Source organism: Mucilaginibacter sp. P4_E8 (genome assembly GCF_056401495.1).
Window position 1 is genome coordinate 57672 of the sequence record NZ_JBFUJG010000008.1, and the last position, 57671, is coordinate 115342.

A 57671-nucleotide genomic window follows, 5' to 3' on the forward strand; every position below is an offset into this window, starting at 1 on the left:
TGCGTTTAAGCAATGGTGCACATTATCTGATGGTTCTGCACGCCAGTTATTAAACACATCCCGAAAAATTATGAGACTCAGTTTTATTATCCTGTTGGTAATACTGATTTCCGGCCAATTGCTCTTAGCTTCATCAAGTAAGGGCCAATCCCTGGATAAGATCAATATTAAGATAGCATTGCGTAACGAAACTCTAAAATCTATAATTAAAGAAATTGAAAAGCAAACCAATTTAAGATTTGCTTACAAAGACAATGTGCCCGCAAACACCCGCATCAATCTTTTATCCGAAAATAAATCGGTAAAAGATATCCTGGATGAACTTTTTGCTACCCGTGGAATTGGCTACAGCCAGATAGACAATAATATAATTTTGTTTAACAACGCTGTTTCAGGGCCTACAGGATCAGCTGTTAGTAATAACGGCGGCCAGATAGCAACAATTACCGTGAATGGTAAAGTAACCGACGAAAAAGGTGAACCTCTGCCTGGTGTATCAGTAAGAATAAAAGACACCAATATAGGTGTTGCCACTAATCTTTCCGGCGATTTTACCATTACGGTTCCTAATGCCAATACAGTGTTGGTATTTACCTTTTTAGGGTTCAAATCATTAGAACAAAGTGTTAATGGAAAAACTTTTTTAAAAGTATCGTTAGTACCATTAAGTAAATCGCTCGAAGAGGTGATCATTGTGGGGTATGGTACGGTAAAAAAGAGGGACCTTACCGGTTCTGTGGTTTCTGTTAAAGGAGATGAGATCACCAAAGTTGCGGCATCAAACCCAATGGAAGCGCTTCAGGGAAAGGTTTCGGGCGTAGATATTGTACGCACAAGCGGTGGTGCAGGTGCAAATGTGAGCGTAACCGTGCGTGGAAACCGGTCACTATCAGCCGGTAATGGCCCCCTTTACATAGTTGACGGGATACAATACAGCAACTATGAGGATATCAATCAAAACGATATCGCATCAATGGAGTTTTTAAAGGATGCATCGTCCACAGCCATTTATGGATCGCGCGGTGCAAACGGTGTAATTATAATCACCACAAAAAGAGGTGCCGATGGAAAACCTAAGGTAGCTGCCGGTTCATATTATGGAATTTCGGATATTGCCGGCTACCCGGTACCCATGACAGGGGCACAATATGCGAATCTAAAGCGCGAAGGTTTTAGAACCATTGGAACGTGGAACTCTATTGCCGACGACCCGAAAGTTTTTACCAGTGCTGGCGATCTGGCTGCAGTTCAAAACGGTCTATCCTATTACTGGCCGGGCTTTTTACTGCATAAAGGTTCCCAACAGGATTATAACGCAAGTGTTTCTGGCGGAAGCGAAAAAACAAAAGCTTATTTTTCTTTTGATTATTTTAAGGAAAAAGGTTTGTATGCCAATGATTATTCCAACAGGTACACCTTGCGGTTAAATATAGACCATCAGTTATTCAATGCTTTTAAAGTTGGGCTGCAAAGTCAGCTTGCTTATTATGATCAAAACCTTCGGAACGATGGTGTGCTATCTGTGGCTAACAAAGTTATCCCTTATTTTAATCCGTATAACGCTGATGGCAGCATAGCTAAATTTCCGGGTAACGGCAACCAGGCTAATCCGCTTTTTGATGATGATGCAGCACAGTTTGTAAATAATAACAAAATTACCCATTTGCTTTCAACCGCTTACGCAGAATGGAAGCCGATAAGTAGCTTAACCATACGGTCAAATTTGGGCATTACCTTGTCCAATTCACGTAACGGACATTTTGAAAGCGCCAATACTATAAACAGAGCACTGTCTTCGGGGTCACTATCGTCAGTAGCCAATTCAAATGAAACTAATTTGCTTTGGGAAAACATTATTACCTGGCAAAAAAAGATAGCCAGTCATAGCTTAGATATAACGGGTGTTACCAGTTATCAATCAAATGTTATGGACCAATCATCAGCACAAGGCACCGGACAATTAATACCCGACCAATCTTTTTATGCGCTGCAAAACAACCCATCTAACTTAAAAATATCAAGTAACTACGTTGGGCAACATTTAACTTCGGGGGCGTTGCGCTTAAATTATTCATTTAAAGACAGGTATTTACTCACACTTACCGGGCGTGCCGATGGTTCATCCGTATTATCGTCAGGAAATAAGTGGGCATTCTTCCCTTCGGCAGCCGCAGCCTGGCGTGTAGTTGATGAGGGATTTATGAAGACCCAAAATGTATTTTCTGAATTGAAATTACGCTTAAGTTATGGCGTGGCCGGTAATGCCGCGGTAAGCGCATATCAAACCCAAAGTAAGGCAGCGCTTATCCCATTTTCATGGAACGATATAACAGCATTAGCATATGGCCTTGATCCAAATATCGGAAACCCACAACTAAACTGGGAGTTAACAGGAACGTTAAACGCCGGTATTGATTTCGGAATTTATAAAGACAGGGTTTCGGGCACCGTAGATTATTATGATTCACATACCAGGGATCTGTTGTTGCCACAGCAATTACCGGCCTCTACAGGAGCGCTAAGAACACTGGCCAATGTTGGCAAAAGCCGTAATACAGGTATTGAGGTCGCGCTAAAAACCATTAACGTTCGATCAAATAATTTCTCATGGACATCCAATATTACCTATACGCGTAATAAGGAGCGTATCACTTATTTACCAAATGGAGTAAATGATCTTGCCAATGGTTGGTTTATAGGTCATCCGGTAGTATCGTATTACGATTATCAAAAAGTAGGGATATGGCAAACATCCGAAACTGCCCAGGCAGCAAGTTATGGTTACAAGCCGGGTGACATTAAAGTGGCCGATATTGATAACGACGGAAAGTTTACCACCACATTTGACCGTAAAATACTTGGTTCAGCTGTCCCAACATACAGCTTTGGCTTTAGTAATGATTTTAAATATAAAAGCTTTGATTTGAATGTGCAGGTATTTGGACGTATCGGACAGATGTTCATATCTCAATATGCGTTAAAATATGAACCTAACGCAATTGAAAATGGCGCCAATGTAGATTATTGGACACCTGAAAACCCAACAAATGAGTACCCAAGACCCAGTGCCAATATTACAAAGGCATCCGAGCCATTTGCTTCAACATTGGGCTACAAAGATGGTTCCTATGTTAAAATAAGGAACGCCACGCTTGGGTTTACTTTTCCGGCAAGTGTAACTAAATCAATCCATGTATCTAATTTAAGGATATATGTGAGTGCCAAAAACTTTGCGACATTCTCAAAAATAAAGGGTTATGATCCTGAAGGCGGTGGTTCGTTCGATAGGCCGCTTACAAAATTGTTTCTGGCCGGATTAAATCTTTCCTTTTAACAAATACTAATATTTAAAAAATATATTATGAAAAAATTACTAAAAAGCTGGGCACTGTTACTCATAGCCATTGCCGCTTCATTTAGTGCCTGCAACAAAAAGCTTGAAGAATATAATCCCAGTAATTTAACTGCCAAAACTGTTTATACCAAGGCAGTTGGCTTTGAAACATTGGTTAACGCGGCCTATACCTATACCCGGTTTTGGTATGGTAAAGAGGAGGGATACCTGGCATCTGAAATGGGAACAGATATATGGACAAGCGGCACCGGCGATCCATACCCCATGTTTACCCAATACATCAATTTTCAAGGTACTGCCGATCCGCTGCCGCTATTATGGAACAATATGTATGCCGGTGTAAATTTATGCAATACAGGTATAGCACAAATTGCTGCTGTAACAGATTATACGCCAGCCCAAAAACTGAACCGCGAAGCCGAACTGCGTTTTTTAAGAGCATTTTATTACTGGCACATTGTTGAAACCTGGGGCGGAGTAAACTTTACCACCCAACCAACTGAAGGTGCTAATACCGTAGCTAATAAAACACCGGTAGAAACTTTTTACAACCAGATATTTGAGGACCTCAAATTCGCGGTAGCTAATTTAACCCCCACCACTGCCGATTATGGCCGTGCCACAATACCGGTAGCCAAAGCCTTTTTAGCGCGGATGTATTTAACCCGCGGTATGAATACCGAAGCATTTAACATGGCCGATGATGTAATTAAAAACTATGGCTATGCATTGCAACCAAAGTATGCAGATCTGTGGAATATGGGGAACCTGAAAAATAAAGAGGTAATTTGGGCCGTTGATTATTCAACTAATTTGGCCAATAACGATCTTACATCGGCAACCTATCCAAACGGGCACTACCGTGGTTCAAACAACGGGCACTTAATGTACCTAATGGTTTATGACCAGGTAAATACAAGCCTGCTCATCCGGGATATTCCAAACGGAAGGCCGTTTAACAGGTATATGCCTACTTTGGCTTATTTAAATATGTTTGATCAGCAAAATGATTCACGTTATGCCGGTTCTTTTCAAAGTGTTTGGTATGCTAATAAAGGCGGTACTTATAATGGCAATACTATTAAAGTTGGCGATACGGTTTGCTACACACCTAATGCTACTATACCGGCAGCATCACAAAGCAATAAATATGTTACTTACGACCTGGCCAAGGTATATGCATCAAACGGGGTGCCCATTCAGCGTAAGTTTTATGTTTCTTTATCGAAATTTAAAGATTCGACACGTGCAAGCGTGGCTGAGGCTCAAAGTGCCCGCGATGTTTTTGTGATCAGGCTGGCAGAGATGTATCTGATTGCTGCCGAGGCAAAATTAAACCTGGGCGACCCTGGAACCGCGGCAACTTACATTAATGTACTAAGAACAAGGGCGGCAAAAACTGGACGCACAGCAGAAATGCAGATCACGGCTGCACAGGTTAATCTCGACTTTATTTTAGACGAAAGAGCGCGTGAGTTAGGTGGCGAACAGTTACGATGGTTTGATTTGAAACGAACAGGAAAATTAGCAAGTCGTATCCAGGTTATGAATCCGGATGCGGCTATTAATTTCAAACCATACCATTTGGTAAGACCGATACCCCAGGGACAAATTGATGCCGTGACTAATAAAGATGTGTTTAAACAAAACCCGGGGTATAATTAAATTTTTAAAGAGGAGGAGTTTAATAGCTCCCCTCTTTAAAAATTTCTGAGCGCTTAACAATTATATACTCCGGCATTCACAGTGTTACGATGCCATGGGGTAATTAAATAAGAAATGAATAAATTGTTTGCCTCAGAACGTGTCTTTGTCGGACCGGAAGAGAAAGAATAATTATGATAACTAAAACTCGAAAGTATGATGCATAGGAACAGCAATATTAAATTTAGAACTATATTTTCATGTGTTTTAATAAGCGCGGCGTTGCTGATGTCTTTTCTTATTGTTCCCGGCCGCATCACCGTTTATCTGGCTGGTGATTCCACGATGTCCAACAAACAGCCTAAGGCTTTTCCTGAGACAGGCTGGGGGATGCCTTTCAGCTCGTTTTTTGATAGCACGGTAACTGTAGATAACCGGGCACAGAATGGCCGGAGTACTAAAACATTCATCAGTGAAGGCTTATGGGATTCCATTACTGGCAGCTTACAGGAGGGCGATTATGTATTTATACAATTTGGCCATAATGATGAAGTGCCCACCAAAAAGAGCTACATCAATGAACAGGGATACCGGGATAATTTAGCAAGATTCATTCGCGAAACGAGGGACAAAAAAGCAAACCCGGTATTGCTGACACCCGTGGCACGAAGAAAGTTTGATACGACAGGAACTATCGTGGGGACACACGAAGTGTATTCCGCGATTGTACGTAAACTGGCAGCAGAGCAAAAAGTTCCGCTGATTGATCTGGATAGGGAGAGTCAGGCTTTATTGCAAAAGCTCGGGGCCGAGGGATCAAAAAAATTATTTAATTACCTGGCTCCGGGAGAAAGTGTTAACTATCCGAAAGGCCAGGCTGACAATACACACTTTAATGAACTGGGAGCCCGAAAAATGGCTGAGATTGTTTTAGAAGGTATCCGGTCATTAAAGCTTGAACTTGCCCGGCATATTGCCCCTTCAAAACTTAAACCAGCCTATGAAAAATAAACTGGTGTTCATTACACTATTAATTACAACCGGGCAGGTTTTTGCCCAACAAAAAAAACAAATACCCACGGCAGGTACCAATTACATCTCTAAGGTATGGGTGGCAGATCAGGGTAACGGTACCTATAAGAATCCAGTGATAAACGCCGATTATTCTGATCCGGATGCCATTCGTGTTGGAGACGATTTCTATCTTGTTTCTTCCAGCTTTGAAGCAATTCCGGGTTTGCCTGTATTGCATTCAAAAGATTTGGTTAACTGGAGTATAGTAGGCCACGCGTTGTTGAAGCAGCCGCCTTTTAATCATTTTGATGTGCCGCGGCATGGTGATGGGGTCTGGGCCCCTGCCATCCGTTATTACCATAACGAATTTTATATCTATTATCCCGATCCTGATTTTGGCATTTACCTGGTAAAGGCCAAAAATCCTGCAGGCCCCTGGGGCAAACCAATTATGGTGATGGAAGGCAAAGGTATAATAGATCCCTGCCCGCTGCTTGATAGCGATGGCAGCATGTACCTTGTACATGGCTTTGCAGGCAGCCGGGCCGGTATAAAAAGCGTGATCGCCGTAAACAAACTGAACAAAGATGGAAACAGGGTAGTTGACGATGGTGTGATTGTTTATGACGGACATGAAACTGACCCGACCATTGAAGGCCCGAAATTTTATAAGCGCAACGGATATTACTACATTTTTGCCCCGGCCGGTGGCGTACCTACAGGCTGGCAGCTGGTGCTGCGTTCAAAAAATATTTATGGACCGTACGAACGGCGGGTGGTAATGGATCAGGGGAAAAGTACCACCAACGGTCCGCATCAGGGCGCATGGGTAAACACACCAACAGGGGAGGATTGGTTCCTGCATTTTCAGGATAAGGGCGTTTACGGGCGCGTGGTGCATTTACAACCCATGACGTGGAAGGATAACTGGCCGGTTATTGGCGTGGATAAGGATGGCGACGATAAAGGTGAACCTGTATTGACTTATAAAAAGCCTAATGTTGGTAAAATATATCCGGTAACCACCCCGCAGGAAAGCGACGAATTTAACAGCACAATCCTGGGTTTACAATGGCAATGGATGGCCAACACAAAGCCTGTATGGATGTTTATGAATATCGCTAAGGGAGCTTTGCGGCTGTACAGCTATCAATTGCCAACTGATGCCGCTAACCTGTGGTTTGCGCCAAATGTGCTATTACAAAAGTTTCCGGCTGATGAATTTACAGCTACCACCAAAATAACCTTTACCCCCAATTTAAAGCTGGAGGGCGAAAAAACGGGACTTACTATTATGGGTTTCAGTTATGCTAATATAGCCATGAAAAGTAAAAAGGATGGCGTATACCTGGTGTTTACAACTTGTGTGGATGCGGATAAAGGCAAACAAGAGCAGGAGGAGATTATTACAAAGCTATCGTCGCCAACCATTTATTTGCGTGTTAAAGTAGGGAAGAATGCCGTATGTAACTTTAGCTATAGCACCGATGGGGTAGGCTTTAAAAATGTCGGCCAACCATTTACCGCCGAAGCTGGTCGTTGGATTGGAGCTAAGATTGGCTTGTTTTGTACGCGCACAAATCAGATCAATGACTCGGGGTATGCTGATATAGACTGGTTTAGGATTACGGCCAATAATTAATACAATAAGGTATGGGCATGTTTAAAATGTATATCAAATAGTTTGTTAGTCAACAATAAATAAAAATAAAATGAAGATGATCCGGTTGGTTTATCATCACCAAATGAATTTGTATGAGAATTGATCAACGTAAAAAAAGATGTCTGTTTTTTATTGCCATAGTCGCGCTGTGTTCACCGGCATTACAGGCTCAAGATAAACTGCCTTATTCACAGCGCATGGCACAAACGGTTATGACTATTTGGAAAGATAGCTTGCCAACCGGCGATAAGTGGACCTATGACCAGGGCGTGATTTTGAAAGGAATAGAAGGTATTTGGCAACAAACCGGCGACGAAAAATACTTCACATACATACAGCATTGTATGGATAGATACGTTACACCTGATGGCAATATACGCACCTACCGGCAAGCCGATTACAATATAGATAATGTGTTATGCGGTCGTAATTTATTAACGCTATATAAGGTGCTGGGCACCGAAAAATACTATAAAGCGGCAACATTGCTGCGCGACCAATTACGGAAACAACCGCGGGTGCACGAGGGAGGCTTTTGGCATAAAAACCGCTACCCAAACCAGATGTGGCTGGACGGTTTATATATGGGTGAACCTTTTTATGCTGAATATGCCGCTACTTTTCATGAGGATACCGCTTTCAATGATATTGCCAAACAATTTATCTTAATGGAAGCGAAAGCCCGGGACACAAAAACAGGGCTGCTGTACCATGGCTGGGATCAAAGTAAAAAAGAGCGCTGGGCTAACCCGGAAACCGGCTTGTCACCTAATTTTTGGGGCCGGGCTATGGGGTGGTATGGTATGGCATTGGTTGATGTGCTTGATCATTTTCCGGCGCAGCATCCAAAACGCGCTGAATTATTGGCGATACTTAACCGGTTTGCCACCGCAATTGTTAAGTATCAGGATAAAAATTCTGGCTTGTGGTACCAGGTACTTGATAGAGATACCGCCAAGGGAAATTATCCGGAAGCATCAGCATCGTGCATGTTTGTATATACTATGGCAAAAGCGGTAAGACAAGGATATTTGAAACCGGCCTATTTACCCGCCATTCAAAAAGGGTATAACGGAATTATAAAAAAATTTATTGAAACAGATGCGAATGGTCAGCTAAATCTTAACGGGACAGTGAGTGTATCAGGTCTTGGAGGAAAACCATATCGTGATGGAAGCTACGCGTATTATTTGAGCGAAAAGGTGATAACAAACGATGCTAAAGGCGTTGGGGCATTTATATTAGCCAGTGTGGAGGTGGAACGTTTAACTGATCTGCATAATAAGAAAACAAAACTGAACAGAGACTAAAAACACCGGCCAGCTAAATTTATGCTGGCTCGGTGACGGTTGACGGATCTAAATCATGTGCTGTTATTATTTCTGTTTATAAGTACGCTTTAGCCAGGCTTCCGGAACAGGCACAATGCAAATGTTCATAGACCGATTATCCTCGGAAAGCATGGCCGACTGGATCTCGATCCGGGTACCATCCGGGCTGAAAGTTGGGTGCGGATGATCTGCAGCCGTAGCCTTGTGCCCTGTGGTAAGTAGTATCATTTCATGGGTATGCCTGTCTATCAGGTACAAACCCCTGTCAAAGTCATCGCCTACAGCAAACCTGCCATCAGCCGATCCGCTCACGTGCCATAACCCACTGCCTGAAGGTGTTTGACCGGCAATGGTCATTTCTCTTGTTCTGATATTCACAATACCCAGTCCTGTCGGTTTCTCGCGTGTGCCTGAAGGTCCCCACGCTGCTTCCTGTCCCGGGTTGGCTCCGTTCACCGCTGTTCCTGCAGCTGTAGTACCCACAGTGTTGGGTATTTTACGATGTCCCATGATAGAGAAAGCAACCTCATCCTTAGTAATAACAGCCTCGTGCGTTACCCATTCATAAGGAGATTCAGGATAAAGTGGGCGCAATCCAGTACCATCGGCATTTACTATCCAGGTACGTTGTGGAGATTTGCCACCCGTTTCCCAGCAAAAAATAATTTCGCCTGCTACCCAGGGGTTTGTTTGAATATGACCTACCTGAAATGGTACCGCGACAACGTGTTTTATTTCACCGGTTTTAATGTTCATTCCGGCAATACCTGATGGTCCTGCACCCATTTTGCGCGGGCCAAAGGCTTCTTCAAGTTTAGTGCCCGGAGCTAAACGTCGGGCGGCTTCGGCCTTTCCTATACGGAAATAAGCCCAGTCTTCAGCACCGTCAAGTGCCATATCACCGCCAGCCCCTATCTCAGGCGGCGTTGTTCCGCAAATGCGCTGGTAATGATCGGCAGATTTTAGTTTTCCCGATTTACTATCGGCAAAAAGCGAAGCCAGATCAACCTCTACAATTTCCATTGATCCTTCCGGGGCCGATTTGGGTGGGTTACGCATAAAATATAATTTCATGCTCTTACGGGCAATATTTAACATGCCAACATAACCGCCTTCTGTTACCTGCACCATTTCTCCCGTTTTTTCATTTACAGCTATGGCTTCGCCATGAACACGATCTGACCGGAAGATGAGCCATTGCATGTCAGACGTCCATTGATTATGCGTTTGGTATATTTTGGAATCACCGGCAGGCGTACTGGTTAAAAAAGTAAGCATGGTTCCGGTTATGGGATCTTTAACTACCTTACGTTCAGACGGAAAACGTTTGCCGATTTGTGCATGAGCAGAAAAATAAGTAAAAACCAGGGCCAATGTCGCGGTAATAACTGTATAGCGTTTTATATTCATATTAATCATGAGGTTTAGGTTGATAATGTTTATTTATTTACCTGTACTGAACTATCGTTAATTACAAACGGGTGATTTTGCAGCATACGGTAAATTTCGGCCCCGGCAAGTAAAACCGGGCCATAACCATGCGCGGCATAGTTGTTTACCGGGCGATAATAATAAAAGGCAGGATCGAAACCCATACCTGTACCTACGCAGGTACCTTCTACCTGGCCCTTATCATTTACTTTGGTACTTACAGCATTCCAGGCCAAAAGCGCCGCAGGGCCATAAGCTTTAGCATCCAGCCATCCCTTATTAATTGCCCGCGCAAAGCAATAAGCGTAAATGGCCGTAGCAGATGTTTCCAGATACGAATCGTTACGGTCAAGCAACTGGTGCCAGAAACCGGTTGCATCCTGACGCTGGGCAAGGCCCGCAGCGTGTTTCTTTAACATTTCTATCAGCGTTGCTCTCCCCGGATGATCTTGCGGAAGCGCATCAAGCAATTCTATTTTTGTTAAAATAGCCCAACCATTAGCCCTGGCCCAATGAAACTGCGGATGCGGATCCATGTCCTGGATCCAGCCATGCATATATAATCCGCGTTCGGGGTTAAACATGCGTTTACTGAATAGCTCATATTGTTTTACAGCTTCATCAAAATACTTCCTGTCGCCGGTAAGCACACCCATTTGGGCAAGCGCGGGCAGACTCATATACAGGTCATCAAGCCATAAGGTATTGGGTTGAGGACGATTGCGCGCCAATGTACCATCAGCTAAACGAAACTGTTTTGTGAGGATAAAGTTGATATAGTTATCAATTATCGGCCGCAGATCAGGTTTTACTGCCCCGGCTCTCAAGGCCTTGATCATTGCGGCAGCCATTGATCCGGCATCGTCAAGCGCCTGCGGTTCAATCACCGATTTTACGGGTGTTACTGCCTGCGGAGAGCTTTTGAGGTAATTCTTAAATCCTGAAACCACGCTTCCGATATAATTTAGCCTGTTTAGGGTATAGTCGGTAAACCGCTTATCGCCGGTTGCAGCTCCCGCCTCCAGCATGCCGGTATAGGTTACTCCCCATTCATAGCTGATCAGCCTGAAATCGCCCTGTGCAAAAACGCTGTTAGCGTTTAACTTGGAGAGTGCGCTGATATTTTGCCCACTTGATTTATCAATTAACTGATAAGGTGTAACCTCATTCAGATAATGATAAACCCGGTCAAGAACAGCTTTAACACCGGCCTGTTTAGTTTCACCATAAGGGGTTATATAAGCAGGCTTCAGCAAATGCAGTGGGGTAGTAGCATCGTTATTTTTTGAAGTAGTATTTTGACTGTATGATGCCTGTGAAAGGGTTTGAAATAGCAAAGTAGCAAAACAGCAATTTAAAACAAGCCGCGAAAACCTGCGATTTGTTTTTGGTTTGGTATCAGATTGGTTCATTTAAAGGGTAATTAAAGTATGGTTGATGTATTAGTTATAAAGTTATCATATTAGTCATTCTCCAATCTGTATTAAACAGCATATTAATAGCTACTCAAACAGGAATATCCTGTTTGAGTAGCTATTACAGATAAATATTGTTACCATCCCGGATTCTGGTATTCCGTTTTTTGACCGGGTTGCATAGGTTGGCCGTTTATGGTTGTGGCATCGATCTGAACCTGTGGAATAGGTCTTAACTTATCCCTGACTACAATACTGGTGGCATCTTTATTAAACAATTTTGTTCTGTCATATAATGTTTCTGTACGCACCAGATCTTCCCAGCGATAAAATTCGCCACATAGTTCACGCGTACGTTCATTGAGCATAAAATGAATAAAGCGATCAGATGTACCGGCAACCGTTGGCGGATAATTCTCACTCGCGGCGTTAGTTGTAAATAAATCCATCGTTGCCATCAACTGCGGATAAGTATCAGATACGTCGCCAGGTGTGCTGCCGTCAAACATATAAGTTTGCGGGTTCTTAAATTCACCGGCATGGTAGGCCGCTCTTTGGCGTATTTTATTGATATACATCAGCGCGGTATTGTAATCGCCTTTACGGCCATACGCCTCAGCAGCAATCAGGTAGGTTTCGGCTAAACGGGCAACTATACCATTACGGATGCCCCGTTCTTCATTATAATCGCTCGTTACACGCACCGGATCAAGCATTTTTACCAAAGTAAGGTACTTGTTATTGTTAAAACCCTGCTGTATAGCGCCACCTGGTGTAGTGGTATAATACCGGGCATAAACAGTGTACCTGTACTTAGCTATTTGTGCAGTGGTTACCGGATTGTTTTTCGTATTCACAATAAATAATGCCGCGGTATCTCCTACACCAAACCTGTTAGCGCCTACCAATGATGGATTAGGTGCATCGCCCGCTGTAAATTTAGGTGTACCCGCGTTGGTGTTAGAATAAAACACCGTACGGAAGCTTTTATAAAAACGCGAATCGTTTTTACGGTCGAACAGGTCAATGGTATAATCTGAAGGGCCTAAACGGCGATAGGGCCTGCCGTTAAAATTATCGGTATTACGGGCCAAACCGGGGATGCCCACATCGTACTGACAAATGTAATACTCATGTGTACGGTTGCCACTGGAGCCATTCAAGGTAAGATCTTTGATAAACTGGGCCGCGAAAATGATTTCTTTGCTGGCCTGTGCTGTCTGGAACTTGCTGATATCACCTGAAGGGGCAGAACCATTTTGCCCGATGGCAGGTGTGGCTACCTTTGGATAACCCGCCGGGTAAACACCATTCCAGATATTCATATAATCGCTTTCCAGCGCATAATACGGGCTGTTAATTACTTGCGTGGCATAATAAGCCGCACTGTCAATATCAGTTGGCTGCTGGCCGCGTACATCATGAACCGCACTGCCACGGGTTAAATACACCTTAGCCAGGAAATGCTGCGCTGCACCTTGAGTAGCCCTGCCCTGATCTGTTGTTGTTGGAGAAAGGTTAGCGGCTGCATAGCGAAGATCATTGATAATTTGTTTATACACCCCGGCAACAGAGGCGCGCGCAAAATCAGTTTGCTTGCCTGTGATAGGTTGTAATACTAAAGGCACCCCTGCAAACTGCTGCACCAGTTGGAAATAGTAATATCCTCTCAGAAACCTAAGTTCTGCCGTGCGCTGGGTAACCTGCGCCTGTGTGCCAAGCGTTTTAGACGATGTGCTTTTGAAAAGCGGTAACTGCTGAAGACCCATGTTACAACGCCCAATGCCCTGGTAATTATTTACCCATAAACCATTTAATAAACCTTCGGCCGAGTTAAGGCTTGCGGCATAACTGTTATAATATTCATAGTTAAACTGGTCGCCTTCAATAAACTCATCGGTACCAAAATTGTATAAGGCATAAGCCTGCTCACCTTCAAATTTGTTACGAACCGGCGTATAGGCCGATCTTACCAGATCCTCCAAACCCTGATCGGTATTATAATACTCTTGCGTAAGGGTACTTACCAATTCTTCTTTAAGGTATTTCTTACATGATGTAATACTTAAACCCATCATGAGCATCATAACCGGAATGATATATTTTTTCATTTTATTATCTTTAATTGTTACCATTTTGTTTATAAGCCTGCTTTTATACCAAATACTAAGCTCCTGTAACTGTACGATGTAGGTACAGGATTATTGGTACTGCTTGATGGATATGAACTTACATAAGGCACCGTTTCGGGATCATATGTTTTATACTTACTAAACAGGAATGGATTAACCGCGTTAACAGAAAAGGATAAACTTCGCATCTTTATTTTGCTCAGCAGCGAAGCCGGAATCTGGTAGGAAAGCAAGATACTTCTTACCCGCACAAATGATCCGTCCCTGAAACCGTTGGCCTGCCAGTAAAGCGGTATATCGCTGGTAAGGTTAGGCTGCGGATAATCATTAGATGGATTGGTAGGTGTCCAATAATTTAGTTTTATTGATTGATACCGACCAACAAGCGTAGGCCGCGGATCACGGATCAACCCGCCGTGGCTGATATATACAAAGGCCGATAATTCAAACCCTTTGTAGCTAATAGTATTATTAATGCTGCCTGTCCATTGAGGGTTTGGCGAACCGAGCACTACTTTATCGGCTTCAGTTATAGTAGTATCTCCATTCATATCCTGAACACGGATCCTACCGGGCTGTAAGGCAGTATTTGACTTATTACCGGCTTTTTTCCAAAAATAGTCATACAGAATACCGCCCGGCTGGGCATCACTGTTCTGGAATATGCCTTGCCGCTGATAATCATAATATGCCCTGACCGGGGCGCCTATGAACCATTGGCTGGAGATATTATTATTACCTGAACCATCAAGTTGCGTAATAGCCTCCTTGTTTTTAGAGAATACAAAGTCGGTTGTCCATTTGAAACCACCATGATTAACATTAACTGTGGTAAGGGCCACCTCAATGCCCCGGTTCCTGACCTTGCCAAGATTTACCGTTATATTGCTATAACCAGACGCATCAGGTAATTTTTGGGGCTGAATTTCATTTGAATTAGATTCGTAAACATCAATTGAACCCGAAACCCTTCCTCTAAACAAACCATAATCCAGACCTATATTTTTGGTTACCGTTTTTTCCCATGTTAAATCGGGCAGCGGCAAACCATTGGGCGCATAGCCCTGTGCCGGCGTTTGCCCAAAATTATAGTACGACTGGCTTAAAGTGCCATTGGTTAAATATGGCCTGATACCTGAATTGCCTACCGAACCTATACCTCCCCGCACCTTTAACTGATCAATAAAACTTACATTTTTCATAAAGTTTTCCTGATCAATACGCCAGGCTACAGAGCCCGAAGGAAACGCCTTACCCTTATGCTGCTCAGACAGTACAGATGATCCGTCATACCTTTCTGCTAATGTTAAAATGTACTTGCTATTATAGGCGTAAATTACCCTTCCTAAAAATGACGCTAACTGGTATTGCGAAAAACCTCCGCGATAGGTTACTACACCGCTCGCATTGTTTTGTAAAGAATACCATCGTTGCGACTCATAGTTAAGGCCCGTCGCCGAAGCGCTGGTTGAGTCTCTTCTGTCTTTCACCAGCTCTTGTACCGCTGTTACACTGATATCGTGCTTTTTGGCGATGGTAGTAATATATGACAACTGGTTTTGCAGTGTCCAGGTTAAGTTTGAACTTGTATTGTAAGAAGCGCTCGCTGCCCCACCAGCCCTGACTGATGATTGCGAGCCGTTAAACGCGCCATTTCTGGCACTTGATACGTCGGCACCAAACGTACTCTTCAAGGTTAAACCTTTATAAATATTAGCCTGTACATAGGCATTGGCTAATAGGTGGCTCACCCGGTTCTCATTAATCACACTCTTAACATCATTAATCGGGTTGATGATATTGCTATCGTTACCGGGGAACAATACAAAATTACCGCTGCTGTCATAAGGCTCGGCCAAAGGCAATTGCCCGGAGGCTGCACCATATATGTCTGAACCTGTATTTTGTATGGCATTGGCATAGGTGATATTACCACCTGTGCTAAAAAAACTTACAGGCCGGTAACTAACACTATTTGAGATACTATACCGGGTATAGTCCTGCCCTGGTATAATACCCTTTTGTTTCAGATAACCCAGTGAAAAGGCATTGCTGAATTTCTCGGAACCTCCGGATATGGAAAAATTTTGATTTTGTGTTGAACCTGTTCTTAATCCCAGTTTCTGCCAGTCAAAGGTTGATACTTTGGAGGCATCATAAAGTGGTATGTTATCCTGCACAGGATAACCAAGGCTTGTAAGCAAGGCCTTTTCAGCGTCTGTAGCAGGCCGTGTAGCTACATCAAATATGTTGTTTGCGGGGTCATATTTGGTAAAGGTATAACCAGCCATCACTTTATTTAAAACGTTGGGATCAGCACCAAAAAGCTTATAGTCGGATGCAGGATCGGGGAAATACTGTTGATTACCACTTGTAGTACTTAAACTTGAATTATATGATTTGCCACCTACATAAGCATCTCTTTTAAACTGCGCGTATTCTCCACCGTTAAATATGGCCAGCTTGCGTAATATATTATCAAATGATGTACTACCGCTATAATTAACGGTTACCTTACCCGCTTTTCCTTTTCTTGTGGTAACCTGTATAACGCCGTTAGCACCTCTTGAACCATAAATAGCTGTAGCCGATGCATCTTTCAGTACGTCGACCGATTCAATATCAAGAGGGTTAATATCATCAATACTATAGGAAACCGGAACACCATCTACCACAAATAAAGGGTCGTTAGTGGCATTTAATGAACGGGTACCCCTGATACGTATAGCCGACCCGGAACCTGGGCGATAAGAACTTGGTGTTGCAACCAAACCTGGTGCCTGCCCCTGTAAAGCGGTGCTTAAGTTAGCTGCAGGTATTCGGTCCATTTTTTCAACATTAACGGATGCTATAGCGCTTGATACATCGCCCCTTTTTTGGGTACCGTAACCAATTACTACCACTTCACTTAATGCTTTTGATTCGGGCAATAGCTGAACATTCACCACATGACCGGCACCTATGGTAACTTCCTGTGTTTTGAAGCCCACAAAACTAAATATCAATACGCCATTTTGAACATTATCACTGGGCGTATGCAGGCTATATGTACCGCTAACATCAGTAACTGCAGTAGCATTTGTGCCTTTGAGTTTAACACTTACCCCAGGCAATGGCTGGCCAACTTCATCAGTAACCTTACCCGTTATTACTGCGGGGGGCAACGGTGTTGTCATTTCAGGAGTTACCCCTTTTGGTTTTAAAATAATGGTTTTATCTAAAATCTGATAGGTAAAGGGCTGGTCGGCAAAGCATGCAGCCAATACAGTTTCCAAAGGCACATCCGTTACCTCAATGGAAACCTTTTTCGTTTTTTGAAGCAGCTCATCAGCGTACAAAAATCTGTAATTAACCTGCTTGTTAATTTGCTGAAATATGATTTGCAATGAAACATTTTTTTCTGACAGTGTAACAGTTTGCGAATACGAAATCGCGCTTACGTGCATACTACATATCAGTAAAATAACAGAGGTTAGTTTCATAATCAGGAGTGCTTTAAATACCGGTCTTCTCATCCGGCAAAAACATTCATAGTAAAAATTAAAATTCATACTTTTGCATCATATAGGTTGAATAATCAATTGGTTAGTAATTGCATACGGCCAGCTGGTGATCCTGTATTTACCGGGGGCGCTGCAACGCTTCCGGTTTCTTGATCAAAGCTTTTTTGTTTGGTTTTATCTCTTTAAAATTTGTGTGGCCCCATTACCTGGTTACGATAATTTTGCGGCCATCAATACTGAAATGAACTCCTCCTGTCAGTTCAAGCATATTTAATATTTGCGATATGTTATTCTTGCGCGAAATACTCCCGGAGATATGGGTTTGAGGTATTTCATCCTTGTATTCAACTTCAACATTATACCACCGGGCTACCTGCTTCATCACGCTTTTTATATCTTGTTTGTCAAAAATGAAAAAGTCATTTTTCCAGGCAACAGATCCATTAACATCAATAGTATTTATTTTAATTTTTGAGGAGTTACGCCCGATATAGGCTTGTTGTCCCGGCACTATCATTTTGCTATATCCATCCCGGTATATTTTAACTGATCCTTCTAATAAAGTGGTTTTCACAGTTCCCTCATCGCTATAGGCGTGTATATTAAAATGAGTACCTAATACCTGTACCACCGTATTGTTCGAAAACACTTTAAATGGTTTTAGTTTATTCTTAGCGACTTCAAAATAAGCTTCACCAGTTAAATAAACCTTCCGCTCAAACATGTTAAACACTACCGGGAATTTTAAAGAAGATGCCGAGTTAAGCCAAACCATGCTCCCATCGGGCAATGTTATTTTGTATTTGCACCCTGCAGGAATAGTAATTATATGGTATTGATTTGTACTAAAGCCACTGCCATTACCTGTTACATGGTAACTGACCATACCATGATTGGATGTGATTTTTAAACCGGCATATTTTTTAACTATACCTGCTGTACTGCCGTCAATCGTTATTACAGAACCATCAGTTAAAGTGAGGTTTGCTTTATCAGTTCCGGGAGGCACGTCATTTTTGTATTTGATATTTCCGGGTACCGTAGCCTGCAATTTTAAAACGGGCTGTGATCTTTTATAAAGTATAGCTGTTGCAGAAAGGATGATGAGAATAATAGCCGCGTATTTCCATTTTCTGATGAAAATATAAACCTTATCAGTAAACGATACTTTTTGAGTTCGCATTACTATATTTTGCCAGGCATCCCTGGTTTTTATGGTAGCAAGAAAATTCAGGTCGGATTTTATCAATTCTTCGTCCTGTAGTTTTTCCAGTAGTAATGCATTTTCAGGATTTTCATTTATCCAGGCTTTCAGCTTAATTTCTTCAATAGCAGATAACTCACCCTTTAAGTGCTTAATAATAAGAACAGCATATTGATAAGCTTCGTAATTGTTGTTCATAAATAATATTTAGGCTGTGCTGGAGCACTTATATTGGTATTATCACTAAAGACACCTTACTGTAACAAAAGGGTGACAAGAAAAAAAATGTTTTTTTATAAGAGCGGGATTAGAGATGGGTAAGAGCAATTAACACAACAAAAAGCTCGGGGCTTAAATGGCCTCTCAGTACCTTAAGCGCCCTTTGTTTTTGTGTTTTTACCGTATTAACCGATATGCCCAATACATTAGCTATCTGGTTATTTTTCATATCATCCAGATAACTCATGCGAAATATTTGCTGGCAGCTGCCGGGCAGCAGTGCTATTGCTTTATATATCTCTGCTAATACTTCGGTTCTGACTATGTTATTGAATATGGCTTCCTCAACAGGAATGCCAGGCAGGCTGTTGATATGTTGTTCGGCTACTTTATTATGCCGGATAACATTCAGACTTGCATTTTTTACAGTGCTATAGAGAAAATTTTTTATTGCTGCGGGATTATTAGAAATATGATCGCTGTTATCCCAAAATTTAACAAAGGCATCCTGTGCAATGTCTTCGGCCTGCGGTTTGTTGTTAACAATCTGGTATGAAAAATATACCAGGCGGCTGTAATAATCGTTAAATAAATTTTTAACATCAACCCATCGGCAAGTTTCAATCTGGTGACCTAAAATATCATTTTCCATAAATTATAGTTAGGCATAGGAAGTATTTTATTAAGCTGGATTTTAAATCAGCGGCTACAATAATAATTGGTTAACTAATATCAAATAAATCCTCCCTTCAAGCATCCTGTTGTGTCCTGTACAGAATACAATACACAATATTTAATAATAGTTAATTAATTGGTCTTAGAAATTTGCAGAAAACGATATAGTAGAGCAATTAAAAATCTTAAGTCAACTGAAGGCGGCCTAACGGTTTTAATTTGCCTAATCTTCAACAGAAAAATCTCCAACCGTAAATATTTCCAGCTTTTAAAACATATTACAGAACCTTCGATATTGATAAACATCAATGAGTTTCGGAATAGAGGTAGATAGTTTTGTGACATTCCATAGGGGACGTTAACAAACTAAAACTATAAGAAATGAAAATCAATATCCGAAAATCAATACTAACGCGACAGGGCGCAAAACCTACCCGCTTGCTTGCCCATTTTATTACAATTGTAACCATGCTGTTCATGCTTATACCGGGGTTAAGCTTCGGCCAGGGCTATGTCGAAGGGGTAAATATCAGTTATGAGTATATGCCGATGAAGATCGAAACACCGTCCGGTGTCCAGAAATTCACCGGTAGTAACCTCAAAATAGCTACTGCGATCCCTATTTTTCTAACCCCTAACAAATCTAAATACCTGATCGTTGGTGGCAACCTGGAAGCTTTCAACTTTTCCGGCACTCATCCTGATTTTGAGGTCAAAAGGGTTTACAGCATTTCGCCCACATTAGGTTATAGCACCACGGTCAGCAAAAGCTTCAATCTGACCGCCTTGCTCACACCAACCATGAACAGTGATTATAAGGATGTCAAAAGCTCCGACATTAAATTTGGCGCCATTGTGCGGGGAAGCTGGAAGGCAAGCGACAATCTAACCTGGAGAGGTATAATTGGCTACCGGAGGCAGTTCTATGGTCCGCAGTATGTGGCCCTGGTGGGCATGGACTGGAAGGTGAATGAGAAGTGGCAGATATTCGGTGATATTCCACATAACCTTACCGCCAGTTATACGGTAAATCAAAAAGTAAATGCCGGTTTTAATCTGTTCGTCCAGAATTCAACATACCGGCTCAACAACCAGGACCGCTATTTTGAATATAATACGGTAAATCCCGGCCTTTTTGTGGAACGTTACCTTTCCGCTAAATGGGCTGTCAGGGCAACGGCCGCTTATACGCTAATCAGGAACATGGAGATCTATAACAAGGATGATAAGGCTAAGGGATTTATCGATTTTGCCGAGCTGGGCGATCGTAAAGACCCGATCAACCCTGAAGTGTCGCCCGGCCTCGCTTTTAAAATAGGCTTGAGCTACAGAATTATTCCAGGGAAAAAGTAATCTATCATTAAACAAATATTATCATGACTAGAATATTAATGGGTTTGGCCGTTGGTGGTCTCCTGACGTTATTGGATATTTATCCCACCCATTCCCGCTTTTTGCCTGCATTGGAGATCATTAAGAATCGCAGACATCTGGTTAACATCATTATTGATACGGTTGCTGAGATAAGCAGCTTCAAAAAGAACTTGCAGGTGATTAAACCACCGGAAGATGCACTTACACTAAGCAGATTCAGTAAAGACGGGCAGGTGCACACGCTCGCCGTATTGGAAGATGACGGCGAGACTGTTACAGGTGTAGATATAAGCGCTGAATTGAAGCGATATGACCGGAATTCATTTGATGTCATAAAAAACTTAGCATTCAATGAGGTTGTAAAACTTATTCGCACAGGTTCAAAGAAAGTTGTCGTAAAATACAAGGATCTGCTGCCCAGTGTGGCTGGCAAAGAACATTTGGCTATCGGAATAAACTATGTGGAGCACGGCAAAGAAACCGGGCAGGTCAGGCCTTTTATGTTTCCAAAATATGTGGATACAGATCCGGCGGTCCACCAGTTAAATTATACAGAAGGGTGGCTTTTGGATCATGAGGTGGAACTGGGCATCGTATTTCCTTCAGCGGTCTGTTCAACTGCAGACCTTAACCGTATCATGATCGGATTTTTAGTGGTTAATGATTTTACAGACAGGGCTACTTTAATGCGTAAGATGGACAGTCAAAATGTAACAGGCGGCAGAGGGTTCCCGGATGCCAAAAGTAAAAAAGGGTTCTTGCCGACCGGCCCTTATATGGTCATTCCCAAAGATTGGCGGGCATTTGTCAAAGAATTGCACCTGAAGCTTTCAGTCAATGGAGAATTACGCCAAAACGGGAGTGCGAAAGACATGGTTTGGAATATAGATAAGATCATTGAACAATCGCTATCGGTAAGGCGCCAAAAGAAAAGTTTTTATCAGGATAAAATGGTTAAATTATTTGAAGGCAATTGCATCCCGGCAAACAGTATTGTCATCACCGGAACGCCGTCAGGAGTTGTGTTTAATGCGCCAACCAAAGGCTTCATTTTCGGTACAGTAACCAAGTATATATTCACGGGCGGGTTTTTCAATGCGAAAATGCACCCCTATATTTTGCAGCAGTACTTAAAAAAGGAAATGACAAATCCGCGCTATCTCAAGCCCGGGGATCATGTAGAAAGTTCCATTAACTATCTGGGAACGATAAAAACGAGCGTTAAAGAACACGTTCCAAAAGTACCGAAATAGAAAAGCGCATAGCCAGGATGATTAAAAACATATTAGAATTCTTTGCAGTGTTACATGTACCCTGAAGTGTATCCGTTGGCGGGTTGGAAAGTTTAATGCTGCTGCCTGACCCGCTTCAACATGGTATCAATTAAGTTTTTTATATCTATATTAGGTAGAAACTTCGACGCTCAAAACTAAAAGACACGTTGTTGTTAAACCGAATTGATTAAGTAAACTTAATAATCACATGACCGATCCTCAGTCCCTCATAAAGATAGAATCATTTATAAGAACAATAGTTCAACCTAATGTGGAAGAATGGGAGGCTTTTACAAGGATCGTGCAATTCAAAAAACTAAAAAAGAAAGATCTGCTATTAGAGGAAGGGCAAGTTTGTAATTTTATAGCTTTTCTCAATTCCGGTGTCTTGCGGGAATACTCCTATCTGAATGGAAAGGAAACTACTGTAGATTTTGTGGGCGAAAATCAATTCGCCACTGATTATCAAAGCTTTATTTTGCAGATTCCTTCGGAGCAGTATTTGGAGGCCCTGACAGACGTGGATATGCTGGTTCTAAAAAAAGAAGGGATTAACACCCTGTTCGACAATTTCAAAATTTGGGAGCGGTTTGGCAGACTGATCATTGAAAAGGTATTCTGCCAGGCCGAAGGGAAACGAAAAAAAATCATTTCCACTACTCACGAGGAACAGTATCATGAGTTTGTGGCTGCATATCCACAGATTATTCAACAAGTGCCACAATATTACATCGCTTCCTATTTAGGATTGACGCCGGAGCATCTAAGCAGGTTAAGGAAGAAAATTTAGCCCAGGATTGATATACAATTCCTCCTATCGTTAACTACTCTAACATATACCCTTGTTTTTCTTCACCTCAAAGCAGTGGTAGTTTGACGAGCTGTAGGTAATTTTATTCAACATCGGTTGCAGTGTCGAATCTTACAAAAGTACATGAGCAATTTATTGACAATTCCTATAGATGCAAAAGGAGCGCATTTAAGGTGTTCGGGGGGAGTTGCTCCCGAACCTGCAATCGTTGATGAACTCAATATTTTTTTAAAAACTATTCAACAGAAAAGCCGCTCTACTTTCGTAACGCGACTTCGTAGACCTTACTCAGCAAATCTCGAACTGTTTTCTGGGGGATTTGAGGAAAATAGCATATTGAGCTTTGTAGCTCACACTTAGTCCTCGACGGTGGCGCGCTCGATGCTGTACTTCGGCGCTGCTGCCTTCATGCGGGCGATTTCGGCCTCGTCGACCGGGGGTGCGGGGCCGTCGTTGATTGCTGGCTGACCGGACTCACGGAAGAAATCCTCGAACCCGCCGGGCCCGATGGCATGCACCTCATCGCCGATATGGATTTCGAAAATTCCGTCGAGCACATACCAGAACTCGTCCTCGTTGGTGTGGATGTGTGGCGGAGGCCCACCGCCGGGGGCAGTCAGGCACTCAATCACTGTATAGCTTTTACCAGTGGTCGCAGCAGTCGCCTTGAGCGTCAACGCATAGGCTACAAACCAGATGCGCTCGCCTTCGCCTGCGGTTTTAGCAAAGCCCTTGATAATGTTTGTGTTGTTGTTACTCATAATGGGATTTATTCATTACTTATGATGATATTTATCCCGGACTAATTTATTTTTGTGCTGTTAGTTTTATTTCCCCATACTTTCCTGCATAGAAATCCCGGTAGGCAGTTGCTATTTCCGTTTGTGAATTCATTACAAACGGACCTTCGGCAACTACAGGTTCTGTATATTCTTCACCGCCAAATAACAGAACATCGACGGTTGTTAAAGAAGTATTGTTTATTTCAATTTCTCCGGGCGTTTTGTCAAATTCAATAAATTCACCCGCTTGAAACTCGGTGTCGTTTAGCACCACATTTTGTATGGGTAAAAAGGCCGCAACTTCTGTTTCACTTTCCATTGCTACTGAAAATTGTGCGCCTGCTTTCAATTGAATATGATACAAAAATTGCTTAGAATAATTGGGGATCTTCGAACTGAGGTCTTCATAGCTGCCAACAATTACTTTTAACCAGCCACTTTCATTTGGGAATTCTTTTTTGGGGATTTCGCCAGCTTGAACAGCTATATGAGCCGGTTTTTCGGCTTTGTTTGTTGCCGGTAGATTTATCCAAAATTGAAAACCCTGGATAAATTTGCTCTCTGTTTGGGAGTCGTAATTTAAATTTTCATCGTGGATTATTCCATTACCTGCTTTCATCCACTGTGCGCCTCCAGAATGAATTATCGCCTCATTTCCCGCACTGTCAAAATGCTCTACTTCGCCCTGAAGAATATAGGTTAATGTTGCAATGCCCCGGTGTGGATGGGCTCCCATACCATTTTTGGTTATGGTTTCTTTAAAGGCCGGGCGAACATAATCGAGAAATACAAAAGGACCAACTTTGTTAGCGTATCGATTAGGTAACATTCGTTGGATTGATAGCGGGCCTACTGCAGCACTATTGCCTTTTGTTGAGAAACTCGTTTTCTTTTTCATTTTTTACTTGTTTTTACTCAGCCATTCCTGGAGTGGCACAAATTTGTGGGTGGCAGTTTCTTTTGCCAATTCAATTCGTGATGTTGAATCAGGGCCCATGTAAGTGTGTTTTTCAAAATATCCAAACATCTCAGCTAACTCCTTTGCCCCTTCAAAAAAAGTTGAAAATATTTCAGCCGGCACTTGTGAAAAGCTGTACTCTTTGCCATTGACTTTATAGGCTTCTATAATATCATTAAAACTGTACAACCCAGTTGCCAGGGCGAGGTAATTGCCGTTTCCAACTTTTTCGGGTTGCAAAAATGCACCGGCGACTACTTTTCCCAGGTCATTAATGTCTGACATGTGAATCGCTTTCTTTGTGGGGTCAATCGGTAATGTCCAACCGGTTGTGCCATCTTGTTTTGGCTGTGGCCCCATCATCCCAACAAGGTTTTGATAATAAAATGGGGGTTGAACAAAAGTTGAATATTTGAATCCTGCACTTTTCACCAGATCATCCACCTTAGCTTTGCCGGTAAAATGAGGTACTTCAAATCCTGCTTCACTAATGAGCTCAACATCTGGAAGTGTTGACCAAATAAAATGTTGCACTCCCGTTGCTTTTGCCGCCTCTATGGCATTTTTACCTTGAGTAATTTCGTCGGCACCTTCCCAAAAGTTGGTTACCACAAATACACCATAAGCATTTGTAAAGGCATCTTTTAAGGATTGCAAATCTTTTAGATCGGCATAAACTGCTTCATTTGCCTTGCCTGTATATTTTTCCGGATTCCGGGTTATTGCTTTTACATTAAAAGAGCCTTCATTTACAAGGGCATCTACAACACCTTTACCTTGTGAGCCTGTTGCTCCAATTACTACTATTGTTTGCTTTTTCATCTGTTTGTTTTATGATGTAAAATTGCAGCAACARCACGGCCCGGAACGATGAGAAATGATAAAAAAAAGCGTTGATATTTATCAACGCTTTTGTAAAATCAAAAATTAAAATAGAATTATTTAATTGCTTGTTTTCTAATTCTGCTTAAAGTTTCTTTAGTTATGCCCAAAAAAGAAGCAATGAGATGTTGGGGGAATCGTTGAATAAATTGAGGGTGGTTATCGGCAAATTCTTTATAGCGTTTTTCTGCTGTATTACTAATGGTAGAATTCAATCTTCGCTGAGAAACGATGAAACTTCTTTGGTCCATTAACCTTGTCATTTGTCCAAATGAAGGTACTTTTTCTATCAGATCCAGCATGTCAGCTACTGTAGCAATGAGTAGTTCTGTATCTTCCCAGGCGTCAATATTATATCTTGATGGAGTAAGCATGACAGCACTTTCACGGTCGCTTGCCCAATAATTTTCAATGTATAATTGTACAATATGCTCCACACCTTTGTCATCTACGCTGTATTGTCGCATAGCACCTTTTATTATAAAACCAACGTATTTACACACATTGCCTTCTTCCAAAAAGTATTGCTTTTTTCTGAGCTTTTTTGGTTGAAAAGCACCTGCAATTAACGCTTCTTCATCACTTGTAAGTGGCAATGTAGCGTGTTGCTTGATGTAGTCTAAAAGCTTGCTGTGCATTGAAATGATTATTAAATTAAACCCAATGCAAAGATATATTTCACTTTGATAAAATTGGTGCTCGTTTAAAAGGCAAATGTAAACCGGTAACAAAAAGGATGCTACTTCCAGTATTAATTTTATGAATACGATCAAAATTTAAAGCCCAAAACCGACCCTACGAAAAAACCGTCCTTGTGCTGCGGTATGATGTCATTGATAAAATCTCCCGTTTTAAAATATTGCACACCTCCGAAGATGCTCCCCAGGCACGGATATTATTCCTGCCAAACTTCCCCGATTGATAACCTGCTTCAAAATTGTAAAGTAATCCACTTCCATTTCTCCAAAACCGAACGCCAAAAGTATGTCGGGATTCATCAGCAACACCTTCATCAAACCTGGCGTTAGCCTATCGATGCCGAGGTAAAAAAGATCGATATTGACGCTTTTAGCAGCAGTGCAATAATAAAAGGAAAAGCAACATTCTGAACGATCCGGGGTGTTGCTTTTTTTATCCGATCACCCATCACCTATACTATTAAAATATGACAGACGAAGCTGCCCTGATGATGGAAGATAATCTTAACCAGGTTTGGAATGAAAGAGATCCGGACGCCAGGTTGAAGGTCATCGAAATAGCAGAGCACCGGGATGTTGTGCAAGAAGAAGTGCCTGCCTCAAAAATTACAAGCGAAAACCCAATGACATAGTTCAACTTAATTAATTCCGGTAAATGAAAAATAATCTAACAGATGATCTGGAGCAGGATGAAATTTTTAATAATAAAAAACCCTCCTGAATGCCAGGAGGGTTTTTTTATTGAAGTAAAAAATTAACACATATTACTGTACATCCCACCACAGCCTATCGGTAAGTTTTGCACTTTGCTGGGGTTGTGTATTGGTCAAGATTTCACTTTGCGGGTATAACAACCTCCGCGGAATATCCGATAAAGCGCCGTTTGATTTGGTAATGGCAGGGTAGCCCGTCCGTCTCCAATCACTGAAGTTTTCGATATTGAAGAAATTAGCTACGCTTTTTTCTTCCATGATCCGTTGAATGGCATTGCCCGCGGTAAGTGTACCTCTTTGCAGCACGTAAGCGTTAGCGTCACCGGTAGATACCGACAGTTTGGCCATATTTAGTTTAACTGCATCCTGGTATATCGGCTGCGCTGCTGCGGCTCCCGATTTGATGAACGTAGCCTCGGCTTTCAGGAACAATGCTTCTTCGTAATTGAAGATATAATTGGGGGAGTTTGCCCCGGCATAAAAATCGGTAGGGTATGAATAGGTAGACAGATCGCCGGTAACGTCGCCAACTGTTCGGCCATGATATAATTTGGTCGATTCGGCCGGTTTTACAATCTTACTCAGTCGCGGATCGTTACGGCTTTTAAATCCTTCAACATAAGTGTTATTCAACACATATGTAGTAACTGGCCCAAAGTTAAGGTTAATGGTATTCTCGCTGCCGGCACCGCCAGAATAGGTAAACTTCAAATCATCATCGCTGCTTGCCATGCCGTTACTAAGGGCGGTTAAAGCAAGGTCGGCCTGTGCAGTTGCAGTATAACCTGGCGCTTTGGTCAGGTGCATATAATAGCGCGCTTTTAATGTATAGGCGAGCCTTTTCCACTTAGCCATATCGCCGGTATAGAAGTAATCGTCGCCTGCTGGTTTGGTGGTGGTGTTTTTTTCGATGTCCGCAATTCCGTTATCTAACAGTGTTTGCACCGCTTTGTAAATGTCTTCCTGTTTGTCATAAACAGGCGTGAGTTTGTCGTTGCCCTTAAAGGCTTGTGAATAAGGGATATCTCCCCAGATATCTGTGGCTGTTCCTAACGTATAAGCCGATAAGATCTTAGCAATAGCGGAATAATTAGCTTGACCGTCGGCTGTGGCTTTGGTATCAAGGATTTTAAGGTTATTAAGAATGTTTACATAATAGTTAAACCAATCGCCATCCAAATCAATATTGAATAACTGGTAGTTCCATATACCAGGATTGGGTTGGTTGGCGGTTATGGTTTGCATAAAATTTTGTACAATGATGCTGGCATTTCCGGCGTAAACCTGGTCAGATACGTTTAATTCAATAGGCGCCAGCAACAACGATTCCTGAACATCGGTGGGATTGTTAGGGTCTTTATTTACATCCAGCACCTTTTTACAACTTGTTGTTAAAGCAAACAGAACAAGCAGGTATATCGATATTTTTTTCATTTGATAATTTTTAAATCGGTTAAACATGGGTTAGAAACCTAACTTCAATGACAGGTTAAATGACCTTGCGGTTGGTGTTGAGAAAGCATAAATGCCTTGATTGCCGTTAGCGCTGCCGTATGAGCTGACTTCCGGATCGGCACCGGTGAAGTGTGGGCTGTAAATCCAGAGGTTACGGCCGGTTACTGTTAACGAAGCATTTTTAAATGGAGTTTTTTGTATAACTGAAGGAGAAAGCTGGTAGGCAAAACTTACGTTCCTAAGTTTTACATAAGTGCCATCCTGTATAGATGATTCGTATTGCCTGCTTTGGTAATAGGTTTGTGCATCAACCTTAACCGTATTGGGCGCACCGGTAGTTGCGTTAACGCCGCTTACTACAAAGGGCTGGCGGTTTTCTGTAACTTTTGCCGTTCCGTAAAAGAAAGCAACGCTTTCCACATCATTTTGCACATCGCCATGCATTTTCACATCGAAAAAGAAACTCAGGCTAAATTGCTTGTAACGGAATGAGTTGCTTATCCCGCCTGTCCAATCCGGGTTGGCATTACCAACCACGCCTTGCTCAGAATCAACTACAGGCAAACCGTTGTCGTCAATAAGCATTTGTCCGCTGGCGTTGCGTTTGTAGCGTGTTCCATAAAAAATATTATAAGGTTGCCCAACAATGATACGTCCTAACTGGGTGATCTTCTTTTCTTCGTTGATAGCTAATACTTTGTTGCGAATCCGGGTAAAGTTGAGGGTTACATCCCAGCTAAAGTCTTTCGATTGAACAGGGCTGGCATTTAACAATAACTCAAATCCTTTATTCCTGATACTTGCCGAATTAACGGTTGTGCCGCCATATCCTGTCGCGTTTGAAATCTGGATACCCGGGATAATGCCATTTAGTGATTTACGGTTGAAATACGAGCCTTCAAAACTTATCCTGTTATTCAGAAATTTTAATTCTAACCCGGTTTCAAATTCTTTCAGCTTCTCGTTTTGCAGGTAAGGGTTTCCAAGGGTAGAGCTTTGTAAAAAGCCAGGCTGGCTCTGGAATGGAAATGGAAAATAACCGGCATTTGTATTTCTACCGGCAAGCACATATGGCGTATTCAACGCATACGGCCCTACCGCATCGTTACCCACGGTTGCATAGGACAGGCGAAGTTTACCAAAATTCAATACCTGCGTTACCTGTTCAGGTAAAAAATGGGTGAATATAAAACCACCGGCTACTGATCCGTAAGGATAAAACTGCTTTTTCTCGTAAAGTACCGAACTACCATCATAGCGACCGGTGAGCGATAAGATCAGGAATTTGTCATATTCAATATTTGCCTGGGAGTAAAAACCAATTTTCCTTTGGGAGCTGTGGCCTTCAGAACCAGTTAAGGTTGAACCGGCAGCTACGTTATAGAAGTCTTTTACAGCCAAACCAGTACCGGTTAAATTGGTACTTTGCGTGTAAATAGAATTATAGTTATTTCCCAGTAACAGGTTCAGATCAAACTTTCCTACTTTCTGACTTGCATTGGCGATCAGGTCATGATTGAATTGTCTGTAATTAACATCCTGGTTTTTTATCTGTCCCTTCAGGCCGATAGCCTCGCTTGGATTTTCCGTGTATTTGTCCTGTTCGGTATAAATGTCTGCCCCAAGCCTTTCTGTAATAGTCAGCCATTTGGTTGCGGTATAATTAAAAGAGGTTACCGGTAAAAACCTGTTTACTATAGCTGTGTTACTGATGTTGTCCAATGTCCATAAAGGTGCGTTTCTGGAGAATCTGTAAAGCCGTTGGGAACCATCCGGGTTAAGTACCGGGTAAGGGTTCCATGATATGGGCTGCACTAAAACAACAAACAAAGGCCCATTACTTGCTCCCTCCGGCAAACGTTCCTGGGCCGAATTGGAATAGCCCAACTGGAAACTTGTGGTAAGGTTTTTTACAATATTGGTGGTATATTTAGTGAAAAATGAATGCCTTTTAAAATCATTGTTAGGTGAAATACCCTGTTGATTTAAATAAGAATAGGAGATAAAGTAAGTGGAATTCGTGCTACCTCCGCCAATGCTTAAAGTATTGGTGGTAGTGTGCCCGGTTCTGAAGAAAGAAAAAGGATCATAGGTTGGCGCTTTTACACCGTTGATCTTAAGGGTATCCATTTTTGGCCCCCAGGATGCGCTGGTTTTCTGGGTTTCGCCATCGTAGAAAACGCCGCCTGTGCCCTGCCCGTAAATATTTTGTTTTTCAGGGAAAAGGCCTTTTTCAAAAGAATAGTCGGACGTAAATGTTATGGCCGCCTTTTTATTAAGGGTGCCGCTTTTGGTGGTGATGAGAACAGCGCCCGACGCACCTCTTGAACCATACAAGGCAGTGGCTGCGGCCCCTTTTAAAACGTTTACGCTTTCTATATTATTGGGATCAATATCAATAATACGGCTGCTTCCGGCCCCGGCCGCACCACCGCTTATGTTGCCGGTTTCCGTATTATCAATCGGAACACCGTCCACAACAAATAAAGCCTCATTATTACCGTTTACAGATACCGCACCGCGTACCACAATACGTGTAGAGGCACCCGCGGTACCTGACGAGGATGTGATTTGTACGCCCGACAGCTTACCATCCATAGCATTGATAACGTTGGATTCTTTAGCGCGGTTGAGTTCTTCACTTTTTATTTCCTGTGTGCTGTAGGTAAGCATACGTTTTTCGCGTTTAACGCCTATTGCGGTTACCACGACGTCGCTAAGTTGCGTTACATTTTCAGAAAGTTTAATGTCGATACTGGTTTGTGAAGAAATCGGGACTTCAAAGGCTTTGTAACCCAGTGCGTTGACCGTTAAGGTGCCGGGCTTGGTATAACTTAATGAAAAGTTGCCGTTGCCATCGGTGATGGTCCCGCCGGTGCCCCCTTTAATTTTAATCAGGGCACCCGGAATGGCTTCCCCGCTTTCTGAACTTACGTGTCCCTTCAGTATAGTCTGAGCGAGAATTGTAAGTATTGAACAACACACAAATACGTGTGTTAGTAGCAATTTTTTTAGTAATGGTTTGATATACATAATTTTACAATTGAAGGTTTCTGATTTTCAACTTGTAAAGTTATTGGTGGCCGCAGGCTGTTTTTGTTTATAAATTAACCGAAGCTAATTATATCTTAACTTTTAACGTGCTGACTTTAAAATCGCCGTGGCTGAAGATGCATCCGGGGGAAATTAAAGCTTTAAGACCTTGACGGGATGCCGACGTAGATGTCAACATCGTTAATATATAAGAATAAGTTATCAATATCCTGAATTTTCCCGCCGCTTGTCATCGTTAATTTTGATTATCAGTCAGGTAACTTACCTAACTCCCGATCCTATTTAATTTACCCATAAAAAGTCCGTATGATGGTGCCGCGGATTTTACCGTACCGGCAAATACCGCTTATTTATGGCTGGTAGTAAGTGGTTCCCCGACCCGGCATTGGGAACATATCAGCGATGGGAACGCGAATAATGATGAAGAATGGCCGTACCAGATCAAACTATCAGGTACTACTTTGCATAGTTCTGTTATTAAATAGTTGAAATCGCAATATTCTTGTCCTGAAATGGCAAGACATAAAAAAGGCCTGAACCGCAAGTGTAAACCGCGATTCAGGCCTTTTTGCTGGCTGGCTACTATAGTTTTATTTCACCGCCCATTCATGGATTCCGGTAGAATTGTCGGCAGGAAGCTGGATCACCATTTTTAAAGCAGTGGTGTTAACCGGTTCAAACGTTATCTTATTGTAACTATCCTTGCTTATGGTATAGGGCGTTGTGTTTTTTACAGGTACCCATTCTCCGTCTTTTTTATAAAATAGCTGGTATGAAGCTGGTATACGGCAGCCTCCCCATGGTCCGTCGTCATACCAGTATACTTTCGATTCACTAATGGTATGCTCGGTATTAAAGTCATACTGCACATATTCACTGGTATTATGGGCCGGCCACCAGTGCAGGTAAGGATAGTTGGTATCGCCCGAACTGCCTGGCTCATACTGGTCTTTAATAGCCATGTACATTCTTTTGTTTTTTAATGACGAGGATACTGTACTGGTGCTGGCGATGGTTGGTGCCGGTTTCGGGCTTGCGGCAGATGCCTCATAAGGGATCCATACCGTCATTTCGCTCGGGCCACGGTTGGCCCAGGCATAATAGGGGATGGCCTTTACTTGTTGATCTGTTTCTATCAGGCTATCGCTGTTTAACTGCCTTTTGGTGCTTTTACCGCCAATACTAATAACGTCCACGCCATTTAACAGGTCGGTTTTATAATTCGCTTCGGCAATAGCATTCTTATCAATTAATATGTTCTGAACAAGGCTGTCGCGGTTATCCGGTCCTTCCAGGCAATAAACTATCGGACCGCGCTCAAATGCAAAACGGCCTCTATCGTCTTTTACATTTTCATTAGCCAAAACCTTTTCAGTCTCTAAAGGTAATGCCAGGGAAACTTTATCGCCTTTTTTCCAGCTGCGTTTTAAAACTGCATAACCTTTTTCGGTTACAAACGAGGCTGCTTTGCCGTTTACAGATATGACAACAGGCAGCGGGGTTTTATTCATAAATGTATACAGGTTGCCCGGAACGGGTTGCTGTTTGGCCCAGCCCGGTATACGTACCCTTAAGGTAAAGGCTGTTGTTTTTACAGGATTAACAGTAATATCAACCTGTCCTTTCCACGGGTAATCCGTTTGCTGAACAATATTTACGTTGCCTGAAGCAAGTTTAATATTGCTGGAGTTGCTCATAAACAGGTTGACATAAAGATCATTTTTGTTTTTGGCGTAAACGTAACCCGGCAACGATGGTAAAAACCGCGTCATGTTACTGATGCAGCAGGCACAGCTGATCCAGGCACTGCGCTGGTGCTGGAACATGGAAGCTAAGGGATTGGGGTAAAAGAAACGATCGCCGCTCAATGATACGCCCGATAACAGGCCATTATAAAGTGTTCTTTCCAGTACATCAATGTATTTGGAGTCGCCATGCAGTAAAAACATGCGGTTGTTCCAGTAAACATTACCAATGGCCGCGCAGGTTTCTGCATAAGCCGACATATTGGGTAGCTGGTAAGCATCACCAAAGGCCTCGCCGGCACCGGTAGCGCCTATGCCGCCTGTGATGTATAACTTTTTATTAACCACATCGCCCCAGATGTCATCAATAGCATTTAAATATTTGGTGTCGCCTGTTAGTGCTGCAATGTCTGCCATGCCGGTGTACATGTAGGCGGCACGTACAGCGTGGCCTTCGGCTTCATGCTGGTCAACCACCTTTTTATTAGCCTGGTTATAAGCATCTCCTTTTGGTCCGCGAACGTCTAAAAAGAATTTAGCAAGATCCAGGTATTGTTTGTTGCCCGTAACCCTGTACATTTTTGATAAACCGATCTCCACGATCTGATGACCGGGATATTCTTCGATCTTACCCGGTCCGAAGGTTTTTACCAGCAGGTTGGCGTTTTTTATGGCGATGTTAAGCAGGGTGCGTTTGCCGGTAGCCTGATAATGGGCAACAGCGGCCTCATACAAATGCCCGCAATCATACAACTCGTGACTTAATATCTCTTCATTCACCCAGCGTTTATCACCAATCCATTCGTGTGGTTTTTTTGCATGCACCGTACGGAAGGTGTACAGGTAGCCATCAGGCTCCTGAGCAGCACCAATAATATTAATAAGTGTATCTATGTACCTGTCAAGCTTTGGGTTCTTTTTATTTTGCATGGAATAAGAAGCACCCTCAATTGCCTTATAAACATCCGTATCATCAAACGGAAACTCGCTTAGCTTATCGCCATCCAGTTGCTTGCCTGCACGCAAAAAGTTATCCATGCGGCCATTTTTTTTGCATTGCGCAAGCACATAAGGGATGGTTACATTCGCGTTAACCTCCATTTTGGGTTCCCAAAATTTGTCGTTTACATGTACGCTGGTAAATGCTACAGGCTGTATAGGGTAATCCTTTTGCTGCCCAAACACTATGTTGCTTATTCCTATCATTGATAATAGCAAACAAGCTACTTTTCCTTTTTTTATCATTATATAGTTTCTTGAATTGTTTAATTAATTCTTTACCATGCGACTGCCATAAACCGGGCCCGCGCTGTTGTCTTTTTTTGGCAATAATTTAACGGTTACTTTTTGTTTGCCTTTAGTAAGTTCGATAGGAATAAGATAGCTGATATCATAAAAGCGGCTTTCCTTATATTGGTTCAAATCTTCGGTAGATAGCTTAATATCGTCTATCATGATATCAAATATACGGCCACGGTTATCCATACCCCAGTAGGTATTAATGAGCGTGTTTTGGCTGTTGGCATCAACCTTCATTTCATACTGCAGGTAACCTCCGTTTTCGGTAGACCGCCATTTTTTCTGATGATCTTCCCCTGTGATCGCGTTTTCTCCGCTAAAATTGTGGTCACGTTCAGGCTGCATTTCACCTATGCGCAAAATATCTGTGGTGCGTGCTTCCAGCTCCTGTTGTTTCTTCCTCTGCTCATCGTAGGCCTTTTGCTGTACAGCCCATGATGCCGGCGTAAACACATCCCAATAAACAGAATAATATTCGTTTTTGGTTTGATTAAAAGGGATCAACTTCACCCCGGTTGGTTTGGCAATATTGGTGGCATTAAAGCTTAATTGCTTTTTATCAACCATCTGCAACCACTTGTTGGGGTCGGTTTCGCTGGTTACAAATACGGGCACACCCTTAAGCGGGTCGGGTTCGGTATTGCCTAAAACGCCTGCCAATAAAACCGGTCCGTAAAATACCGCGCGCCTATTGGCATTATCCGGCATGGCTTCGGTGTAAACATCCTCAGGCATGGTGAATTCAATTTTATCGTTGTTTTTCCATTTGCGGTTTAAAACCAGGTAACCCTGTGCATCTGCAGTAAGCTGCTGCTTTTTCCCGTTTATGCTGATACTGGTAATGCCCGCCCATTTGGGTTTACGTACGCGGATGGCCATCTGAACAGGTTTTACGGTTGTTACCGTAAGTGTGGTTCTGTCGCTCTCGGGCAGGTTGCTTTCCTGTTTTATCGATAAACCTTTTTCTTTCCAGTTTAATACCGATGGGATAAACAAATTAACATATAAGCTGCCATCGGCACCTCTGAAATAGATGCTTTCATTATACTTAACATGGTTTTCCATGCCCGAGCCTACACAGCAGGTAAAGGTGTCAAAGGGACTGCTGTAATCCTTTTTTCCGCCCATCCTTAGGGGTACAAAGTAGCACATCATGCCTGTTTCATGGTTTTGCGATGCCAGGATGTGGTTATATAAGGCCTTTTCGTAATAGTCCATAAACTTTGCAGATGGCTCAAGGGCAAATAAATGCCTGGTGAGTTTAAGCATATTATAGGTATTACAGGTTTCTGTCGTATTTTCTGTAAGTTTATCGTTTAGTTTGTTGGGTTCGCTTAAATACTCGTAATTGCTGTTACCCCCGGTGGCATAAGAGTGATTATTTACAATGGTTTCCCAAAAGAAATCGGCAATGGCTTTGTCTTTTTTATCACCGTTAAGTTCATACCGCCTGGCGCTGGCAATTATTTTAGGAATCTGCGTGTTGGAATGTTTACCGGGCAGTATATCCTGTTTTTCGGCAAGCGGATCCAGGATGCGCTTGTCATAAAATTTATAAGATAGGTCAAGGTATTTCTTATCGCCGGTTATGGAGTATAAATTAACCAGGGTTTCTGCCATGCCTCCATACTCACAAAGCAACATTTTCTGCAGCTTTTCATCATCAAGATTTTTGATGGTCTCGCCTGTCCAGTCGGCCATGTCTTTGCATATTTTTAGCGCCTGGGTATTGTTACCATATAAATAGGCATCCAACAGCCCGGCCATTACCTTATGTACAGTGTACCATGGCGACCAGCCACCATTCAGGTCGAAACCGCGTGAACGGATATCTCCTTTTGCCACTTCGGCCCAAACGGTATCTTCTTTTGGGATAGCGCCTACATAGCCTGTTTTACGTGCAACCTGGCATTCCCCCAATTCTTTAACTATATAGTTTACCCGTTTTAAAAATTCTGGTTCGCGGGTTGATGCATAGTGCATGGATATGGCCGACAGGTAGTGACCGAGTGTATGCCCTGCTAAGCCCGATGATTCCCATCCTTCGTACATTTTCCCTTTTGGTTTCAGCCCGGAGTGAGCGCGGAAACCGGCTAATAACCTGTCGGGCTCAATGGATAACAGGTAAGCCGCATCAACCTGCATAGCCTGTTTAAAGGGGCTGTTAAGTAATTGTACATCTTTTAAATCAAAAGTGTAGGCCTTGATCTCGGTTTGGGGTTTCACTTTTAAGCGGGTCTCGTTCCACTCGGGTACGTATGATTGTGCATAAGTTATGTTGGCTGTTAGAAAGCCCGAAACAACAACTACATTTAACATAAACCACTTTTTATTTACCATAGCATTATCGGTTAGTTAGATCTCTTTATGAAAAATCTAAATTACTACGACTGCATGAGCTATTTTTAATCATATTTGCTATAAATAGCAGGATTTTAGCTTATTTATTTAATTGGTAATGTATTTTCCTTTTTTACCAATACAATCGAAACTTCATTTTTTTTGATTAAACAGGAATCTGGTGGCTTTCTCTTTTAAAAAGGTTATTTGGGAATAAGAAGGATTGATGCCCTGTATTATACTATTATTGTGTAATAGACAATTATTATTTTGAATGCTTCAATTTTACCCATATTAAGTATTGTATTCACAATATATTAGCCTGTTGTGGTTGTAAATTACCTTTTTGGCGGTAAAATTTGGATTCTAATATTAAATGATTGTAAATTAAACACTAATTAATCTTGTTGTTATGAAAGTTTTACAGTTTACTATCCCGGTAGCGCATGATAAAAGCGTGATCGCAGAAAAGGTTTGTCAACCGTATCATTATCCCTATTTACATCGCCACAAGGAAATTCAGCTTACGTGGATTAAGAAAGGGGAGGGGACTTTAATTGTAGGAAATAATATGCATCATTATGTGGCAGGTGATGTGTTTTTAATAGGCGCTAATATGCCCCACGTATTCAAAAGTAGCCCTGAGTATTTTTTACCAAATTCGGGTAAAATGGTAGAAGCATTAACTGTTTTTTTTAATTCTGATGGGGTACTGGCCAATGTATTTAATCTTCCGGAGATGAAGCCCAGCGCTATCTTTATACAACAGCACCAACAAGGCTTTAAATTGCCTAACTATACTTTAGGTAAAATTTACAAGGCTATGAATCTTTTACAAGATCAATGTGGTTTGGATCAGTTTATGGCTTTTTTAAACCTTTTAAAAGAATTTACCTGTATCAGGGCAAAATTAGATCCCTTATCTACCTACGGTAATTTGCCGGGAATAACAGAAAACGAAGGTATCCGTATAGGTAGTATTTATAATTATATCATGCAGCACTTTATGGAGGATATTACTTTAGAGGATGTTGCAAAGGTTGCTTTTATGACCCCGGAGTCTTTTTGCCGCTATTTTAAAAAACATACCGGGCATACATTTGTAACTTTTCTTAATGAAGTAAGAATTAACGAAGCTTGCAAAAAACTCATTGCACACCGCTTTGAAAGCATTAATACGGTTGCTTACAAATGCGGATTTAAGAGCATTACCAATTTTAACCGCGTTTTCAAACTTATCATAGGCAACTCGCCACGGGGATACCTGGATAATTACCATCATAATATCATTACCCTTGCCAGGGCGGCCAGCTAAATCATCCTGAACTATTTTTTTAATTATTTTACTTTTTAACACTTACTAAGTGATAGTCCGTTGCAATAACATAATATCAAATTTAATGGTAGTTTTTTTGGTCATGATAGCTTTTATGACCAAAGCACAGAATATGTCTTTTTCAAATCCTCTTTTTGAACAGATAAGCGAGGTTGCAGGGAAGATTATACAATATGGACAGGATATCAATGCCATAAAGGATTTTTACTCTCCTTATAATGTTAACAAACATGCAGAGGATCAGTATAAACTTCATGTTCTGAATTCTCCGGAGCAAAGAAAAAGATTATTGGAAATAAACGCGGATTACCTGAACCAACTGGGCGAAATGGATTTTGCATCGATGAGCATATATGGCAAAGTGGACTATATCCTCCTGAAAAAAAGAATTAACTATGAAATTGACATGCTTAAAAAGGAGGATGATCAGTATAACCAGGTGGCCAAATTTATTTCATTTTCAGATAGAATTTATGCGTTGGAAAAAAAGCGCCGCCGGGGCGATTTTGTCGACGGAGAAAAAGTTGCCGGCGAATTAGTCCTTATACTGCAGTTACTTAAAAAAGACTCGACTGTTTATTCCAAGCTGCCAAGCATAGATTTGCCATTGGCAAAAAAAATGCATGATGCGCTTTTGGGGCTAAAAGGGAGATTGACAGATTTTTATGATTTTTATTATGCTTATGATCCTTCATTTACCTGGTGGGTACCTCAATCTTATCAAAAACTTGATAACGCGCTAAAAAAATATAGTGATTTAGCGTTAGTTAAAGGTAAACTAAATACTACGCAAAAGGCCGATAGCAGTGGTATTAAAGGGGTTCCGATTGGCAAGCAGGAATTGATAAGGCAGCTTCAGTCCGAAATGATCCCTTACACGCCGGAGGAACTGATAAAACTGGCTAATAAAGAATTTGCCTGGTGTGATAAAGAAATGCTGAAGGCCTCGCAGGAAATGGGTTTCGGCAACGATTGGAAAAAAGCACTCGAAAAGGTAAAGAATAGCTATGTGCCTGTGGGCCATCAGCCAGAACTGATTGTTAAGCTATATAACGATGCTATAGGCTTTATTAAAGAGCGCGACCTGATCACCATACCACCACTTGCCGAAGAAACCTGGGGCATGGTTATGATGTCGCCCGAGCGCCAGTTGGTCAATCCATTTTTTACAGGTGGAAAAGAGATCAGTATCTCTTACCCAACCAATACCATGGAGGCGCAGGATAAGCTCATGAGTATGCGGGGCAACAATCCCTATTTTTCCAGGGGGACTGTACAGCATGAGCTGATTCCCGGTCATAACCTGCAATATTTTATGAATAGCCGTTATAAGGCCTACAGGCAGGATTTTACTACTCCCTTCGCCGGCGAAGGCTGGTCCTTATATTGGGAGTTATTGTTGTATGATAAAGGTTTTGCTAAAACGCCCGAGGAGCGGGTTGGTATGCTGTTTTGGCGTATGCACCGCTGTGCCCGTATTATATTTTCTTTAAACTATCATTTGGGCAATTGGACCCCGCAGCAGTGCATTGACTTTTTAGTAGATAGGGTAGGCCACGAAAAAGCAAATGCCGAAGGCGAAGTAAGGCGCTCATTTGAAGGTGGATACAGTCCGCTTTACCAGGTAGCCTATCTCCTGGGCGGATTACAGCTGATGGAACTGAAAAAGGAGATGGTTGACAGCGGTAAAATGACCTATAAGCAATTTCATGACGCCGTAATGAAAGAGAACCTGATTCCCATAGAAATGGTAAGGGCCACATTAACCAATCAACCCTTAACCAGGGATTTTACTACCAGCTGGAAGTTTTACGATTTTAACAAGTAAGCATCAATACTTATTCCTCATTTTTTTTAAATAAAGATCAAAATTTTGCATGGATACTAATACCTCATTTAAACCATCGTTAAGATTAATTGATGCAACTATGCTGGTAGCAGGTAGTATGATCGGTTCGGGCATTTTTATTGTAAGTGCCGATATTACCCGTAATGTAGGCAGCGCGGGCTGGCTACTATTTGTTTGGCTCATAACGGGCTTTATGACCCTCACAGCCGCCCTTAGTTATGGTGAATTAAGTGCGATGTTCCCAAAGGCCGGCGGACAATATATTTACCTCAAAGAAGCATATAATCCACTGGTAGGTTTTTTATATGGCTGGAGTTTTTTTACCGTTATTCAAACGGCAACCATAGCAGCCGTAGGTGTAGCCTTTGCAAAGTTTACTGCCTATTTAATTCCGCAGCTTAGCGAAACACTGGTAACTGTTGATCTCGGCTTTATTACCATTTCGCCCGCGCAGTTGCTTTCTATACTGGTTATAGTACTGCTCACCTACATCAATACACGAGGGGTAAACAGTGGTAAAATTGTTCAAACTATATTTACTATGGCCAAGTTGCTTAGCCTGCTGGGGTTAATTGTGTTTGGCTTATTCGCGGTAAAAGTATCTGTATGGAACAGTAACTGGCACAATGCCTGGAGCATGCATAGCTTAAAAGCCGATGGATCAATTGCATCTTATACTACCCTTGCTGCATTAGGTGCCATCGCCTCGGCCATGGTTGGTTCCATATTCAGCAGCGATTCCTGGAACAACGTTACCTTTATTGCCGGCGAGGTTAAAAATCCGAAAAGGAATATTGGTTTAAGTTTGGCTTTAGGTACAGTGATCGTTACGGTTATTTATATTTTAACCAACATCATGTACACAGGTGTGCTGTCATTACATGATATTGCTACGGCAGATAAGGATAGGGTAGGTGTAACGGCATCTCAACAGATATTTGGCAGCTCTGGTACCATTATTATAGCTCTGCTTATCATGGTATCCACTTTTGGTTGTAATAACGGGCTGATCATGTCTGGTGCCCGTGTTTATTACTCCATGTCGAAGGATAAATTGTTTTTTAAACAAGTTGGTATACTCAATAAAAACTCGGTGCCTGGCTTTGGCTTATGGCTGCAATGCATTTTTGYCTGTTTGTGGAGCCTTAGTGGTAAATATGGCGATCTGCTTGATATGATATCATTTGTTGTTGTCGTTTTTTATGTACTTACCATCATCGGCATATTTATTTTGCGCAAAAAAATGCCGGATGCCGAACGACCTTACAAGGCCTTCGGTTATCCTGTTTTGCCTGTAATTTATATCATTATGGGGCTCACCTTTTGCCTGTTGCTTATCAAATATAAGCCCGCGTATACCTGGCCCGGATTAATTATTACGCTTACCGGGATTCCTGTTTATTACCTGATAGGCAGGACCCAACAAAAAAAAGGAGCAGGCGAATCGTTGTTGGTTAACGATTAATTACGCTGCTTATCAATATAACTATAACATGATCAGATTTTTCATCTGCATAGCGCTTTGGTTTTCAATCCAGGTAGCCTATGCCCAAAACGGCAAATATTTAAAGCTGCCAGCCGCTAAATTTTCTATAGGTGATGCATCCGATTGGAAGACCCCTGCTTTTAATGATAACCAATGGAAGGATATTAAAGTTGGTGAGGTGTGGCAAAGTCAGGGTTACCCAGACTATCACGGATATGCCTGGTACAGGATACATGTTACTATCCCATCGTCATTAAAACAAAGCGCGGTATGGGGTGATAGTTTGCGGGTTTTTTTAGCTCACGTAAACGATGCCGACGAAACTTATCTTAACGGGACATTGATAGGGAAAACTGGGGCGTTTCCTGATGACCAGGGCGGTTACATAAGCAAGTGGCCCGCCATTCGCAATTATTGTGTTGCGGCCGGCAGTCCTGCAATAAAATGGGATGCAGAAAATATTATTGCCATAAAAGTTTTTGATGGTGGTGGTTCCGGAGGCATATTTATGGGATCGCCATTTATCGATATGCTCGAAAAGTTTGATGGTATTGCATTTAATCTTTCCGGAATAGAATTTTTGCCTGGCAGCAAAGCTGAACAGAAGTTAACAGTAAGCAATAAATTCAATACTGCAATAGCGGGAATATTTCATTACCAGGTAATAGACGAGTTAAAGGACAGGGTTATTGAAGATAAATTGATACCTGCATCTTTATCCGCATATTCCGGGAAAGCTTTTACACTTGCCTTTCCACACCGCGAAGGAATAAAACTTGTTTATGATTTTAAAGAAAAGGCATCAGGAAAAGTAAAAAGCTTTACAGAAATTGCCCCATACTTGCTAACCCCCAAAGAGCCCCTGGAACCTTTAATTAACGGTGCCGGGGTGTTGGGTGTACACGCGGGTTCACCTATAATTTATAAGGTACCGGTAAGCGGGCAAAGGCCTTTTAAATATAGTATTCAACACCTGCCCGCAGGTATAAGCTTTGATACACAAAAGGGTATTATAACAGGTAGCCTCCCAAAAAACGGGAGCTATACCTTAAACATTAAAGTAAGCAACCGTTTTGGGGAAAACAGAAAAGCATTTATAATTAAGGTTGGCGACAAGCTGGCCTTAACCCCGCCCATGGGCTGGARTAGCTGGAACTGCTGGGGATTAAGCGTGAGCGATGCAAAAGTAAAAAGTTCGGCCCGGGCCATGATTGATAAAGGACTTACTGATTATGGCTGGAACTATATTAATGTTGATGATGGCTGGCAGGCGGCACAAAGGTTAAACTCAGGCGAGATCATCCCTAATGAGAAATTTCCGGACATGAAGGCTTTGGGCGGTCAATTGCACCAGGAGGGGTTGAAATTTGGCATTTATTCTTCGCCGGGGGCTAAAACATGTGGCGGTTTCTTAGGCTCATTTGGTCACGAAGCACAGGATGCCATGACTTATTTTAACTGGGGAGTTGACTATTTAAAGTATGACCTGTGCAGTTACTCTGATAACACAGCTGGTGATACAACACTTTATGCCCAGCAAAAACCCTACATAGTAATGCGCGATGAATTGAAAAAACACCAGCGTGATATGGTTTACAGTATCTGCCAGTACGGTATACATGATGTATGGAAATGGGGAGCAGAAATGAACGGCAGCCTGTGGCGTACAACCGAGGATATTACCGATACCTGGGAAAGCCTTTATAGTATTGGCTTTAGTCAAACCAATAATGCGACCTATGCACATCCGGGCGGGTGGAATGATCCCGACATGCTGATAGTGGGCATGGTAGGCTGGGGCGAGAACCTGCACCCAACAAACTTAACCCCGTATGAGCAATATACCCATATAAGTTTATGGAGCCTGCTATCAGCGCCACTGCTTATTGGCTGTGATATGAGTAAGCTGGACGAGTTTACCCTTAACCTGCTAAAAAACCGTGAAGTGATAGCCCTTGATCAGGATGTATCTGGTAAGCAAGCCGAGCGGTTGATAAATGATAATGGGATACAGGTTTGGCTAAAACCACTTGCGGATGGCAGTAAAGCGGTGGGGGTATTTAACACCGGCGATAAATATAAAAACTACAACCTGCAGTTTAAACAGATAAACCTGACAAAAGCAACCGTTGTAAGGGATGTTTGGAAGCAAAAGGATATAACTGCTGCACCGTTAAAAAATATATCCTTTAACATACCGCCACATGGGGTAAGGCTTTTAAAGATAATTGGCAGGTAATGACTGATTAAAGGGTAATTGCTGGGTAATAGTTGGTAATTTATTGAAAAAATGATGCCCGGCTATTATTTAATTTTAATAAACATAAACTCTTATCGTTATGCATGGTACGCGTTCGCACCTATACTCATTTTTTTTAATTCTGCTTGTTTTTTCAGCAGCTCACACTTATGCCCAGCAAACACCAGTTGCACCTTATTTACCCACTCACCAGGAGGTATTACAATCCTATATCAATGCCGATAAACTTGATTCGGCCTGGAAGAAATTGGCAATTAACTATAACATTAAGCCCAACTGGCAGGCAAATAACAAACAATTTTGGTATGGCAAGCGGGTAAAAAACAATGAAACCGATTATTATTTTGTAGATGCTGAAAAAGGATTAAAACGCAAAGTATTTGATAGTAAACAAATGGCTGATGCCGTTAGCACAGTACTTGGTATACCATTACCGGTGAACAAGCTGCACATCACGAAAATGTTTTTTAGTGCCGATGAAAGGCAGGTAACGCTTAAAATAAGTGATAGCTGGTTGAAATGCGACCTGAGTAATTACCATTGCGAAAAAACAACCGATACATTATTTAAGAGTTATGATCCTAATGAGCCGCTTCAAACACGCCGGTACCGTTGGGAAGGATTGGTAACTGATTCTGTTTCGCCTGATAAACAATGGGCTGCTTTTATAAAGGGCGGTAATATTTATGCAAAGTCATTAAAAGGGTCTGCCGAAATTCAATTCACTACTGATGGCAACCTTGATAAACCTTATGGCGAGGTATCATGGGCTCCTGATAGCAAACATTTGGTAGCCTATCATATTGACCCTAAAAAAACAAAAGAGGTATACTATATTCTCAGTTCGGTACCCGGCACAACACGTGGTAAGCTTAAATCGCATGAATATGACCAGCCGGGAGATGAATTTACCACTTATGAGTCGTTTATTTTTAGCATAAGCGATAAAAGTAAATTAAAGGTTGATGCAGAAAAACTTGACTTTTTTGGAGCCCCGGTGCTGCACTGGCGCGACGGAAACAGCCGGTATTTTACATATGAAAAAGTTGACCGGGGGCACCAGCGCTTCAGGGTTATTGAGGTGGATGTACAAACCGGGAAAACACGCAACATCATTGATGAAAAAACAAATACATTTATCTATGAGCAAAGGATCTATACACGTTACCTGCCCAAAACGCATGAGATCATATGGGTTACCGAGAAGGACGGGTGGCGCCACGCATACCTCGTTAATGAACTAACAGGGAAAGAAAAGCTGATCACCGCAGGTAACTGGGTTGTGAGGGACATTGATAGTGTAGATGTTAAGAAAAGAGAGATCTGGTTTAATGCGAGTGGCAAAAATGCAGGCGAAGACCCCTATTTTATCCACTATTACCGTATAGGTTTTGATGGCAGGAACCTGGTTGACCTAACCCCCGAAAAAGGGAACCATAGCCTTACCTTTTCGCCTGGCAGGAAATATTATATCGACACCTATTCAGAAGTTAATATAGCGCCGCGTATGGTGCTTAAGAACACATCAACATTTAAAACAATAACCGAACTTGAACACCAGGATCTGAGCGATCTGTTAGCTACCGGTATTAAATTGCCCGAAGTGTTCGTTGCCAGGGCCCGCGATGGCAAAACAGATATTTGGGGCGTTATCTATCGCCCGGCTAATATGAACCCAAACAAAAACTATCCTGTTATTGAAAATATATACGCCGGTCCGCAGGATTCATTTGTTCCCAAGAGTTTTTCAGTGATCAATGAAATGCAAAGCATCGCGCAGCTGGGATTTATAGTGGTACAAATTGACGGAATGGGCACGGCTAACCGCTCCAAAGCTTTTCATGATGTATGCTGGCATAACCTTGCTGATGCCGGTTTTGCTGACCGTATTTTATGGATGCAGGCTATGGCTGCAAAATACCCGCAGGCGGATATCAGTCGGGTAGGGGTTTATGGTACATCAGCCGGGGGACAAAATTCAGCAGGGGCATTATTGTTTCATCCCGAATTTTATAAGGCTGCAGTATCGGCCTGCGGGTGTCATGATAACCGGATAGATAAGCAATGGTGGAACGAACAGTGGATGGGCTATCCGGTAGGGCCGCATTATGAGCAGCAATCAAACATTACCAATGCCGATAAATTAAAAGGTAGTTTATTGCTGATTGTGGGTGAGGCCGATAACAATGTTCCTCCGGAGTCGACTTACCGTTTTGCTGATGCCCTGATAAAACATAATAAGTATTTTGACCTGCTAACTATACCCGGAATGGGCCATAGCGATGGCGGCCCTTATGGCCGTAAAAAGAAAAGAGATTTTTTTGTAAGGCATTTGTTAAACACCGAACCTCCTGTCCGTAATACAGATGAACTTACCGCGGTGAGCATGGAAGAATAATCGCCTGGGTTTCCTCATCAATTGGTTGTTTGCTGAGAAATTAAACTTCATGTATTTTAATTTTACCATTATAACACTTATAATCTGTAAAAAGGCACACCACTCAGTGGTGTGCCTTTTTTAATTAATTGTTTATCAAATAATTAAATGTTAAAAATAGGATAATATATTGTTAATATGTGTTAAAATAACAATTAAAAAGCATGAGGTATCCGCATACATTTATCATATATAAATTACTTATTGATATTGAATTTAAAGTGATAATTTATGACAAGAACCTTTACACACCACAAGAAATTTTTGATCCTTTGTACACTGTTCTGTTTGCTTATACCCTGGCTGGCATTTGCGCAGAAAACAGTTACTGGAGTAGTTGTTGATAAAACCAATGGCGGTTTACCCGGTGTAAGTGTAATTCAAAAGGGTACCACAAACGGAACGGTGACCGATAAAGAGGGGCACTTTTCCATAACCTTAAAGGGGGCCAACACCGTACTTCTATTCCGTTTGGTTGGTTTTAAAACCAATGAGTTTCCTGTAGGCTCAAGAAGTACCTTAAAGGTATTGCTTGATGATGACCTTAAATCGTTACAGGAAGTTGTGCTGATAGGTTATCAGGGAGTTCAAAGGCGTAAAACCACAGGCGCAATAGCTACTGTAAAGGGTAAGGATATTGAAAATACACCCTATGCCTCCTTTGATCAGGCACTGCAGGGGCGGGTGGCAGGTTTATCAGTATTAAGCACATCAGGCGAGCCAGGGGCAAGTACACTTGTAAATATAAGGGGCAGCAGTAATATTAACCAGGGCAGCAGTACAGCGCCTTTGTATGTAATAGATAATATCATTTATGATGTAAATGATAAGCAATCAAGCTATGGCAGCAACCCTTTAGCCATTATTAACCCTAATGATATTGAATCAATTGATGTTTTAAAAGATGCATCAGCTGCCGCCATATATGGTTCGCGCGGATCAAATGGTGTTATCATTGTTAAAACAAAACGCCCTAAACTCGGCATCCCTCAAATTCGCTTATCAACCTATTACGGTATTTCTGATAAGCCTTCATTAATACCTGTGGTTACGGGAGCTGCAGAAAGGCGTTTAAAATTAGGGATACTTTATGACCAGGGCGCCTATACCAGCATACAAAACGGGCTGAGCCCAATACTTACTGATAGCTTGAATACTGCCTTTAACAACAATACCGACTGGCAGGGGCTACTTACCCAAAGGGCTACGCTCTCAAGTATTGATGCCAGCATCAGCGGAGCCGAAGAAAAATACTCTTATAAGTTCTCAATGAACAAGTATTATGAACAAGGTGTATTAAGAGGGTATGATTTTAACAGGTTAACTCCAAGCTTATATTTCCAGGTTAACCCGGTTAAAGCTATTCAATTCAGCACCAATGTTATTTATGGTACCACCAAATCAAAACATGGTATTGGTTCGGGCGATCCTTTTGCCACTTATCCGTTCAGCGTTCAAAGTTTTCCTTCTTCGTTTTTTCAGATCAGGCCTGCCGAACAGGCGTTGTATGAAGGCAGGTATGATGATCTGAGAGACGATGACCGCAACACTTCTCTTTTGGCCAATTCGCAGCTGGTAGCAACACTGGCTAAAGGCTTAATATTTAACAGCAGTTTTTCATTTAACACCGATAATAATACCAGGAACTATTTCTTACCCGCCGAACTCAATAATGGTGTAAGTATGGCTTCAACAACTGTTTTGCAGCAAAGGATCTGGGAGGTTAACAATTTTTTATCTTATGACTTTAAGGTAAAAGAAAACCATAACTTTTCGGCATTGATAGGGCAGGGCGCTTATGACCTTACAAGGGATAATTCCTTTTTACAGGGACTAAACCTGTCCATTAATGGCGTAAAAACCGTTCAGGGAGTTGCTCCGGGTGCAAACTTAATAGGTAACTCATACTCTGAAGAAAACAGGAAGCTATCCTATTTTGCCAGGTTTAGTTACGATTATAAAGGTAAATACCTGTTTCAGGCAAATTACCGCAGGGATGCATCATCAAAATATAGCCTTGAACACAGGTGGGGCAATTTTCCTTCCGTTTCAGCAGGATGGATACTTTCTGACGAGCCATTCTTTAAACCGTTGAGCAAGACCATCTCCTTCCTGAAAATAAGGGGAAGTTTTGGTATTACCGGGCAGGACCCATCTAATTATTATGCGCAGTATACCACACTTATTTCGGATGCATACTATGACGGATCAGCACTGGCTAATGGTACTGCGGGCGAGAGGCGGCTTGTAAATATCCCTACTTATGGGGGCACCCAGGTGGCTTATCCTAATTATTATATACCGGCGGCATCCCCAACCATTAAATGGGAAAGCAGCCCGCAGTTTAATATTGGGGCCGATATCAACTTTTTTAATGACAGGATAAATTTTACCGGCGATTATTATATCAGGAATACAAATAACCAGGTGTTTTCGGTACCGGTACCCATTACAACAGGTTACACTTCAATAAGCAGCAACTTTGTTGGCACACGTAACACAGGTGTTGAAATTACCATTAATACCCGTAATATGGCAAGCTCTTCAGCTTTCCAATGGTCAACCAATTTTAACATTGCTTACAACCAAAACTATGTAACCAAATTGCCAAACGGCAACAGGGATATTACTTACGGGCCGCCATACCTGTCAGAAAACTTAACCGTAGGTAAGCCATTATTTTATTACAATTCATGGATAGTTACCGGGGTGTACGCTAAGGATTCTGATGTGCCCGTTGATCCTTTAACCGGTCTTCGTTTGCGTCATGACAGCAAATCAGGTCCGTTTTATTCGGCAGGTGACCCTATACGGAAAGATATCAACGGCGATTACATTATTGATGATAAAGACAGGGTGGAGAACGGGAGCCCTAATCCTAAATTCACAGGAGGTTTTACAAATACATTCACCTATAAAAACTTCTCCTTAAGCATATTAACAACCTTCATGTTTGGCCGCCAGATCAGGAATGGTTATCTGTCAGATCTGTTGCAGGTTGCCGGAACTAATAATCCTTATTATGTATATGGTACAAATGCAGCAGTAGCCTTAAAACTTAACGACGGACAAACATTCTGGCAAAAACCTGGTGACGTAGCCACTTTCCCGGGACTGATAACCAACAATGTAGATAAGTGGAACATAGCCCAGTCAACCTTTGTACAAAACGGAAGCTTTATAAGAGTTAAAAGCGCAAGATTAAGTTATGCATTGCCGGCAAAATTAGCCAGCCGGTATAAATTACAATCTATCAGGATCTATTCCATAGTTGATAACATCTACCTTAAAAAGTATGCTAACATACCCGATCCCGAATTGGTGGGGGTTGATGGTTATGCAAATGGTACATCTTATCCTCAGCCTAAAAAAATAACATTAGGCCTCGACCTGACATTTTAATAAAGCCCGGTACCTGGCAATGAATAATTTTTACAACGTAAATCATCAAAAATTAAACAAATGAAAAAGATATATATAATAGCAATACTGGTTAGTATGAGCATATTAACTTTTTCCTGCAAGAAATTTCTGGATCTTAAGCCAGTTAGTACACCTATTACCACTGATTTTTTTAAAACAGCCAATGAGGCAAACAGTGCTGTTGCAGGATGTTATTCGCTATTGCGCACCGCGCTCAATAATAAAACAATAACGTATTATGCTTATGGCGACGTGGCTACAGATGAGTATTCCTCATTTGGAGGGGTAGAGGATATGAATGATGTTGGCAACGTTAACTGGTCATTACCGGTTGCAGCAACATCCGATTACCGCACCATGATAAACCTGCGCAGGTGGGATAATTTTTACAGGGTTATTGATAACGCTAACCTTTGTGTCCAGAATATACCTGCAATTGATTTTACTACCGATAATTCAGGGAGTGATCCGGTGGTAACCAAAAATAATTTAATTGGTGAGGCTTATTTTATGCGGGCGTTTACCTATTTCTATATATCAAGGGTATGGGGCGATGTACCGCTGGTGATTAAAAGTGTTAATGCAGGCGATGCGGTAAGTACTGCAAGAACTCCGCAAGCCACCGTTTTGGCTCAATGCATCAGCGATTTGAAAAAGGCTATACCGCTTATGCAATATGGCTACGTAAATTCAAATAACCGCGCTGTTAGAGCCAATCGCGGGAGTGCTTTTGCCTTGCTTGCGCATATTTATGCATGGCAGCAGGATTACCAGAATTGCGCGGCAGCAGCAGATTCTGTTATAAAAAGAGGAAACTACCAGTTAGTTGACAGGAGCAGTACCGGGTATTTAAGTATTTACAAGGGTCAATCGACAGAAGGTATTTTTGAGATAGCCCAAAGTGCCTCAAACGAAGGTTCAACAGCCGGGATCCCTTTTTATACCACCAAGGCTCCTTATAATACGCTGATAAATGGCTCCGCAGCATTTGTTATGAATACAGATCATTTAAACAGCCTTTTTGCAGATACCACCGATCTTAGATTAAAGAACGCTTTTGCATTTACGGGAACTACAGACCCCATTTGTATTAAATACTCCAACTTTCAGTATACACAGCAAAATACCAATCAAATAGCCGTTGCTTACTATAACATTATTGTTTTCAGGCTTTCGGATATCATTTTGCTCAGGGCCGAAGCCTTGGCAGCAATTGGTCAGTCGGCACCGGCTATTACCTTATTAAACCAGATCAGAACAGCAGCAGGCATCAAACCTTACAGCGGCACAGCTGATGAGTTGTTTGAAGCTATAATTGATGAGCGTGGCCGGGAGCTGTTTTTAGAGGGGCATCGTTTTTATGACCTGGTACGTCTTGCCCGCCAAAAGGGCATAGCCGAATTTGGCGACACCAAAATAAGCCTGTCTGAATTTAACCGGGGCAAATATTACTGGCCTATTGACCCTATTCTTATTACACTCGATAATAGTTTAAAACAAACCCCTTACTGGTCATCAAAATTGTAATAACATGAAAACTAATAGAACAACATATTACTTTTTTACACTGTTAGCTGCGGTTTTAATGATGACCACAGCCTGTAAAAAAACATACATAAGCGGTGGTGGCACACATATCGCTAAAACATCACTAAGTACATTTGATTATCTGCAAAGCCATCCTTACCATATTTTTGATACGCTTACCACCATTATAAAACACTATAATATGGTGGATGAGGTAAACAAGGCAGGTACCTTTTTTGCAGTTACAGATTATTCCATAAACAGGTACCTGGCCCTGCAAACCCGCCGCGTTCAGTTAATTGATGAAAATAACAAGTTCACGATGGATAGCTTGTACGCCAGGCTAACTCCCGATTCATTGAGGCAATACTTGTTTACCAAGCAAATAAAGATCACCGATTTTAATGACGAGTTAATTCACGTGAATACCAACCTTGCCAAATTATCGTGCGGTATACTGCGTATAAAAAGTACTGATCCATCCTATTATACCAACTCATCGGCGCCGGTTTACTTCCTGTATTATGTAAAGATCAGGGGGGCAATTGATGTGCCGGGGCAATTGCCCACACCGGCAAATCCCGCCGATGTTACGGTAGTTTGCCAAACGCAAGGGATCGAAACTTCATCGGGAGGCATCCTGCATGTGCTATCCAACACCCACACTTTTGTAACATTTTAATTTGCACTAAGATGAAAAAGAACTTTATATATTTATCATACCTTGGTTTTTTACTAAYCTTAGTTATCTGTGGCTGTAAAAAACCAGAGGTGGGTTACATCAGCAATAACCTCAATTATAGCCCGCAGTTGCTTATTGTACCCCAGGGCTTAACCATGTATTCAAATTCCATCAATTCAGATCAGTCAACCCAGCCATTAATGGTTAAATTGCTGGCTATCAGGAATAAACTTACAGGCAAGCCTGCTCCTGAACTTTTGCAGCCGGATACCATCAGCACATTTTCCGGCGAGATCACTGACGCCGATTCAACGCTTGCATTGTTAAATGCCAAGATCACCAAAAGCCTGAAACCACCATTTCATGTAAACCCCATAGGTGGCAGGCTTGAATTTAGTACAGCTACTGTGAATGTTGATTCGGGGTTATATACTATTGATGTAGAGGTAAGCAATCAAAGAGGAACAAAAACACTGCTTAACGCCTGTGATATTCAGCTGGTGGCTAAAATAAATTCGTCTATTGGCACCACGTTTTCCTCCTATTCAGATGTAGGGGCCGAAACTAATTTTATTACACTGCCCAATCCTGAAGCAACCATCGAGCGTACGGCCGGTCCTGATAAAATTATTATCAAGGTGGTTGATAAAAACGGAAAACCCTTTAACCCATCAGCAGGCGAGGTTATAAACAGGGGCGACAGGGGTAATTTTGCACAAATGAATCCGTATTACCCGATGGTTAAAACCGCAATAGGCATGGAGTGGGGTTTTCCGGTTTTGCCAAATGGTTTCCCTATAAAATTAGGAGCCAACGGTACACTGAGTTATTACAGGATACCGGGCACGTTCAATACGTTAAATAAAAATGTGAATTTGGCTTTTGATGCATTTAAAGTGTATTCTCCGGGTACTTATACACTTACGATTACCTTGCCTACAATAACAAAAAAATAAAAATAAAATAGTTGATCCTGGTTAATTTAGTTGAAACGAAGATGGCCGTCCTGCAAAGCGCAGGCGGCTTCTTAGGCTTAGTTAATATCAACAAACCGAAGGGTTATTTATACTTTCTTACATGAGTTTACAACGGTGTGTTTTACTGACTTTTATTCTGTTTGCATGTTTCATTACCGCAAAGGTTTTAGGCCAAAGCCAAGCCGTTTCGGCAGGGAATGGTAACCCTATAATCCCCGGCTATTTTGCCGATCCGACGATAAAGAAGTTTGGAGATACGTTTTACTTGTATACAACAACCGATGGTAACGGTGGAGGCCTGGGACCGTCACAAGTATGGACTTCTAAAGATTTTGTGAACTGGACAATGCAGGACATGAACTGGCCTACCACACACAATTACTGGGCGCCTGATGCAACCCGGGGTAACGACGGGAAGTATTACCTGTACTATTGCCAGCCCACAGTTGAAATATATGGGGCATCAGCTTCGACACCGGTTGGACCCTGGATACCTTTGTATGCCGATAATAAACCCGTACTGACCAATTTATACGTTCCTGGTGTAATAACGCTTGACGGGCAAACATTCAGAGATGACGATGGCAAATTTTATATGACCTGGGGCACCTGGGGTATTTACCCGGGTTATGGGTGTGGTATAGGGCTTTTAAACCCCGATATGAAAACATTTGCTAAAACAGCGCAGATACCCAATACCGATGCTAAAGATTTTTTTGAAGGTTCATTCCTGTTTAAGCGCAAGGGTATCTATTATCTGATGTATTCATCGGGTTTTTGCGAAAATGAAACCTACCGGGTACAGTATGTCACGAGTAAAACCGGGCCGATGTCTGGCTATGTGTACGGAAAAAACAGCCCGATACTTACTACCAATGCCGATGGAACGGTTCATGGGCCGGGTCATAATTCGGTATTACAGGTTGGGGACGATTATTACATTATATATCATCGTCATAATAACCCGCATTCGGGTGGGGGCTATCACCGGCAGATCTGTGCCGATAAGCTTGTTTTTGACGCGGATGGTAATATTGAAAAGGTAATCCCGACGCACACAGGCATAGGCTTACTGGCGAAGGCCACTAACCCGTACCCCAACCTGGCTTATCAAAAAAAGGTGACCGCTTCTTCATTTTACAGCGACGATTATAAGCCGGAATTCGCAGCAGACGATAATAACGGAACTTTGTGGAAGTCTAAAGATAACAGTACGGCTCCGGCATGGTTACAAGTAGACCTTGGCGCTGTGACGACAGTGAAAAAGGTGCTGACGCAATTTGAATACGCCACCTGGTATTACCAGTATTTTATTGAATACTCCATCAATGGAAAGGATTGGCAAATTTTTGCTGATAAAAGGGACAACCGGTGGCACGGCAGCCCCGTGATTGACGAAAAGGAGGTAAAAGCACGGTATATCAGGTTGACGATCACCGGGACAGAGTACCCGGGTTTGTATAAGGCGGTGTGGAACTTAAAGGTGTTTGCTGACGGCGGCCACGATGTTGTTCCGGCTAATATCAATCCGCCGGCAAACAGAGCCAGCTTCAAACAACAGGGTTTACTTATCGATGTTGACGCGGATGGCCTGCAACCGGGAACGATGGTTAAGGAATGGGCCAATAAAGGCAGTTTAGGCAGTTCATTCCAGACACAAGGCCGGTCCCCTTATGTAGATTTTGTTGCGGGCAAAAAAGCGGTTGTTTTTAAAGCCGGGCAAACTTTGAGTTCGGGTTTTAACGTGCCATATTCGCTGGCTGGCAATAACAGTTATACGGTTTGCTTTTGGGCTTATACAGGCCAGCAAAAAGGCGAAAACCCGGTGCTTGACTGGGCCGATGGGGGTGGAGATTTAACGGTTGCCACTTTCGGTTACGGTAGTAACCGCGATATGGGCGCCGCCCGGCATGGAGGATTTGCGGATCTTCCGTACCGAAAGGACATGGACCTTACCGGCAGGTGGCATTACGTCGCCATCAGTTTCGACGGTACGTTTGAGAAAGTATATGTTGATGGCGAACTGAATAACCTGGAAAATAAAATGCTTTTCGTAAAGCCGGCCGCTAAGTTTTTGATCGGCGGTCAGCAAGCCGGCCCTGGCCGTTTTTCAGGGGCCTTGGCTTCACTGCAGGTTTATGACAGGGTTTTGCCCGATACAGCGATAAAAGCGGCTTTTAGCCATGTAAAACAGCCAGATGTAGCCGTTTACCTTGATGCGGCCAAGCTGCCTTATGGCCAATTAAAAAGCTGGGCTAACGATGGAGAAGCGGGCGGGCGTTTTACACCTGCAGGTACGCCGCCCGAGGTGAGGGATGCGGCCGGGCGGATAGCCGTTTATGTAGATAGTAAACATTCCCTGATATTAGATAAGCCCTTATTCATCGGTAACGGCAATGAAGGTTATAGTATAGTAGCAATGGTATACAGTAAGGCATCTCAGCAGGGCAAATTTGTCAGCGGTTTTATGCCTGCCGCGATCAAAAATAATGAGGGTTTAAAATTTAATGCAGGTGCTGACAAATGGCACCTGCTCGTTAAAACGTATACAAGTAACCTGGTAAAGGAATACCTGGATGGCCATTTGACCGGCACGAAACGGTCAGCTGTATCCGCAAAAACAACAGGTATGCTGGCACTGGGTGCTGCGGATGCGCATGGTTTTACAGGTTCGATAGCCAGCCTGGTGGTCTATAAACATGCGCTGACAGCTAACGAAATCAACGCCCTGGCTGCTACCCGGCGTCAAAATATCCACCGGCCTGCCGGGGCTGATCTGGTTTATAAAAAACTACCCAAAGCCTTATCGCCGGGAATGATAGCCATGGAAGCGGGTTCGGCTGATCGGTCTGCCGACCTGCAATATCTTTTTTCAGGTGGAGATGAGTTAACACCCGGTAACTGGACTGATAATCCCTATTATATCGATTATGGGCTTTCCCAGGGTAAAACTTACCGGTACAGCTATAAGGTAAGGGATAATTTTGGCAATGTTACTGGCCCTTCTGCCGTAGCGACCGCCAGCACCGGTTTATCACAGTTTGTGATAGCCGCGGATGATTTTTCAATCCGTAAGGATTTTACTACAGGCGATGTGGCAGGCTTCATATGGGATGGGATGCTGGGTAAAGGTACTACACAGACTAATACCAAAGTAGTAGCAGGTGACCATGCGCTCCGGATGGCATCCGTTGGTACCAACTGGGATGGAAATCCACCTTACGGTCCCTTTTTATACAAAAAAGTGAAAGGTGATTTTGTTGCCGAAGTGGAGATCACTGATGTGAGCGGGCTGGCAGAAAAAAAAGTAGCGGGAAACCATGAGGCAGGGCTAATGGTGCGGGTGCCTCGCGGTGAAAAAAGTGGTAGTGGAGGTGAGCAGCTTTTACAAAATGGCATTTTTCCTGCCTGGAACGTAGGTAATATGCTCACCAACCTGATGGATGGTGACCGCAGGCAAACCAACGCCCAATCTGCCTGGAATTTTAACCGTTACCTTCAGATCCAGCGCAGCGGGGATATTTTTTATATCCGCACCAGTAATGATAACGTTCACTGGGTGGATCTGCCCGGCAGCCCGGTTTTACGCACGGATATGAACGGTAAGGCAGTGCAGGTTGGGCCGTACCAATGCACTTATGGGCCGCAACCTGGATTTGGGGACTTTGCAAATTTTAAGCTGGTATGGACCAGGTGATTAGGTGATTTTGCTTATCAATTGATTGCTGTACGAAACAGTGTGTTGACTGCTTCATTATCAAAATAATGATATGAGCCTCCGACTGGAAAATACGGAGCATCTTATAATTAAAAAACTCGGATCGGCGGCGAAAAAAAAGGTGAACAAAGTTAAATAGTCGTTTTTAATTTATTGATTTGTAGATGAAAAGGGGATTGGGCTGGCATCCTGCCGTGATTAGAACCCGCATTACCTTCCCTGTCTATAAATGGGATTATCAGAGTTACCGATCAAAGAAATTCTAACACTAATTGCTCCCATTCCTTTTCCAGAGATAGGTTCGGGCGGATTTGCCGTGCTTTGCTATACCAATAATCGGCGTTCCCAGTATCACCTTCTTTACGATGCAGGTAGGCATGGACCCACGCCGATGCTTTATCTTCGAGATGATCAACCTGTGCATGCGCTTTATGCCAATCGCCTTTACCATCATACCAAAGACTTTTCAACTGCACAGAGTACTCGCTAAGGGGCTGTTCTAGATTTAATGATGCTTTAAATTCCGTTAAAGTTTTCATTTTGCATTAATTTTTTCGACAATCAACGTTAAAACGTGGTTTGTAAGGGAGCTTTTAATAATTCGAGGTTTGTTAGACCACATAGTTTCGATTCATTACTGGCATCAAATCCTATAATCTTCGTAAAGGTCCTAAATTAATCGGGAAAATTAACCAGGATATATATTATGGGAAATTACTGGAAAAAATTAAATAGCAGTCATCGCTATTGTTCTGCTACTGACAATTTTTTTAAGGTGTTTTATTTTGGCTTGGTTTCGATAACAAAAGCTTTTAATTCGGCCATTTTGCCATCGCGAAAACGCCAAACATCGCAGTAGGAGTAGTCAATTACTTTTCCGTCTTCGTCCTTCATGCTGATTTTACCAATTGCTGAAACAAAATCTCCTCCTGCGATTAAATTTTCGACGTCAAACTCCGGTGGTTCCACGTATACCTCTTTCATATACGCTCGAACGGCTTCCTT

36 protein-coding genes (2 of these 36 cut by a window edge) are annotated in these 57671 nt (G+C 42.3%); 20 read left to right on the forward strand and 16 right to left on the reverse strand.

The features are described 5' to 3' along the window. From AC1DRQ_RS05470 to AC1DRQ_RS05490, 5 genes are all read left to right on the forward strand, one after another. Positions 1-3334, forward strand: the 3' portion of a protein-coding gene (locus tag AC1DRQ_RS05470; protein ID WP_477422726.1) for a SusC/RagA family TonB-linked outer membrane protein. The gene continues 14 nt to the left of window position 1, outside the view; only the last 3334 of its 3348 coding nucleotides appear in the window; its start codon lies beyond the left edge, outside the window; it ends in the stop codon at positions 3332-3334. A 27-nt stretch (positions 3335-3361) separates the two neighbouring features. Continuing rightward, positions 3362-5020 carry a RagB/SusD family nutrient uptake outer membrane protein gene (locus tag AC1DRQ_RS05475; RefSeq protein ID WP_477422728.1) on the forward strand — a complete coding sequence of 553 codons (1659 nt, stop codon included), beginning with the start codon at positions 3362-3364 and terminating at the stop codon, positions 5018-5020. Between the two features lie 267 nt (positions 5021-5287). Next, positions 5288-6010: a rhamnogalacturonan acetylesterase gene (locus AC1DRQ_RS05480; protein ID WP_477422730.1), complete on the forward strand. Its 723-nt coding sequence runs from the start codon at positions 5288-5290 to the stop codon at positions 6008-6010. Further along, positions 6000-7655, forward strand: coding sequence for a glycoside hydrolase family 43 protein (locus AC1DRQ_RS05485; protein ID WP_477422732.1), 1656 nt, complete (start codon positions 6000-6002; stop codon positions 7653-7655). Before AC1DRQ_RS05480 ends, AC1DRQ_RS05485 begins: the two co-directional genes overlap by 11 nt. 113 nt (positions 7656-7768) lie before the next feature. Next, positions 7769-8986, forward strand: coding sequence for a glycoside hydrolase family 88/105 protein (locus tag AC1DRQ_RS05490; protein WP_477422733.1), 1218 nt, complete (start codon positions 7769-7771; stop codon positions 8984-8986). A gap of 66 nt (positions 8987-9052) precedes the next feature. On the opposite strand, the gene AC1DRQ_RS05495 is transcribed toward AC1DRQ_RS05490, so the two are convergent. From AC1DRQ_RS05495 to AC1DRQ_RS05520, 6 genes are all read right to left on the reverse strand, one after another. Then, complete coding sequence (locus tag AC1DRQ_RS05495) at positions 9053-10417, reverse strand: TolB-like translocation protein (protein WP_477422734.1); 1365 nt, start codon at positions 10415-10417, stop codon at positions 9053-9055. Between the two features lie 29 nt (positions 10418-10446). Further along, a complete protein-coding gene (locus AC1DRQ_RS05500; protein WP_477422736.1) occupies positions 10447-11850 on the reverse strand; it encodes a glycoside hydrolase family 88/105 protein in 1404 nt (467 codons plus the stop codon). Positions 11851-11990: 140 nt separating this feature from the next. Beyond that, positions 11991-13964: a RagB/SusD family nutrient uptake outer membrane protein gene (locus tag AC1DRQ_RS05505; protein WP_477422737.1), complete on the reverse strand. Its 1974-nt coding sequence runs from the start codon at positions 13962-13964 to the stop codon at positions 11991-11993. A gap of 29 nt (positions 13965-13993) precedes the next feature. Continuing rightward, a complete protein-coding gene (locus AC1DRQ_RS05510; RefSeq protein ID WP_477422739.1) occupies positions 13994-17467 on the reverse strand; it encodes a TonB-dependent receptor in 3474 nt (1157 codons plus the stop codon). Positions 17468-17690: 223 nt separating this feature from the next. Then, positions 17691-18890 carry a FecR family protein gene (locus tag AC1DRQ_RS05515; RefSeq protein WP_477422741.1) on the reverse strand — a complete coding sequence of 400 codons (1200 nt, stop codon included), beginning with the start codon at positions 18888-18890 and terminating at the stop codon, positions 17691-17693. Positions 18891-18999: 109 nt separating this feature from the next. Beyond that, positions 19000-19563, reverse strand: a complete 564-nt coding sequence (locus AC1DRQ_RS05520; RefSeq protein WP_477422743.1) for an RNA polymerase sigma-70 factor — start codon at positions 19561-19563, stop codon at positions 19000-19002. 404 nt (positions 19564-19967) lie between these two features. On the opposite strand from AC1DRQ_RS05520, the gene AC1DRQ_RS05525 reads away from it, so the two are divergent. From AC1DRQ_RS05525 to AC1DRQ_RS05535, 3 genes are all read left to right on the forward strand, one after another. Beyond that, positions 19968-20939 (forward strand): DUF6268 family outer membrane beta-barrel protein, encoded by a 972-nt coding sequence (locus AC1DRQ_RS05525; RefSeq protein WP_429396744.1) that lies wholly within the window; start codon positions 19968-19970, stop codon positions 20937-20939. 23 nt (positions 20940-20962) lie between these two features. After that, positions 20963-22213 carry a fumarylacetoacetate hydrolase family protein gene (locus AC1DRQ_RS05530; protein ID WP_477422745.1) on the forward strand — a complete coding sequence of 417 codons (1251 nt, stop codon included), beginning with the start codon at positions 20963-20965 and terminating at the stop codon, positions 22211-22213. A 229-nt stretch (positions 22214-22442) separates the two neighbouring features. After that, complete coding sequence (locus AC1DRQ_RS05535) at positions 22443-23024, forward strand: Crp/Fnr family transcriptional regulator (protein ID WP_477422746.1); 582 nt, start codon at positions 22443-22445, stop codon at positions 23022-23024. A gap of 377 nt (positions 23025-23401) precedes the next feature. Here the strand turns inward: AC1DRQ_RS05535 and AC1DRQ_RS05540 are convergent, their stop codons facing one another. The 4 genes from AC1DRQ_RS05540 to AC1DRQ_RS05555 form a co-directional block, all read right to left on the reverse strand. Next, the gene (locus tag AC1DRQ_RS05540; protein WP_477422747.1) at positions 23402-23806 is read right to left on the reverse strand and encodes a cupin domain-containing protein; all 405 of its coding nucleotides are present in this window, start codon (positions 23804-23806) and stop codon (positions 23402-23404) included. A gap of 46 nt (positions 23807-23852) precedes the next feature. Beyond that, positions 23853-24725 (reverse strand): pirin family protein, encoded by an 873-nt coding sequence (locus AC1DRQ_RS05545; RefSeq protein ID WP_477422749.1) that lies wholly within the window; start codon positions 24723-24725, stop codon positions 23853-23855. A 3-nt stretch (positions 24726-24728) separates the two neighbouring features. Beyond that, positions 24729-25607, reverse strand: a complete 879-nt coding sequence (locus AC1DRQ_RS05550; RefSeq protein WP_477422751.1) for an NmrA/HSCARG family protein — start codon at positions 25605-25607, stop codon at positions 24729-24731. A gap of 116 nt (positions 25608-25723) precedes the next feature. Continuing rightward, on the reverse strand, positions 25724-26305 hold the full coding sequence (locus AC1DRQ_RS05555; protein WP_429396755.1) for a Crp/Fnr family transcriptional regulator: 582 nt from the start codon (positions 26303-26305) through the stop codon (positions 25724-25726). Between the two features lie 527 nt (positions 26306-26832). On the opposite strand from AC1DRQ_RS05555, the gene AC1DRQ_RS05560 reads away from it, so the two are divergent. Next, positions 26833-26997 (forward strand): hypothetical protein, encoded by a 165-nt coding sequence (locus tag AC1DRQ_RS05560; protein ID WP_429396757.1) that lies wholly within the window; start codon positions 26833-26835, stop codon positions 26995-26997. A 132-nt stretch (positions 26998-27129) separates the two neighbouring features. On the opposite strand, the gene AC1DRQ_RS05565 is transcribed toward AC1DRQ_RS05560, so the two are convergent. Beyond that, complete coding sequence (locus tag AC1DRQ_RS05565; RefSeq protein WP_477422753.1) at positions 27130-28512, reverse strand: SusD/RagB family nutrient-binding outer membrane lipoprotein; 1383 nt, start codon at positions 28510-28512, stop codon at positions 27130-27132. 30 nt (positions 28513-28542) lie between these two features. Then, the gene (locus tag AC1DRQ_RS05570) at positions 28543-31566 is read right to left on the reverse strand and encodes a SusC/RagA family TonB-linked outer membrane protein (RefSeq protein ID WP_429396760.1); all 3024 of its coding nucleotides are present in this window, start codon (positions 31564-31566) and stop codon (positions 28543-28545) included. A 314-nt stretch (positions 31567-31880) separates the two neighbouring features. Between AC1DRQ_RS05570 and AC1DRQ_RS05575 the strand changes: the two genes are divergently transcribed. Further along, positions 31881-32072 carry a DUF6055 domain-containing protein gene (locus AC1DRQ_RS05575; protein ID WP_429397500.1) on the forward strand — a complete coding sequence of 64 codons (192 nt, stop codon included), beginning with the start codon at positions 31881-31883 and terminating at the stop codon, positions 32070-32072. Positions 32073-32177: 105 nt separating this feature from the next. On the opposite strand, the gene AC1DRQ_RS05580 is transcribed toward AC1DRQ_RS05575, so the two are convergent. Together AC1DRQ_RS05580 and AC1DRQ_RS05585 are read right to left on the reverse strand one after the other, a co-directional pair. Further along, positions 32178-34577: a glycoside hydrolase family 127 protein gene (locus AC1DRQ_RS05580; protein WP_477422754.1), complete on the reverse strand. Its 2400-nt coding sequence runs from the start codon at positions 34575-34577 to the stop codon at positions 32178-32180. A gap of 24 nt (positions 34578-34601) precedes the next feature. Beyond that, positions 34602-36971 (reverse strand): beta-L-arabinofuranosidase domain-containing protein, encoded by a 2370-nt coding sequence (locus AC1DRQ_RS05585; protein ID WP_477422755.1) that lies wholly within the window; start codon positions 36969-36971, stop codon positions 34602-34604. A 412-nt stretch (positions 36972-37383) separates the two neighbouring features. On the opposite strand from AC1DRQ_RS05585, the gene AC1DRQ_RS05590 reads away from it, so the two are divergent. From AC1DRQ_RS05590 to AC1DRQ_RS05635, 10 genes are all read left to right on the forward strand, one after another. Next, positions 37384-38286, forward strand: coding sequence for an AraC family transcriptional regulator (locus AC1DRQ_RS05590; protein WP_429396766.1), 903 nt, complete (start codon positions 37384-37386; stop codon positions 38284-38286). Between the two features lie 85 nt (positions 38287-38371). Next, the gene (locus tag AC1DRQ_RS05595) at positions 38372-40135 is read left to right on the forward strand and encodes a DUF885 family protein (RefSeq protein WP_477422758.1); all 1764 of its coding nucleotides are present in this window, start codon (positions 38372-38374) and stop codon (positions 40133-40135) included. A 49-nt stretch (positions 40136-40184) separates the two neighbouring features. Continuing rightward, positions 40185-41621 (forward strand): APC family permease, encoded by a 1437-nt coding sequence (locus AC1DRQ_RS05600; protein WP_477422760.1) that lies wholly within the window; start codon positions 40185-40187, stop codon positions 41619-41621. Between the two features lie 28 nt (positions 41622-41649). Continuing rightward, positions 41650-43881, forward strand: a complete 2232-nt coding sequence (locus AC1DRQ_RS05605) for a putative Ig domain-containing protein (protein ID WP_477422762.1) — start codon at positions 41650-41652, stop codon at positions 43879-43881. A 100-nt stretch (positions 43882-43981) separates the two neighbouring features. Continuing rightward, positions 43982-46300, forward strand: coding sequence for a S9 family peptidase (locus AC1DRQ_RS05610; protein ID WP_477422764.1), 2319 nt, complete (start codon positions 43982-43984; stop codon positions 46298-46300). A gap of 270 nt (positions 46301-46570) precedes the next feature. After that, positions 46571-49741 (forward strand): SusC/RagA family TonB-linked outer membrane protein, encoded by a 3171-nt coding sequence (locus AC1DRQ_RS05615; RefSeq protein WP_477422765.1) that lies wholly within the window; start codon positions 46571-46573, stop codon positions 49739-49741. Between the two features lie 60 nt (positions 49742-49801). After that, on the forward strand, positions 49802-51289 hold the full coding sequence (locus AC1DRQ_RS05620; RefSeq protein WP_477422767.1) for a RagB/SusD family nutrient uptake outer membrane protein: 1488 nt from the start codon (positions 49802-49804) through the stop codon (positions 51287-51289). Between the two features lie 4 nt (positions 51290-51293). Beyond that, a complete protein-coding gene (locus AC1DRQ_RS05625) occupies positions 51294-51971 on the forward strand; it encodes a hypothetical protein (protein ID WP_477422768.1) in 678 nt (225 codons plus the stop codon). Between the two features lie 11 nt (positions 51972-51982). Beyond that, a complete protein-coding gene (locus AC1DRQ_RS05630; protein WP_477422769.1) occupies positions 51983-52927 on the forward strand; it encodes a hypothetical protein in 945 nt (314 codons plus the stop codon). A gap of 121 nt (positions 52928-53048) precedes the next feature. After that, positions 53049-56645 carry a family 43 glycosylhydrolase gene (locus AC1DRQ_RS05635; protein ID WP_477422771.1) on the forward strand — a complete coding sequence of 1199 codons (3597 nt, stop codon included), beginning with the start codon at positions 53049-53051 and terminating at the stop codon, positions 56643-56645. Positions 56646-56917: 272 nt separating this feature from the next. Here the strand turns inward: AC1DRQ_RS05635 and AC1DRQ_RS05640 are convergent, their stop codons facing one another. Next, complete coding sequence (locus tag AC1DRQ_RS05640; protein WP_477422772.1) at positions 56918-57205, reverse strand: hypothetical protein; 288 nt, start codon at positions 57203-57205, stop codon at positions 56918-56920. A 241-nt stretch (positions 57206-57446) separates the two neighbouring features. Continuing rightward, a protein-coding gene (locus AC1DRQ_RS05645; RefSeq protein ID WP_477422774.1) for a nuclear transport factor 2 family protein crosses the window boundary here: on the reverse strand, positions 57447-57671 show its 3' portion. 132 nt of this gene lie beyond the right edge of the window; 225 of the gene's 357 nt are visible here — the last part of the coding sequence; its start codon lies beyond the right edge, outside the window; the stop codon is at positions 57447-57449.

What these genes read in the sequence shown, in the direction of transcription:
- AC1DRQ_RS05535 (WP_477422746.1), top strand. Translation starts at nt 22,443, where the DNA reads ATGACCGATCCTCAGTCCCTCATAAAGATAGAATCATTTATAAGAACA.
- AC1DRQ_RS05595 (WP_477422758.1), top strand. Translation starts at nt 38,372, where the DNA reads ATGGTAGTTTTTTTGGTCATGATAGCTTTTATGACCAAAGCACAGAAT.
- AC1DRQ_RS05480 (WP_477422730.1), top strand. Translation starts at nt 5,288, where the DNA reads ATGTCTTTTCTTATTGTTCCCGGCCGCATCACCGTTTATCTGGCTGGT.
- AC1DRQ_RS05540 (WP_477422747.1), bottom strand. Translation starts at nt 23,806, where the DNA reads ATGAGTAACAACAACACAAACATTATCAAGGGCTTTGCTAAAACCGCA.
- AC1DRQ_RS05565 (WP_477422753.1), bottom strand. Translation starts at nt 28,512, where the DNA reads ATGAAAAAAATATCGATATACCTGCTTGTTCTGTTTGCTTTAACAACA.
- AC1DRQ_RS05585 (WP_477422755.1), bottom strand. Translation starts at nt 36,971, where the DNA reads ATGGTAAATAAAAAGTGGTTTATGTTAAATGTAGTTGTTGTTTCGGGC.
- AC1DRQ_RS05545 (WP_477422749.1), bottom strand. Translation starts at nt 24,725, where the DNA reads ATGAAAAAGAAAACGAGTTTCTCAACAAAAGGCAATAGTGCTGCAGTA.
- AC1DRQ_RS05610 (WP_477422764.1), top strand. Translation starts at nt 43,982, where the DNA reads ATGCATGGTACGCGTTCGCACCTATACTCATTTTTTTTAATTCTGCTT.
- AC1DRQ_RS05495 (WP_477422734.1), bottom strand. Translation starts at nt 10,417, where the DNA reads ATGAATATAAAACGCTATACAGTTATTACCGCGACATTGGCCCTGGTT.
- AC1DRQ_RS05590 (WP_429396766.1), top strand. Translation starts at nt 37,384, where the DNA reads ATGAAAGTTTTACAGTTTACTATCCCGGTAGCGCATGATAAAAGCGTG.
- AC1DRQ_RS05570 (WP_429396760.1), bottom strand. Translation starts at nt 31,566, where the DNA reads ATGTATATCAAACCATTACTAAAAAAATTGCTACTAACACACGTATTT.
- AC1DRQ_RS05640 (WP_477422772.1), bottom strand. Translation starts at nt 57,205, where the DNA reads ATGAAAACTTTAACGGAATTTAAAGCATCATTAAATCTAGAACAGCCC.
- AC1DRQ_RS05525 (WP_429396744.1), top strand. Translation starts at nt 19,968, where the DNA reads ATGAAAATCAATATCCGAAAATCAATACTAACGCGACAGGGCGCAAAA.
- AC1DRQ_RS05490 (WP_477422733.1), top strand. Translation starts at nt 7,769, where the DNA reads ATGAGAATTGATCAACGTAAAAAAAGATGTCTGTTTTTTATTGCCATA.
- AC1DRQ_RS05635 (WP_477422771.1), top strand. Translation starts at nt 53,049, where the DNA reads ATGAGTTTACAACGGTGTGTTTTACTGACTTTTATTCTGTTTGCATGT.
- AC1DRQ_RS05560 (WP_429396757.1), top strand. Translation starts at nt 26,833, where the DNA reads ATGACAGACGAAGCTGCCCTGATGATGGAAGATAATCTTAACCAGGTT.
- AC1DRQ_RS05485 (WP_477422732.1), top strand. Translation starts at nt 6,000, where the DNA reads ATGAAAAATAAACTGGTGTTCATTACACTATTAATTACAACCGGGCAG.
- AC1DRQ_RS05555 (WP_429396755.1), bottom strand. Translation starts at nt 26,305, where the DNA reads ATGCACAGCAAGCTTTTAGACTACATCAAGCAACACGCTACATTGCCA.
- AC1DRQ_RS05530 (WP_477422745.1), top strand. Translation starts at nt 20,963, where the DNA reads ATGACTAGAATATTAATGGGTTTGGCCGTTGGTGGTCTCCTGACGTTA.
- AC1DRQ_RS05625 (WP_477422768.1), top strand. Translation starts at nt 51,294, where the DNA reads ATGAAAACTAATAGAACAACATATTACTTTTTTACACTGTTAGCTGCG.
- AC1DRQ_RS05615 (WP_477422765.1), top strand. Translation starts at nt 46,571, where the DNA reads ATGACAAGAACCTTTACACACCACAAGAAATTTTTGATCCTTTGTACA.
- AC1DRQ_RS05505 (WP_477422737.1), bottom strand. Translation starts at nt 13,964, where the DNA reads ATGAAAAAATATATCATTCCGGTTATGATGCTCATGATGGGTTTAAGT.
- AC1DRQ_RS05520 (WP_477422743.1), bottom strand. Translation starts at nt 19,563, where the DNA reads ATGGAAAATGATATTTTAGGTCACCAGATTGAAACTTGCCGATGGGTT.
- AC1DRQ_RS05500 (WP_477422736.1), bottom strand. Translation starts at nt 11,850, where the DNA reads ATGAACCAATCTGATACCAAACCAAAAACAAATCGCAGGTTTTCGCGG.
- AC1DRQ_RS05515 (WP_477422741.1), bottom strand. Translation starts at nt 18,890, where the DNA reads ATGAACAACAATTACGAAGCTTATCAATATGCTGTTCTTATTATTAAG.
- AC1DRQ_RS05580 (WP_477422754.1), bottom strand. Translation starts at nt 34,577, where the DNA reads ATGATAAAAAAAGGAAAAGTAGCTTGTTTGCTATTATCAATGATAGGA.
- AC1DRQ_RS05475 (WP_477422728.1), top strand. Translation starts at nt 3,362, where the DNA reads ATGAAAAAATTACTAAAAAGCTGGGCACTGTTACTCATAGCCATTGCC.
- AC1DRQ_RS05510 (WP_477422739.1), bottom strand. Translation starts at nt 17,467, where the DNA reads ATGAAACTAACCTCTGTTATTTTACTGATATGTAGTATGCACGTAAGC.
- AC1DRQ_RS05550 (WP_477422751.1), bottom strand. Translation starts at nt 25,607, where the DNA reads ATGAAAAAGCAAACAATAGTAGTAATTGGAGCAACAGGCTCACAAGGT.
- AC1DRQ_RS05620 (WP_477422767.1), top strand. Translation starts at nt 49,802, where the DNA reads ATGAAAAAGATATATATAATAGCAATACTGGTTAGTATGAGCATATTA.